This is a genomic window from Noviherbaspirillum galbum, from assembly GCF_010974945.1.
Classification (GTDB): domain Bacteria; phylum Pseudomonadota; class Gammaproteobacteria; order Burkholderiales; family Burkholderiaceae_D; genus Noviherbaspirillum; species Noviherbaspirillum galbum.
This window is the reverse complement of the sequence record NZ_JAAIVB010000078.1, coordinates 56093-113337: the sequence shown is the minus strand read 5'-3', so window position 1 is coordinate 113337 and position 57245 is coordinate 56093. Positions and strand designations below refer to the sequence as shown.

The following is a 57245-nucleotide window of genomic DNA, read 5'->3' as shown; positions in this document are numbered from 1 at the left end:
CCCGGTAGGACACCTGTCCCTTGTCTATCCCGCAAAGCGTGGCAAGCTGGGTGAGGGTAAAGACTGGAGAGTTTTTTTCCGTATTCGGTGCCAGCATCCTCGACCTGATCTGGTTCACCATCTGCGCCGCGCGCTCCGCCTGATCCACGATATCGCTGATATGGATCTTCTGTGTTGCCTTCATGTTGTGGATCATGCGTTCCCCATAGGTTCTACAAAATGAATGTATTTTACGTCTTATTGCTTACACATGAAATCAGGAAATTCTTCGGAAAATAAAAATTCCTCAAATTTCTGTCAAATACTTTGCAGTGAGCTTAGGTATTCAACAGAATTAGCCACGCCCCGGCTAAAAAAGTAAACCTTCTAGAAGCCCTAAAAAGACTATAGGAATGAAAAACCTATTTAACTTCAGAGACTTACGAGCGTAATGGTGAGAACAAATGGGAAGTCAGGTGAGAGCTTTTGGGGACAAAAGTGAGAGGGTTTGGGAAGTTCGGTGAAAGGAATTGGGGCTTGAAGTGAGTGGATATGGGCAGGGTCTTCCACGCTCGTCCTTCGCCTTCAGATCGATGCACCCCCGATCTAAGGTGAGTACTTTTGGGAGTGTTCGAATGCGCGACCATGCATTCTCACCCTGCCGGAATTTGAAAAGCGAAGGTGAGATTGCAGGAAAAACTGCCTCACTGTAGACTGTTGGCAAGTCATCCACCTTCTTGCTTCAACGGCACATGAGAAAGAAACCTGCTTCCAGCGAGTCCGACGGGCAACCCGCCCGCCCGCAGGATTACCCGCTTCGCAAGCCGGTTAATACGCTGGCAATCGTGCCGAAGTCCGAGAAGATCACCGTCACCGCCCGGAAGATCTACAACGTCATGCTGCACTACGCGCAGCGGCAGGGCGTGGGAAAGGATCGCTACCAGGTCAGGCTCGCGGACATCGCCACCGGCATCGATTTCAACTCGAACAACACCGAACTCATCAAGCAGTATTTTCGCCAGATGGCGACGACCGGGGTGGAGTGGCAATCGCCCACCATCGGAGAGGGCGCGCGCTGGAGCGTCTCGGCGCTCATCGCCCATGCGGACCTCATCCAGCGCGAGGGCGAGCTGATCCTGGAGTGGAGCTATGCGCCCAACATCAAGCAGGAACTGCTCGATCCCCAACGCTTTGCGAAGATGTCGCTGCAGGTGCAGGCGTCGCTCAATACCATGGCTTCGCTGGTGCTTTACGAAATCTGCTGCCGTTATGCCGACAATCCGGGCGGCCTCACCGCCCGGCAACCCTGGGCATGGTGGCGCCCCGTGCTGACAGGTGCGCCGGACAGTCCGACCAGCGCCTACCAGGAATACAAGATCTTCAACCGCGATGTCCTGAAGAAGGCGATCAAGAAGGTCAACGAAGTATCGGACCTCGAAATCGAACTCGTCGAGCACCGGACCGGACGCGCGATCCAGGACCTTCAGTTCCGGGTGCGGCGCAAGACACCGATGATTGCGCCTTCCGAAAAATCGATCGAGCCGGTCGACCTCAAGACGATAGGCGCCGCCATCAAGGCAGGCATTCCCCAGGAGCGGGCAGAGAAGCATCTCCTCAAGTACGGAGCCAAGGCCATGGATGAGGCGCTCCGCATCATGGGAGAACGCACCAGCCGGTCCAACATGGAGCCGGTGCGCAGTCCGGACAAGTATCTCGCCACGCTGCTGCAGTCCGGCCAGTTCGGCGAGCAGAAGGCGCCGGCCGCCGCGCCGCGCAAGGTATTCGATACCAAGGCGGAAAGGCTCAAGCTGATCGAGCATTACATGGCATTGAAGCGCGCCGAGCTGAACGACATGTTCCAGGAAATGCCGGACGCCGACCAGCGGCAATGGATCGGCCGTTTCGAAGCGGAAGGATTGCCGACAAGCGAAGTGGTGCGCAAGGCATTTCGGACGAAGGGCATCGCCAGCCCGATCGTGCGTCCGGCCTTCCTGAAATTCCTCGGCAATTCGGTATGGGAAGAAGGGTGGGAAAAACCGAGCGACTCCGATCTGGTCGATGTCGCCATCCAGCTCAAGGAAGAGGCCGGTCCCGCGCGCAAGCGCTGACGCGAGATTGCCGCCGGGGCGCGCGCCGCAACGGCCGCAATGGACACTTCGGCAAAAACCGCATAAACAAGCGCGCAGAAATTCGTTCCCGGCTCCAGGCAACTTCCCTAAAGTGGGCTTCGCCGCGACGGTATCCGCAGGAAACACATCCTGCGCGCCGTCTTCCACCACACCGCAGGAGAAGCCATGAACCCGATTTCCCCAACCCGCCTGGCCGCCATCCTGGCCATCGGCACGGCGCTCGCTTCGAGCGCCACCCGGGCCGCCGACGTCCAGTTGCTCAACGTGTCCTACGATCCGACGAGGGAACTGTACTCGGAATATAACAAGGTCTTTGCCAAGTACTGGCAGGACAAGACCGGCGACAAGGTAACCGTCAAGCAATCGCACGGCGGCTCGGGGAAGCAGGCGCGCTCCGTCATCGACGGTCTCGAAGCCGACGTCGTGACGCTCGGACTTGCCTACGACATCGACGCCATCGCGGAGCAGGCGAAGCTGTTGCCGCAAAACTGGCAGGCGCGCCTGCCGAACAACAGCACGCCGTACACCTCGACCGTGGTATTCCTCGTGCGCAAGGGAAATCCGAAGCAGGTCAAGAATTGGAGCGATCTGGTCAAGCCCGGCGTGTCGGTCATCGCGTCCAACCCCAAGACATCGGCCGGCGGACGCTGGGCCTACCTCGGTGCCTACGGGTATGCCTTCAAGACGTTTCAGGGTGATGAAAACAGGGCGAAGGACTTCATTGCCCGGTTCTACAAGAACGTGCCGGTGCTGGATTCCGGGGCACGGGGGTCGACGACCACTTTTGTCGAACGCGGCATCGGCGATGCGCTGATTTCCTGGGAGGACGAGGCGCTTCTTGCGGTGAAGCAGGATCCGTCGAAGTTCGACATCGTCGTTCCGCCGCTCAGCATTCAGGCGGAGCCGCCGGTGTCGGTGGTCGACAAGGTGGTCGACAAGAAGGGCACGCGCAAGGTCGCCGAAGCCTACCTGCAATACCTGTACACGCCGGAAGCGCAGGAAATCGCGGCAAGGCACTTCTACCGTCCGACGGACAAGACGGTCTATGCGCGTCATGCCCGGCAGTTCGCCAAGCTCGACCTCTTCACCGTCAAGGAAGTGTTCGGCGACTGGCACCAGATCCAGAAGAAGCACCTCGCCGATGGCGCGCTGTTCGACCAGATCTACCTGAAGTAGACCGTCACTTCCGCCGCTTCAACCACGTTTCCGGTGCTTGGCGACCGGAAACGATCGGCCCCCGTGATTATTTCCCGGGGGGTCTTTTTTCGTTCAGGGAAGCTTGCATGGATCGTGCGCCCGGCGACGCATCGTCGGCGTCGCGCAGCTGGTAAACCTGCGCCCAGATATTGATGCAGTCTGATACCTGCTGGCGCGTCAGTTTCGCCGCCTCGAGCTTTCGCTTGCGGGAAACGAGCGAAGAAATGGCGCGACGGGGATGAATGGTAGGTTGCGTCTTGCCTACCTGCCCTGCTTGAAAACGTTCCATGGCGGCCTCGTTGTACTGCGAACATCGCACCCGCCCGGGCACCTGCAGCGTGACACTATTCCCGGTGGGGCATCGAAGATGAAGACAACGGGCGAACGCGAACGTTCGCCTCGCCGAGGCGCTTAGAAATTTTTCTCGATTGGTGAAACTTTTTCAGTAAATCTTAGTATGCGCGTACCAGCGCGGGTGTCTTGGACGCCGTATTCACCGCCGCATTCGCGGCTTTCCCTCCCTCCGATCTTGCGCTGCGGCTACCCAGCCTGGTCGCGTATTCATGCGTGAACAAGGAACCGTAAAAGAATATCTGCGCCGAGTAATAGATCCACGTGATCAGGATGACGACCGAACCCGCCGCGCCATAGGACGAGCTGATGTCTGCCTTGGACACATACAAGCCAATCGCCAGCTTGCCCACGGAAAACAGGATGGCCGTCAGGACCGCGCCGACGATCACGTCCCGCCAGTTAAGCTTGACCGCAGGCAGGTATTTGAAAATGGCGGCGAACAAGCCGGAGAGGATCGCGAAGGCAACCACGTTCGAGATGATCTGCGATACGACCTTGAAGGCCCCGCCTCCCCATACATTGCCCATGGCGGCAAGCGCCGTGCTCACCGCGAGCGAAGACAAGGCCATCAGCGCCAGCACCATGACGAGGCCGAGGGAGAGGAAGCGCTCGCGCAGCAGCGACCAGATGCCGGAGGTTTCCTTCTTCCGGACTTCCCATAATTCGTCCAGGCTTTCCTTGAGTTCCGCAAAGGCCGTGGTCGCGCTGACCAGCACCAGTGCCGCGGACACCAGCCCGGCGATTGCGCTGCTGTCCTCGTGCTTTGCGCCGGCAAGGATCGTCTTGATGGCATCGGCGCCCTGGGTTCCCATCAGGTTGGACATCTGGACCAGCAGTTGCTGCCGGACGGTATCCTCTCCGAAGAAGAAGCCGGCGATCGTGACGACCAGCACCAGCATCGGCGCCAGCGAAAACAAGGTATAAAGCGCGAGCGCCGCTCCCTTGCTGGCCGCGCGATGGTCGGACCATTCCTTCGCCGCGTCGATCAGGATGCGCAGCAGGGCCTTGGGATAAGGCAGTTTCCTCAGGTCCTGTTTCTTCTGGTCCGCCGCCTTCTCCTCATTGCCTGGCGCGGCACGCGTCTCCCGGGCCTGCTCCGGCTGCTTTTCCGCCGCGGTCTGCCTTGCATGCAGCGAGGGCAGGGCGATTGCGCGCGCGGCCGGTCCCGCCGGCCGATTATGCCGCTGCCATGCGGTCAGGCTGACCGCAACGAGGCGCGCGACCGCCACGAACAATCTTTTCTTGTCACCTTGCCGCGCGATGCGCGGCTGATGAGAAGAGGGATGCGTTATCGCCATGGGTTTTCCTCCTTCGCTTTTCTTGTGTCCGGCTCGTCCGCGAGTCGGCTTTCCTCGCTGTAATCAAGGCCTGATGAAGAGAAATTTTGTTCCATTCGCTTTGCACCGCCAGACGGGAACAGGCATCAAGCCTCGCACCGGCGATGACGAAATTGAAAATTTGCGCATCTATGCGAAAAATATGCACACTCGCCGCAACCAAAGCGAGGCTGCCCTGTCCTATCACTTCTCGGCAGCAATGATCCCGCAGGCGTGCGGGAGGCATTTTGCTGCGTTGACATCAAACTGAGAACAGGATCCATACAGTGTCAGGTAATTCCAACGTCTCCCCGCCAGCAAAAAATGTCTATGCCAGCGTTCTGCTGATCTTCATTGCCACCATGGCCATCGTTGCCGCCCTGGTGTACCGGCCCATATCGCTTCATGTCTCGCCACCCGTGGTGCAATCGCAGGACATCGCGGAAATCACCAAGATCGTTCCGAACAAGGACAGGCTCGAATACTTGCTCCTGGCCAAGCCGCTTTCCGAGTTTCCCCGCTACGTCTTCAAGTACAAGGATGCCGCCACCATCCACGTGGTGAAGGTCCCCAGCACATCCCATGCCAACATCGAAAGGGAAGTTCTGCTGAAGAACGCCATTCCCTACGCCATCGCCGGCGACGACTACCTGTCGAAGAACAAGCAGGTGCTGCAGGACGAGCAGGCGCAGAGCGGCATGCTGGCCGAGGCCGGCGCATTTCTCGCCCGCAATGCCATCGGCCTCATCCTGATCGGCTTCGTGCTGGTCGGCATGCGCAAGGGCATTCCCGGCATGACTCACAGCGCCTCGGTCATCAAGCCTGACAGCTTGAAGGGCAGCATGGACGACCTGATTGGCATGGAAGACATCAAGAAGGAAGTGGCTCACCTCGAAGAGATGATCCGCAACCGCGACCTGTACAAGTCGCACAACATCGACAAGCCCTTCAATGTCATGCTGACCGGCCCGGCCGGCACGGGCAAGACCAAGCTCGCCGGCTACCTTGCCAAGAAGCTGAACATTCCCCTGATCCAGGCGTCGGGATCCGGCTTGGAGTCGGGCTTCGTCGGCGGCGGTTCCAAGGCCCTGAACGCGATGTACAAGAAAGCCTGCGCCCAAGGCCGCTGCATCATCTTCCTCGACGAGGCGCAGAGCCTGTTCATGCCCCGCGGCCGCGGCGACAAGAAATGGGACGACGACACCGCCAACACGTTGCTCAGCCTGCTCGACGGCGTGAAGAGCGAAGAGGGCGCCGGCGTGATCTGGGTGGTCGCTTCGAACTTCGACGATGCGCGCATGGAAATGGACGAAGCCATGCTGCGGCGCTTCGCGGTGAAGATCAACTTCCGCCTGCCGAACAAGTCCGAACGCCGCGAACTGCTGCATGTGTTCCTCTCCCGCAAGGACGAGCGCTGCGTCGACTGGACCAATCTCAACCTGAACTACGTCGCCGACATCACCGCCAACCTCAGCCCCGCGCTGCTGGAAACGGTCGTCGATCGCGCCAGCATGATTGCCATCGATGAAAACTGCTTGATCGATACTGACGTGCTCTTCCGCGCGTTCGAGCGTTCCACCATCGGCCTGACCGACCGTGCCACCACCGCCGAACTGCACAAGCAGCGCGAACGCGTGGCGCTCCACGAGCTCGGCCACTTCTTCATGCAGATCGATCCTTACCTGCGCCAGGGCCTCGCTATCGAAGCGGTGAAGGAGAAGTCGCACCTGCTGAAGATCAGCACCGAGTCGGTCTCCAAGATCGGCGCGCTCGGCTACGTCCTGTCGTCTGGCGAAGATGTCAACCTCCAGACCCTCGAGGAGATGGAGCAAGACATCAAGCAGCTTTACGGCGGCGTGGCCGCGGAAGAACTGTTCTATGGCGCGCGCGGCATTTCCGTGGGCAGCCAGAACGACATCCAGAAGGTCACCGCCAAGCTCGATCTCATGGTGAACCGCCTTTCGATGTATTCGCGTTCGAAGATCGACTACAAGCAGCTGAAGGGCGATGCCTCCAATGACGAAGCGGTCCGCCAGGTGGAAGCCAAGGCAGACGAGCTGTACACCAGCACGCTCGATGCCATCCGCGGCTACCGCTACCCGATCGAAGCGCTGAAGGAAACCTTGCTGGAACGTTATGTCCTGTCGAAGGACGAGGTGTTCGATCTGCTCAAGGACATGGGCGGCACGGACGCCCTGCTGCAGGCGGCGTGACCTTCGCGCCACGCCTCGCAAGTCGAACCGCGGGGCATCGAAAATGAAAACAGGCCGGTAATACCGGCCTGTTTTTTTATGCGTCCCCGGGCCGGCGCTTGCCGAGCATGCCCTGGTGCAGGCATCCGGCCACTTCGTCGAAGCGGCGCAGGACCACCTCCAGCCAGCGCGCATCATCCGGCCTGAAGGCGCGCCGCATCGCCCGGCGGGCCGGCGTACGCCACGCGCCTGCAGCCTCGCCCGCGTAAGCCGCCACCCAGTGGTCGAGCCGAAGCGCATTCAATACCGGCAGCGCCGGACGCGTGCCGAACTCCAGTCCGATCGCATGGCTTTCCCCTACCGCGAGGCGGTCGAAGCCTTCGGTCAGGGTGCCGGCCACCGCCGCGCTCACCGCCTTGTCCTCCGCGATCGAACGCAATTCGCCGTGGAGCCAGCGGTTCATCTCGATGAATCGCGGATCGTCCGCCGGGAGATAACTCAGCAATTCGCCGTGTCCCGGCTTGCCGAGGCCGGTATGGATGTCAAGCAGCACCACCGGGGCGTCGCCATAGCGGTAGGTGCGGATGATGGTTTCCCAGATCCGCCGGCTCTCCGTCGCTGCCTTGCCGCCATAGAACAGGCCGTCGGGATGGGTATGCTGGCCGCGGGTGATGGCCGCCTGCATCCGCAGCCGTTTCGCTCGCGTCAGCGCCCCCGACATCAGGCGCAACTCGTTCCGCCATCCTGCCGGCAAGGGACGAAACCGTTCCACCAGCATCGCGTGGAAAGCGGCGTAGTCCGATGCGGGCAAGCCGGCCTCGAAGTCGATGAAGTTGCGGTTGAGATCGACGCCTTCCACGGTGACGCGCCGGTCCTGGTCGAAACCCCACGGATTGACAGCGTGGATGAGCACGAAGCCGAGGCCGGCCCCGGCGAAGCGCTCGGCGTGGCGTTCCATGAAGCGGAACTGGCAGGCAGCCCCGGCATAGGCCTCGATGCCATGGGTGCCGCTCGAAAGGTAGATCACGGGCTTCCCAGGTTGCGGCGCATGGCAGGCGACGTCGGTCGAAAGATGGCTTCCGCCCGCCTCCGCATGGGGAAAGCTCGCCGTATGGAAGCCGGCCCGCCGGGCCAGTTCGAGGAAGCGTTCGCGCGATGCGCGGAAATTCTCGGGCAACATGTCGATCACGAGGTGGGCAGGAGATTGCGGCTTTTTGTCTGAGACCGCCGCGCCGCCAACGTTCCACGGCTGACCGAGGCCACGCTGTTGCCATCCTGCCAAGCGCCGGAATCAGCTCCCAATACCGCAACAATAATTAGTTTTTTGCCGGGACGCTTAATGATAGGAAACAAATAAGTCGCCGTTGGGCACACTGGCATCATCCGTAACCTTGTGGACGGCAAAAGATGCGAAGCATCTACCTTCGGCTCAACCTGCTGTATGTCATCATCGTGACGACCGTGCTCGCGATTTCGGGCGCGTCCTCCTATTATGGCTTGCGCTACGACCTCGAGCGCCGGCATGACGAATTGCGCAGCGGCCTGCTCACGCGGCTCCAGTCCAGCGCGCCCCTGGCGCTGTGGGACTTCGATACCGACAAGATCAATGGCTTGCTGGATGGCGAGATGCTTCCCTCGGAGGTGCTCGCGATATGCGTCTTCGATACGTCCGGCAACCTGTTCGCAGGCAAGATGCGGGCAGACGACGGCGGCGTCACCACCGCGGCACTCACCAAGCTTCCCGCTGGCGAAACGGTGGACGCGCCGCTGCTCTTCCAGCGGCGCGACACGAATGGCGCAAGCTCGAACCAGATCAAGGTCGGGCGGGTCAGCATCGTGTTCAGCCGGGCCGCCATCGCCCGCACCCTGCAAGAAGCGGTGGCGCGCAAGGCCCTAGAAATCCTGGTGCTCGACGTGCTGCTCGTGGTGGCCCTGTCGCTGGGCCTGCGCATGGTCTTCGCGCCCTTGCGCCAGTTGAAAAGCGGATTGTTCACGCTGGCGAGCGACAGCAGCCATGACGTCGACGAACTTCCCGAGGATCGCCAGGACGAAATCGGCGACCTGGTGAGGGCATTCAACCGCATACTTCGCCGGCTCAAGGAAATCATCAACCAGACCCGCAAGGCGGAGGAGTCCGCCCGCCTGGCTTCCGCGGAAACCGCCAAGGCCTACGATGACCTCAGGATGGCGCAGGCCTCGCTGCTCGAAGCCGAACGGCTTGCTTCGCTCGGCGGCCTGGTCGCCGGCGTCGCGCACGAAATCAACACGCCGGTCGGCATCACCCTCACAAGCGCCTCGGTGTTGCGTGAAGCCACCGGCGCGATCCAGGAGCGCATGCGCGAAGGCGGCATGAAGAAATCCGACCTCGCGGGATATGTCGAGACCGCGGATGAGAGTACGCGCCTCATCCTGGCCAATGCGGAGCGCGCCGCGCAGCTCATCCAGAGCTTCAAGCAGATCGCGGTAGACCAGACCAACGAGGCGAGACGTTCCTTCACCCTGCACGCCTATCTCAACGAAGTCACGACCAGCCTCAATCCCCGCATCAAGAAATCCCGGGTGCGGGTGCTCGTCGACTGCCCGGAGGACATCGCGATCGACAGCTATCCCGGCGCCCTGGCGCAGATCGTTACCAACCTCATCATGAACGCCCTGGTGCACGCCTTCGGCCCGGAGCAGCCGGGAACGATCACCATCAGGGCGCGCCAGAGCGCCGGCCAGGTGGAATTGCTGTTCGCCGACGATGGCAAGGGCATCGCGCCGGAAAATATCAGCAAGATCTTCGAGCCCTTCTTCACCACCCAGCGCGGCCATGGCGGCACCGGCCTCGGATTGAACATCGTCTATAACCTGGTCGCCAAGCAGTTTGGCGGCACCGTGAAGGTCGACAGCCGGCTGGGCCACGGCACGCGCTTCACGATCAGCTTTCCGGCAACCGCACCGCAGGAGGAGTTTGCATGAACACCAGAGACATCATGGCTGCCGAGAGAGAAAGCGACGACGACTGGCTGCTGGAGGACCAACCCGCGCACGCCGGCGACGATCCGGGCATCCAGGTGCGTCCCTTCCGCATCCTGATCGTCGATGACGAGGCCGACGTCCATTCCGTGACGCGGCTGGCGCTGCGCGGCGTCACCTTCAAGGGCAAGCCGCTGGAACTGCTGAGCGCCTACTCGGGCGCGGAAGCCTTCGCCTTGCTGCAGCGGGAACGCGATATCGCGCTGTGCCTGCTGGACGTTGTCATGGAAACCGATGACGCCGGGCTGCGCCTGGTGGAACGCATCCGCAGCGAACTCGACAATCAGCTCCTGCGCATCGTGCTGCGCACCGGCCAGCCCGGACAGGCGCCGGAGCAGCGCGTCATCGTCGATTACGACATCAACGACTACAAGGCCAAGACCGAACTGACGACGCAGAAGCTGTTCACCATGGTAATCGCGTCGCTGCGTGCCTACGAGAGCCTCGTTACCATCGAGAGCAGCCGCATCGGCCTCGCGAAGATCCTGGAAGGGGCAAGCAACCTTTACCAGGTACAGTCGCTGCGGGAATTTGCTTCCGGCGTCCTGAAGCAGATCAGCGCCATCCTGGACGTCGGCGCGGAAGGCGTGCTCTGCGTGCTGGGCAAGGGAACGGTTCCGGGAATGAATGGCCCCACGGTGATCGCGGGCACCGGCAACTATGCCAGCCTGGTCGAGGTGGAATCCTTGCCGGACAATCACTGCCTGACGAACGGCATCCTGTCCGCCTTCCGCGAGAAGCAGAGCCGGCACGGCCATCCGGTCGACGTGTTGTTCGTGCACACTGAGCAGGGGCATGAATTCGCGATCGCCATCACCCCGGCCTGGCCGCTGGCGGACATGCAGCGCAACCTGCTGGAGGTGTTCTGCCAGCGCATCGGCGCCGCCTTCGACAACCTCTATCTGTTCGGCCAGCTGCGCAAGGCGCAGGAGGCCACCGTCGCCGCTCTCGCCGATCTTGCGGAATTCCGCGACGAGGACACCGGCGGACACGTGCGCCGCGTGCAGCTGCTCACCGACATGATCACCCGCCGCCTGCATGATCGGCAGGCCTGTGCCGACGAGCTGACCCCGCACCTGATGGACCTGATCGGCATGGCAAGCATCCTGCACGACGTCGGCAAGGTATCCACGCCGGACAACATCCTGCTCAAGCCCGGCATCCATACGCCGGAGGAGCGCACCATCATGCAAAGGCATGCCAGCGTCGGCGAGCAGATCCTGAGGCGGGCCGCCGAGATGGTCGACGGCGAAACCTACCTGACCTTCGGCGCGCAGATTGCGGGCGGGCACCATGAGCACTTCGATGGCCGCGGTTATCCGCGCGGCTTGAAGGGAAAGGACATCCCGCTCTCGGCCCGCATCGTCGCCGTGGTGGATGTGTTCGATGCCCTGCTGCACCGCCGGCCCTACAAGGAACCTTGGACCATGGAAGCCACGCTCGCCTTCCTGCGCGAGCGGCGCGGCACGCAGTTCGATCCCGAGGTCATCGACGCCCTCATTTCCCTGATGGACGAGTCCATCCCGGAGTGGCTCACGGCTTCCGACTAAACGACGCTTCATGCGGTTCAGGGTTGCCCGCCAACCTTTCATTACCTCCCGGGTAATGGCGCGTCTGCGCTTCCGGCTGACATCATGCAGAATATGAGCGCCACCGCCTTTTCCGGCGCCAACCAGCCCCTCATTCCCTGGAGGACCGCGCATGATCCCGCAAGACGATGTACGCACCGCCCACCGCATCTGCCCGCTCTGCGAAGCCTGCTGCGGACTGGAATTGAAAATCCGCGATAACCGCGTCATTTCGATCCGCGGCCACGAGGAAGACGTCTTCAGCCGAGGTTACATCTGTCCGAAGGGCGCCTCCCTGAAGGATTTGCATGAAGACCCCGACCGCCTGCGCGTGCCTCTGGTGAAGCGCAATGGCCGCTTCGAAGAGGCGAGCTGGGAGGAGGCTTTCGCTGAAATCGAACGGCGGCTTCCGCCGCTCATGGCCGAGCATGGCAAAGACGCGGTGGCGCTGACCATCGGCAACCCCTCGGCGCACAAGATCGGCCTGCTGCTGTACTTCTCGCGCCTGGCGAAGGCGCTCGGATCGCGCAACGTGTTTTCGGCGTCGACCCTGGACCAGATGCCCAAGCAGCTCTCGGTCGGCCTGATGTTCGGGCACTGGCTCTCCTTCCCGGTGCCGGACATCGTCCGCAGCGACTACCTGCTGATCATCGGCGGCAATCCGATGGTCTCCAACGGCAGCCTATGGACGGTCCCCGACTACCGGGGCAAGGCCAAGGCGATGCGCGCCAGGGGCGGACGCATCGTCGTGATCGATCCGCGCCGCACCGAGACCGCGGAAGCCGCCGACAAACATCATTTCATCCGGCCCGGCGGCGACGTGTTCTTCCTGCTCGGATTGGTGCATGCCCTGTTCGACGAAGGGCTGGTTCGTCCCGGCCGGCTGGCCGAACACCTGAACGGCATGGAAGCGGTCAGGGAGGCGGTGCTGCCTTACGCACCGGAACGCATCGCCGCGCGCTGCGCGATGTCCGCGAGCGACATCCGCGGCATTGCCCGCGAAATCGCGGGCGCGGAGCGCGCCGCGGTGTACGGCCGCATCGGCACCTGCACCCAGGAATTCGGCACGCTCTGCAGCTGGCTGATCGATGTCATCAACGTGTTGACCGGCAACCTCGACCGCGAGGGCGGCGCCATGTTTTCCAGGGCGCCGGCCTTCGCCGCCAATACCCTGGGCAAGCCAGGGAGCGGCAAGGGCGTGTCGGTCGGCCGCAGAAAGAGCCGTGTCGCCGGAGCGCCGGAAGTCATGGGGGAATTCCCGATGGCTTGCCTGGCGGAGGAAATCGAGACGCCGGGGGAGGGGCAGGTGCGCGCGCTGCTCACGCTTGCCAGCAATCCCGTCCTTTCCGCGCCGAACGGCGCGCGCATCGCCGCCGCACTGGACCGGCTCGATTTCATGGTGAGCGTGGATATCTATCTCAACGAAACCACCCGCCATGCGGACGTCATCCTGCCTGGCTCGTCGCCGCTCGAAGACCTGCATTACGACGTGGCGTTTCCGCAGTTCGCGTGGCGCAATGCGGCGCGCATGAGCGAAGCGGTGCTGCCGCGCGACCCGTCGCATCCGCCTGAATGGCAGATCCTGCTGCGGCTGGCGGCGATCGCCGAAGGGAAGGGCGCGGACGCCGACGTGTTGCGCATGGAAGACGAAAATTTTGCCGGCGAAGTGCGCCGTGCCGTCGGCGAGCATGCCGACGCGGTGCTCGCCGCTTCGGCCGGGCTGGACGGCCCGAAACGGCAAATCGATTTCGCCTTGCGCATGGGTCCCTACGGCGACCAGTATGGCAGGCGCCCGGATGGAATCAGCCTCGCCAAGGTGATGGATGCTCCGGGCGGCATCGACCTGGGGCCTTTGCAGCCCCGGATTCCGGAACTGCTGCGCACCCCGAGCGGCAAGATCGAGCTCGCGCCCGAGATGCTGCTGGCCGACCTGGCGCGCGTCGACGCCGCGCTCGAGGCGCCCGCGCCGGAGCTGGTGATCATCGGCCGGCGACAGGTGAGGTCCTGCAACAGCTGGATGCATAACCTGCCGACGCTGGCGAAAGGCGCTTTCCGCTGCACCGCGCTGGTTCATCCGTCCGATGCCGCGCGGCTCGGACTGACCGATGGCGGCATGGCACGCGTCGATGGCGCGGGCGCGCGCATCGACGTGGTGGTGCAGGTCAGCGAAGAAATGATGCCAGGCGTCGTCAGCCTTCCGCATGGATGGGGGCATGACCTGCCAGGCGCGCGCCTGTCGCTCGCGGCCGAGCGGCCCGGCGCCAACATCAACGCGGTGCTCGATGATGGCGGCAGGGATCCGCTGTCGGGCAATTCGGTTCTCAGCGGCGGCGCGATCGCCATGCACGCCTTATAGGAGCGGCGGCGTCATCGGGAAATGGCGCGCCGCGCCCGAGTCACTCCATTCCGGTAAAATTTCCGGTTTTTGGAACCGGCATCCGGGGCCGGCCCTATCCGGGCCTGCCGCGCCGCATGCGCCGACCGGCGCGGAGTGAATGTCCATGCGTTTTTCCCGACTGATTGCCGATTTCGTCCGGCGGCACTGGATGCACTATGCGTCCGCCGCCGCCATGCTGGCAACCATCGCCATGTTGTCCGTGTGGGTTCCGCGCAAGGTTGGGGCCGTGGTGGATGGACTGGTGGCGCAGCGCCTCGCCGGCCGCGCCTTGCTGCTCGACCTCGGCGAACTGCTCGCGGCCGGGATCGCGATCTACTTCCTGCGCGTGGGCTGGCGGCTGCAGCTGTTCTCGGCGGCCTATGAATTCGGCGTGGAAATCCGGACCCGCCTTTACGCCCGTCTTTCCCTGCAAGGGCCGAGTTTCTATCAGCGCCAGCGCACCGGCGACCTGATGGCGCTGGCGACCAATGACGCCGACGCCGTCGAGATGGCAGCGGGCGAGGCCATGCTGGCCGGTTTCGATGGCACGCTGACGCTGGCAATGGTCCTGGCGATGATGTTCCTTGCCGTCGACTGGCGGCTGACACTCGCTGCGTTGCTCCCCTTTCCCTTCATGGCCTTCGCCTTCTGGCGCATTTCCGGCCGCCTGCATCATGCCTCGGGCCAGGCGCTTAACCGATTCGGCAACCTCAACGACCACGTGCAGGAAACCCTGGCCGGCGTGCGCACTTTGCGTGCGCTAGGCCTGGAGCAACGCAGCGCCCGCCAGTTCGCCGCGCTTGCCGAGCAGGCCGCGGCGGCAAACGCCGATGCGCAGCGCTGGGAGGCCTCATACGAGCCGGCGGTAGGCATCTCGCTCACCATGGCGGGCACCATCGCGCTGGCGGCGGGTGGCTACCTGGTATGGCAAGACAGCCTCACGATAGGCGCACTGACGACCTTCAGCATGTACCTGGGACAACTGATCTGGCCGATGTTCGCTTCCGGCTGGGTGCTAGCGCTCATCGAGCGCGCGCGCGCCGCATGGGGCAGGCTGGCGCCGGTACTCGAGGAACCGCTCAGCGTCGACGACCATGGCACGATCGGTACGCTGCGGCCGGGAACGATCGAAGCCGAGGCATTGTCGCTCGCCTATCCCGGACAGGCCCAGCGGGCGCTCGACCAGGTTTCGTTCAGCCTCGCGCCAGGGCAGACCCTGGGGCTGGTCGGGCCGACCGGGGCCGGCAAGTCGAGCTTGCTGCGCCTGCTGCTGCGGCAATACCTGCCCGCGGAAGGCAGCTTGCGCTGGTCCGGCCATGCGCTGGAAAGCTATACCCTCGAGGCATTGCGTTCCGCCATCAGCTGGGTTCCCCAGGAACCCTTCCTGTTTTCCGCATCGATTGCCGACAACATCTCCCTGGGCCGGCCCGGGGCAAGTCCGGAAAACATCGAGCGCGCCGCGCGGCTCGCCGCCGTGCACGACGACATCATGCGCTTTCCGTCGGGCTATGCCACGCCGGTCGGCGAACGCGGCATCACCTTGTCCGGCGGGCAGCGGCAGCGCATCGCGATTGCGCGGGCCTTGCTTTCGGACAGCGCGCTGCTGTTGCTCGACGACGCCTTGTCCGCCGTGGACACGGGCACCGAGGCGCAGATCCTGGCGCACCTGCGCGAGGCGCGCGCCGGGCGTACCGTCGTCATCGCCGGCCATCGGCTGAGCGCGGTGGCCGATGCCGACCACATCATCGTGCTGCGCCATGGCCGCATCGCCGAGCAGGGCACGCATGCCGGCCTGCTCGCGCGGGATGGATGGTATGCCCACCAATGGCGTTACCAGCAACTGGAGGCCAGCCTTGATGCGCTCTGAACACCGCGAAGCCTTGTCGCTGCTGCGCGATGCCTTGCGGCCCGAACGCGGACAGCTTTTGCGGGGCGTGGCGTGGCTGCTGGCGGCCGCCGGCCTGGAAGTGCTCGGCCCCATCCTCGGCAAGCTGCTGATCGACGACTACCTGCTGCCGCGCCGGTTCGACCCTCAGTGGATGACCGCCTTGCTGGCAGGCAGCCTGCTGACCGGCGTGCTGGCCAGCGCCCTGCGGTATTTCCAGCTCGTGCGGCTGTCGGAACTCGCGATGCGCTCGGTGCGCCGGCTGCGCGAAGCGGTGTACGAACACGTGCTGCGGCTGCCGATGTCCTTCTTCGACAAGGCCATCACCGGGCAGCTGGTCAGCCGCGTCACGAATGACACCGAAGCGGTCAAGATGCTCTACATCCAGGTGCTGTTCGTCATCCTCAACAACGGCATCCTGCTGCTGGGAACGATGATCGCCATGGCATGGCTGGACTGGCGCCTGATGCTGATCGTGGCCGCGCTGGTGCCCGCGGTCGCCGTCATCGTCTGGCTCTACCAGCGCTGGAGCGCGCCGGCGGTGACGCATGCGCGGGCGCTGCGCAGCGACATCAATGCGCAGATGGCCGAATCCATCAATGGCATGGCGGTGCTGCAGGCGACGAATGCGGCGGGCCGCTTCGGCGCGCGCTTCGTCGGCACCAACCGCTCCTATTACACCGCGCGCCTGGCGGAGGTGCGGGCCAATGCCTGGCTGCTGCGGCCGGCGCTCGACTTCCTGAACATCCTGCTGCTTGTGGCCGTCATCTTCAGCTTCAGCCGGCGCGAGCTTGGCGGCATCGAGATCGGCATCCTCTATGCCTTCGTCGGCTACATCGCGCGCGTGGTCGAGCCGCTGATCCAGATCACCCTGCAGTTCAGCCAGCTTCAACAATCCATGGTCGCCGCGTCACGCGTCAATGCGCTGCTGCGGGAAACGCCGGCCATGCGCAAGTCGGGCGATGCGCGCGTGGCCGAAGGCCGCCTTCGCCTGCGTGGCATCGAATTCGGCTATGACCCGGCCCAGCCGGTCCTCCATCATCTCGATCTCGACATCCCGGCCGGCGATTTCGTGGGCATCGTCGGCCATACCGGCAGCGGCAAGTCGACCTTGCTCAGCCTGATGCTACGCTTCTATCGCCCCCAACAGGGCAGCATCACGATCGATGACATCGCCATCGAGCAGATCGGCGACGACGCTTTCCGTGCCGACGTCGGCCTCGTGCCCCAGGAACCCTTCCTGCTGGCGGCGAGCGCCCGCGAGAACATCGACATGGGACGCGGCCTGCACGACGACGACATTCGCGAGGCCGCCCGGAAGGCGAGGGCGCATGAATTCATCGAAGCGCTCGAACGCGGCTACGACACGCCGCTGGGCGAGGGCGGCGCGCGCCTGTCGACCGGACAGAAGCAGCTCGTCGCCATCGCCCGCGCGCTCGCCGGCAAGCCGCGCATCCTTTTCCTGGACGAGGCCACGTCGCACATCGATAGCGAGACCGAGCAGGTGGTGCAGCGCGCCCTCAATGACCTGCGCGGACAGGTAACGATCGTAGCCATTGCGCACCGCCTGTCGACGATCCGCCATGCCCACCGGATCATCGTGCTCAATCATGGACGCATCGCGGAGGCGGGCGCCCATGACCAGTTGATGAACATCGATGGCGGCATCTACCAGCGGCTTTACCAGATGCAGCAGCTGGAAGAATGAGCGCCGTGATCAGGCGTGGCGCGGGGTTGAACGCTTCATGAAGTAGGTGCCGGCGATCAGCGCGCCGGCCGCGAGCAGCATGGAGCTGGCGGGCAGGGTGCGGGCGGTGTTCATCGCAATCTCGCCCGCGCGCGGCGCGGACAATTCCAGCCGGCGCTTGGTCATTGCCGCGCCAAGTTCCCCGAGCCTGTCATGCAGCACCCGTTCCGCCATGGGCAGCAGGCGGGTTTCTTCGTCGGCGACGTGATGCAGCACGTCGCGCATCAATTCCATGAAGGTGTCGTCGTAGGCCGAGTCTGTCGGCTTCATCCGGCGCAGCGTGTCGATCAGCGTGCGCATGGTGTCGTGCTCGGGCACGCTCTTGTCCTCGACGAAGTCTTCGGCGCCGGCCCGCGCCATTGCAGGATAGAAAATTTCTTCTTCCAGCTGGGCGTGGATTTCCAGGGCCAGGCAAGCGGCGCTGACGAGCGCCTGTTTGGTCTTGGGCTTTGTATCTATTTCATATTGATGAAAAGTTGCCAGGACCGCGGTGTGATCCATGCGGATCATGTTGGTGATGGAGGGACTGAGCTTGTCGACCAGCGTATTCATGGACCATTCTCCGGATTCGGGTTGAGGGAACGGAGGAAGCGTGCAAAGACCATGCCGAACAGGCGATAATCCCGGGTTTGCCTGGTATTGCCGCCCTAAACCGCGTTTGCGGGAGCAATTCCCGGGCACCGACCTTTCAACGCAAGCAAGGAATTTCCATGGCCAACAAACCCGCGCGCACGCTGACCTTCAAGTGCAAGTCCTGCGCGAAGCCCGTCACCCTTTACCTGCAGAAGGTTTCCGCCTGCTCCCACATCCAGCCTTACCAGGGCATCTGCAAATGCGGAGAAATCCTGCGCCACGCGACGGGAGACAAGGAAGCGGTGGAATCCTTCCTCGCCTCCGGCGATGCCGGCTGGACGCACCACCATCACCACCACCATTGAGCCGGGAGGCTCCCGTAGCTTACAGGCCCGGCTTGTAGCGCGCGAGAATGCGGGTGATGCCGCCGTTCTGCCTGAGGCGGGCGACCTCGGCGGAGATCAGGCGCTTGTCGTTCTCGGAAAATTCCGGCGAGCCGCCGAGGTAGACCGCCATCGGGTCGCCGATGCGGGGGCCAAGCACGAGTTCGGACGGATCGCCGCCGGCGCGCTTGTAATTGTTCATGACCACCAGGTCGGCCACCACCCAGGCGTCGATCACGCGGGTCTTGAGCTGCTTGGCGACGATTTCCTCGGTATTGCCGGGGATGACGCGGGTGAACCCCAGCTGCGGCAATAAGGCTTCCATCGGATTGCCCCGCAACACCCCTACCGCCATGTGCTTCGCCTCGTCGATCGTCTTGGGGGCGGGCGTTCCGGCGCGGGTGACGAGGATGAACTGGTATTCGAACAGCGGCGCGATCCATTGGTACTGTTTCTCGCGTTCCGGCGTGCGGGACAAGGGGATGACGCCCTGGTTCTTCGACGCCATGGTTTCCAGCTGCGCCCGCTTCCAGGGCAGGAAGCGGAAGCTGAAATCGATGCCGGTGCCTTTTCCCACTTCCTGCAGGATGTCGACGGCGATCCCGCTCTGGCGGCCGTCCGCTTCGTAGCAGAATGGGATGATGTCACCGGCGTTTACGACCAGATCCGCGGCCTGGACCGTCAGGGCAATGTGGCACGACAGGGCGGCGATACACATTCGCAGGAACATGCGGTCCCTCCGGGGCTGGGGATGTTTCCTGCAGTATATGCGAACGTTGCCGGCATTCCTATCCGGCGGGACGCCGCCGGTCCCCCTGCATGTAAAATTTTGCTGGAATCCGACATTGGCGGGCATGCGGCAGGGCATCAGTCTGTCCGACAAGGTAATATTGCGACTTGCGCAAAAACGCGGGCTGCTCCGCGCGGCATGAACCATCACCATTTTGCATTCGCCATGACCACATCTCTCTTTTCGGCACGTACGCTGGCAACCCTCATGCTGTCATCCGCCCTGGCGGCCTGCGGCGGCTCCTCCCACGATGCCGGCATCAGCGGAACGATCAGCGGCCTGACCACCGGCCCCCTGATTCTCTACAACGGCTTCAACTCCATCAATCTGGGCGAGGGCTCGACCGGATTCGCCTTCGGAACGCGTCTCCCGCTCGGAACGGTCTATAACGTTTCCATCACCTCCGTCCCCTCCACCCTGAGCTGCGCCGTGAACAACGCGAGCGGCGTGGCGACCGGCGACGTCAACAACGTCCAGGTCGTCTGCGTGCCGAACAACAACCTGGGCGGCACCGTGACCGGCCTGAGGACGAGCGGACTCGCGCTGACCAACGGCAGCGATACGGTGAGCGTGCCGGCCAATGCCACCAGCTTCGTCTTCTCCCGCCGCGTCGGGCAGGGCTACCCCTACGGCGTGACCATCCTCACCCAGCCGACGGGCCAGACCTGCTCACTGGCCAATGCCGTGGGCACCATGGGCGTGGCCGACATCAACAGCGTGCAGGTCACCTGCTCCTGACGCGCGGCAAGAATCCTTCGTCATTTTGGAGAATTTCATGAAGTCATTCGGATCAACCCTGGCCGTTGCGGCCGGGATTGCCCTCGTCGCCGGGCTGGCCGCCTGCGGCGGGTATTCGTCCATCGACCTGGGCGGCTCGGTCGTGGGACTGACCACCGACGGGCTGGTGCTGGCCAACAATGGCACCAGCACGGTGTCCATTCCGGCGAACGCCACTTCCTACAAGTTTCCGGGGGCGATCGGCAATTACGACGCCTACAACGTGACGGTGCAGCAGCAGCCGCCGCGCCTGACCTGTGCCGTGACCGGCAGCGCGGGAACCGCGACGGGCATCTCGGTGACCTGGGCGAACGTGGCCTGCGTACAGAATACCTACACCCTCGGCGGCACCGTCTCGGGGCTGACCACCGACGGCCTCGTCCTGGTCAACGGCGGGACGACCGCCAGCGTGCCTGCAAACAGCACCAGCTTCACCTTCAACGTGCCGGTCGCGGACGGCGCCGCCTACGGCGTGGCGGTCCTGACGCAGCCCGCGGGCCAGACCTGCCAGGTGAGCAATGGCACCGCCATCATGGGCAGCGCAAACGTGACCAGCGTGGTCGTCACCTGCTCCTGATCTGGTTGACAACCTTGATTGCGCCCGGGCGCTGCCCGGCGCAATCAAGGCGGCGTCATCTGGAAGACGCCGCCTTTGGCATCAATGATTCGGGACCGGCAGGAACTGTCCCGGATCTTCAAAAGCGATAATGCGTCCATCGGCCAGCGCCTCGGCCAGCGTCTCGCCAATCAGTTCCGCCGGAATTTCCGGCATCATGCTGGTCAGTTCGTTGATCTCCATGGGATTGCTGCGGTCCTGATCCCACTGCTGATAGGCTTGCGTGATCTGTTTCCAGACCCGGCCCTGGGACTCATTCATCGGCATGTTCGCTCCTGTAAAAGTGACGATCGTTCGTCATGCAAACAGGACAAGAGTTCGACACGCGAAGGTGAGCCAGATCATCCCTTGCTGCTTGACATGTCCTGGGCTGCGCCGCCTATCTGCCGCTGCCGTGGTTTGTCTGCGCAGGCGCAAGGCGAGGTCATGGCCGCCACCCGGGCCGGATGAGGCCTCGGCTACACTGCGAAGATGCTTCCTTCTCTTTTCCGGGGTTGCCGCAGCGCGCTCCTCCTGCTCAGCCTTGCCTGCGGGCTGGCAGCCGCCATAGAGCCAGTCATTCCCGACGTGCAGAGTTCGGCACCGGTGGCCGGGCGGGCGCTTTCCGATGCTGCTCTCGGGGATGCGTTGCGCAAGGGCGGCTATGTCATTTATTTCAGGCACACCCAGACGGACTTTTCCAAGACTGATGCCGGAATGCAAAATTACGGCGACTGTGCCAACCAGCGCCTCTTGTCCGTGCAGGGAAAGGAAACGGCCCGCCGCATCGGCAACGCGATCAGGAAGCTTCGACTGCCAGTCCAGGAAGTGCTGAGCAGCCCGTATTGCCGGACCATGGACACCGCCCGCCTGATATTCGGCGAGGAAAAGGTCAAGTCCCGCAACGAGATCCGGGAAGAGCAGGGCGCCAACTACCCCGGCCTGAAAATCCTCCTTGCCACCCCGGTCGCCAGCGGGAGCCTGCGCTGGATCATCGGACATGGCACGCCTTTCCGCAGCATCGCCGGTCCGCCCCATCTCGCGGAAGGCGAAGCCGCGGTGCTCGAGCCGACCGGCAGCGGCTGGGCGGTCGTCGCGCGCATCCAGCCAGACCAGTGGAACCTGTTGCGCTGATGCCGGGTCCGGTACTTTCACCACCAATCGTCTGGCCAATCTGACAATTTTGCTTTTCCAAATGAAACAATTTGTAAGTGACACGGGTTGGTTGTAATCCTAGCCTTTTGACGCCGCGTTGTTCGGTCATGTTTTTAGTGCTGTCAGGGAGACACCAATGAAAAAGCGTCGCGTCGTCGTCATTCTCGAAAACAATGCCGTATCCGAAGTTCTGAAAGACGACCAGAACGTCGAAGTCGTCGTCATCGATCGCGATACCTATGCCAGCGATTACCGCACCCGATTGCGGGGTGTCTGCGGCGATGATGCATCGCTCGATGCCATGGCCCACGGCCTCGCAATCCACAATCCCGCCAAGGTGGCAGACGCATTCCAGCAAGTCTACGAAGCCTTGCAGAAGAAGGGTGACAATGCCCTCGCCGAGCGCGTCGCCGCCGCGCTGTTCAGCCAGCCCGCCGCAGCACCCAAGCCGACCGCATCCCCGGCGTTCAAAAGCCAGTACGAAGAAGCCGCCCTCGGTTGAGGCGGCGCCGATCCAGGCGGCGGCCGCGCCGCCCGCCTGATCCGCCCGCGAGTCCTCGAGCCTCCCCGGCTCGATGCGGGCAACGGCGCATCACCCGCTTCCCCTCGCCACTTTTCCCATTCCCCATTCCTTTCGAGATGACGGCGCTCATCATCCGCTGAGCATCGGCGGCGTTCTTCCAATGTTCTTACTTCCCGGGTTCAGCAGCCGCCCGGCGTCCGGTCGTGGAATTGGTTATGCTTTGCACATCATTCATGTTCCGCGTCTCATCCTTTCATCGAACCAAAGGAGTTGCAATGGACTACGTAAATTTTGGCCGCACCGGGCTGGAAGTGTCCCGTCTCTGCTTGGGATGCATGAGTTATGGCGTGCCCGGCCGCGGCACGCATCCGTGGACGCTCGAAGAAGCGCAAAGCCGGCCTTTCATCCGCCAGGCCCTCGACCTGGGGATCAACTTCTTCGACACGGCGAACGTGTATTCGGACGGCACCAGCGAGGAAATTGTGGGCCGCGCGCTCACCGATTTCACGAGGCGCGAAGAGGTGGTGATCGCCACCAAGGTTCACGGCCGGATGCGGCCCGGGCCGAATGGACAGGGCCTGTCGCGCAAGGCGATCTTCGCGGAGATCGATGCCAGCCTGCGCCGTCTCGGCACCGACTACGTCGATCTCTACCAGATCCATCGGTGGGACTACGGCACGCCGATCGAGGAAACGATGGAAGCCTTGCATGACGTCGTCAAGGCCGGGAAGGCGCGTTACATCGGCGCCTCGTCGATGCATGCCTGGCAGTTTGCCAAAGCGCTGCACGTTGCCGAGCGCAACGGATGGACGCGTTTCGTCAGCATGCAGAATTACGTGAACTTGCTTTACCGCGAAGAAGAGCGCGAGATGCTGCCGCTGTGCCGCGACGAAGGCATCGCGGTCATTCCCTGGAGCCCGCTGGCGCGCGGGCGCCTGACGCGCGACTGGGATGAAAGCAGCGCGCGTGCCGAGACGGACGAGGTGGCGCACAAGCTCTACAAGAATACCGGCGACGCGGATCGTCTCGTGGTCGAGCGCGTCGCGCAGATTGCCAAGGAGCGGAACGTTCCCCGCGCCCAGGTGGCGTTGGCATGGGTGCTGCAGAAACCCGGAATCACCGCGCCCATCGTCGGCGCCACCAAGCTGGCGCATCTCGAGGACGCGGTCGCGGCAATGTCACTGAAGCTGGACGAAAACGAGATCCGGCGCCTCGAAGAGCCCTACGTGCCGCATGCAGTGGCCGGCTTCAATTGACCGGCGGCGCGTCCTTCCAGGGGTTGATCAGGAATTTCTCGCCGGTGCTGCGCTTGAGGTAGGCCGCAATCACGTCAGGCCGCAGCGCTTCCTGCAAGGAGATTACATTGGTGTAGTGGCTGGCGAACGTCGTTTTCAATTCGTTCGCGACGCGCTGCTTGAGCTGGGCGACGCGTTCCGGTCCGACCTTTTGCAGGAAGGGAAACAGAAGCCAGCCGCCCATGCTCCAGGTCATGCCGAAATCGCGAATGATTTCCGTCGGCCGCATGTCGAGTCCGCCATAAATGTACACCTGCTTCAAGGTCGTCGATCCATAGCGGCTGTACTCCTTGGCGCTGCGGCCGATCGCGGCCTCCATGGCGCTCAGGATCTGCCCCGCGAGCCGGCCGCCGCCGATTGCATCGAAGCCTATCGTTGCTCCCGTCGCGGCGATGGCATCGGTCAACTCCTGCATGAAGTTTTCCGAGGCGGAGTTGCAGACGTGCGTGGCGCCGATTTCCTTCAAGAGACGAACCTGTTCTTCCGAGCGCACCACATTCACCAGCCCGATTCCTTCGGCGAGGCAGATCCGGTTGAGCATCTGCCCGAGGTTGGACGCGGCCGCGGTATGCACCAGCGCCTTGTGACCTTCACGCCGCATGGTTTCCACCATGCCGAGCGCGGTCAGGGGATTCACGAAGGACGAAGCACCTTCCGCCGGCGATGCGCCAGCCGGCAGCTCCAGGCATTGCTCCACCGGAACGCAGCGGTAGTGGGCGTACATCGCTCCGCCGAGCACGGCGACCGTCTTGCCGAGCAGGCGCTGCGCCGCCTCTGAGCGGCCCGCGCCGACCACGGTGCCGGCGCCCTCGTTCCCGACCGGCATCGGCATGTTCACCCGCGCCATCATGCCCTTCATTGCCTTCTCGGGGACGCGCGCGGTGATGACCGGGCCGCCGGGCGTATCGGCATGCGTCGCGGTACTCATGTCCGCCGCGCCAAACAACAGGCCGATGTCCGATGGATTGATCGGCGTCGCCTCGACCCGCACCAGCACCTCGTTATCCGCAGGCACCGGCACCGGCACGCTGGCGAGCGACAATTCGAGTTCACCGTTGTCCTTGACGACGGAACGAAGCTGCATTGACATGTTTGTCGCGCTCAATTGCGTTCTCCTTGGCTGTAAGTAGCGGCACCGCGCCGCAAATCCGGTCATCATACCAATCCGCCGGCAAACGCGAAGCCGGGCCGGGAACGACCGGCTTGAGGGCGGCCACGTGCCGGCATCGAAGAAACGCGTCATGGTGTATCGTCTCGCTGAGCATCCATGACGCCCGGCTTCCACCATTCCACGAGGAAAAAGCGATGACCTACGAGACCATACTCTACGACGTTTCCGAGAACATCCTGACCATCACATTGAATCGCCCCGACAAGCTGAATGCCTTCACCGGGACGATGATGAACGAACTCATCGATGCCTTCGACCGCGCCGACGCCGACGACGCGGTGCGCGCCATCATCGTAACCGGCGCCGGACGCGCCTATTGCGCCGGCGCCGATCTCTCGTCGGGTGCGAAGACCTTCGACTTCGCCGCGCGCGAAGACAGGCCGGACAAGCAGGGCACGCCGCGCATGGCCGGCGGCGACATCGACTGGAGCCACGAATCGGTGCGCGATGGCGGAGGACGGGTATCGCTCAGGATCTTCGCCTGCCTGAAGCCGGTCATCTCGGCGGTCAACGGCGCGGCGGTCGGCGTCGGGGCAACGATGCAGCTGCCCATGGACATCCGCATCGCCTCCGAGGATGCACGCTTCGGCTTCGTCTTCAACCGGCGCGGCATCACTCCCGAAGCCTGTTCGAGCTGGTTCCTGCCGCGGCTCGTGGGCATCAGCAAGGCGCTGGAGTGGACATACACCGGAAGGATATTTTCGGCGCAGGAAGCCCTCGAAGGCGGCCTGGTGCAGAAGGTCTGCAAGCCCGGCGAACTGCTCCCCGCCGCGCGCGAGCTGGCACGGGAAATGGTGGACAACTGCGCGCCGGTGTCGCTGGCCCTGACGCGCCAGATGATGTGGCGCATGCTCGGCGCGGAACATCCCATGGATGCGCACCGCATCGACAGCCGCGCGATCTACGCGCGGGGGGCGTCCGCGGATGCGAAGGAAGGCGTGATGTCCTTCCTGGAAAAACGCCCGGCAAATTTCACCAACAAAGTGTCGTCGGACATGCCGTCGTTCTTCCCCTGGTGGGAAGAAAAGCCTTATCGCTAGGCCGGCATTGGCAGCCGACGCCGCGCCGGCCGCCGGCAACGATCAGGTCACAGGCGCGGGATTGAACAGGGTCAGGTCGTTGTGCAGCTTCCAGCGTTCGGCCCATGTCTTGCGGCCGCTGGCCACGTCGAGCATGAGGTGGAATATTTCCCAACCCAGCGCCTCGATGTCGATCTCGCCGTCGGCGACGCGGCCGGCGTTCACGTCCATCAGGTCGTGCCAGCGACGCGCAAGGTCGGTGCGCGTCGCCACCTTGATGACCGGGCACTCCGCGAGACCATACGGCGTGCCGCGCCCGGTGGTGAAGATGTGCAGGTTCATGCCGGCCGCAAGCTGCAGCGTGCCGCAGATGAAGTCGCTGGCCGGCGTCGCGGCAAACACCAGGCCGGGAGGCAGCTTCTTTTCGCGCACGTTTTCGCCGGGCGCCAGCACGCCGACGATGGGCGACGATCCTGACTTCACGATCGAGCCCATCGCCTTTTCCACGATGTTCGATAATCCGCCCTTCTTGTTTCCGGGCGTGGTGTTTGCGCTGCGGTCCACGCTGCCCATCCGCAGGTAATCGTCGTACCAGGCGAGCTCGCGGATGATGTCTTCGGCGACGGCCGGCGTTGCCGCGCGCGATGTCAGCTGGTCCACGCCGTCGCGCACTTCGGTGTTCTCGGAAAACATCACCGTCGCGCCGGCCCGCACCAGCAGGTCCGCCGCATGGCCGAGCGCCGGATTGGCAGTGATGCCGGAAAAGGCATCGCTGCCGCCGCACTGCATGCCGACCACGAGCGCAGAGGCGGGGCAGGGCTCGCGGCGCCGTGCATTCAATCGTTGCAGGTGGCGTTCGGCGGTGCGCATGATGGAATCGATCATGCTCATGAAGCCCACGTGTTCGTCATCCTGCAGGCAAACCACGTCGGCCTGCTCGGCGCCGCGCATCGGGATAGCACCGGGCGGCAGCAGGCGAGCGGGTTGCATCTTTTCGCAGCCCAGGCTGACCACCATGACCTCGTTGCCGAAGTTCGGATTGCGGCTGATGTTACGCACCGTCCTGATCGGGATGGGTGCCGCAGGCGCGTCGATCGCCACCCCGCAGCCGTAGGCATGATTCAGCGCGACGACATCGTCCACGTTGGGATAGCGCGGCAGCAGTTCTTCCTTGATGCGCCTGACCGCGAAATCGACCACGCCGGACACGCATTGCACGGTGGTGGTGATGGCAAGTATGTTGCGCGTGCCGACCGAGCCGTCATCATTGCGATAGCCATCGAACTGGTAGCCTTCCAGCGGGAGCTGCGGTTCCTGCGGGCGCGTGGAAAGGGGCAGGCCGCTAAGCTCGCGCGCGCCGGGCATGGCGATGCGGTGCTCGTTGACCCAGCCGCCGGCAGCGATCTCCTGCAAGGCATGGCCGATGACGACGTTGTAGCGCCTCACCTCGGCGCCTTCCGGCAACGTGGCGAGGGCGACCTTGTGTCCCTGCGGAATGGCTTCCCGCAGCACCAGTCCGGGACGAACTTCGGTTCCGGCCGGCAGGCCGCCGGTGCGCACCACGACCGCGACGTTGTCGTTCTCGTGCATGGAGATGATGAGCGGCGCCTGTGCGGCGGATTGCAGGGTCTCCACGTGGATCTCCGTTTCGTTAGTCCAGCACCAGCACGGCGCGGAAGTCGTTGACGTTGGTCAGGGTCGGCCCGGTGACGACGGCGTCGCCGAGCGCGCCGAAGAAGCCGTGGCCGTCATTGTTCTGCAAGGCGTCCATGGGTCGGATGCCGCTCTGCCAGGCCCGCTCCAGCGTATCGGGTGTGAGCAGGGCGCCGGCGATCTCTTCCTGGCCGTCCACGCCGTCGGTGTCCCCGGCAATGGCGTGCACGCCCGCGAGTCCCTGCAGCGCAAGGCCAAGCGACAACAGGAATTCGACATTGCGCCCGCCGCGCCCCTGGCCACGCACCGTCACCGTGGTCTCGCCGCCGGACAGCAGCACGCAAGGCGGAAGGAAGGGCTGCCGGTATTCGGCGACCTGGCGCGCGATGCCGGCGATGACCTTGCCGACGTCGCGGGCCTCGCCTTCGATGCCATTGCCGAGGATGTACGGGGTGATGCCGGCGGCGCGGGCGACGGAGGCCGCCGCTTCCAGCGCCATCTGCGGCGTCGCGATCATGCGCGTGACGCAATCTGCGAGGCGCGGATCGTCCGGCTTCACCGATTCGCCGCGCCCGGATTCCAGGACCTCCCGCACCGCGCCGGGCAGGGCGATGCCATAGCGGCGAACGATCGCCAGCGCGTCGTCGCAAGTACTCGGGTCGCCGACCGTGGGGCCGGAAGCGATGTCGCAGGGATTGTCGCCGGGCACGTCGGAAATGAGCAGGGTGATCATCTTCGCGGGATGGCATGCCGCTGCGAGACGCCCGCCCTTGATGGCCGAGAGATGGCGCCGCACGCAGTTCATTTCGCTGATCGTCGCGCCCGAGGCGAGCAGGGCGCGGTTCACGGCCTGCTTGTCTTCGAGCGTGATGCCGTCGAGCGGCAGGGCGAGGAGGGCGGAACCGCCGCCCGAAATCAGGCAGAGCACGGTGTCATCCGCAGTCAACTCTTGCGCGAGCGCCATGATGCGCCGCGCCGCCGTCATGCCGGCTTCGTCCGGCACCGGATGCGCCGCCTCCACGATCTCGATGCGCTCGCAAGGGACGGCGTAGCCATAGCGGGTCACCACCAGGCCGGAGAGCGGCCCCTGCCAGTGGCGCTCGACGGCGCGCGCCATGGCGGCGGATGCCTTCCCCGCGCCGATGACCACGAGGCGTCCCGTCCGGGGCTCCGGCAGGTGCGGCGGTATGCAATGGTCGGGCTGCGCCGCCTCGATGGCGGCGCGGAACATCTCTTGCAGCAATTCACGAGGATTCATCGCGGGCTTCCTGGCAAAACGAAGATCAGTCGTGCTGACCGATCTCGAAATTGGCCAGCTTCTCGAGCGCACGGACCATGGCGGAATGGTCCCAGGCGCCGCCGCCATGCGCGGCGCAGGCATTGAACAATTCCTGCGCAGTGGCGGTGTTCGGCAATGATACGCCGATGGCGCGCGCGCTCGACAGCGCGAGGTTCAGGTCCTTTTGATGCAGCTCGATGCGGAATCCCGGATTGAAGGTGCGGTTGACCATGCGCTCGCCATGCACTTCCAGGATGCGCGATGCCGCGAAGCCGCCCATCAGCGCCTGCCTGACCTTCGCCGGATCCGCGCCCATCTTGGAGGCGAAGAGCAGCGCTTCGCCGACAGCCTCGATGTTGAGCGCAACGATGATCTGGTTGGCAACCTTGCAGGTTTGTCCGGCGCCGTTGGCGCCGACCAGCGTGATGTTCTTTCCCATCAGCTCGAACAGGGGCTTCACCTTGTCGAAGGCGGCTTCGCTGCCGCCGACCATGATGGTCAGGCTCGCCGCCTTGGCGCCGACCTCGCCGCCGGACACGGGAGCGTCCACGTACTCGCAGCCCAGCGCATTGATGCGTTCGGCGAACGCCTTCGTCTCCACGGGGGAAATCGAACTCATGTCGACCACGACCTTGCCGGCGGACAGGCCCGCGGCAACGCCGTCCGCATCGAACAGCACCGCCGCCACGTGCGGCGTGTCGGGCACCATCATGATGATGACATCGGCGCGCTCCGCGACTTCCTTGCTGGAATCGCATGCCTTGCCGCCGCTTTCGATCAGCTCGCCCGGCACGCCCGAGCGACTGTGAAGGTAGACCTCGTGTCCGGCCTTGATCAGATGGCCGGCCATGGGACTGCCCATGATGCCCAGGCCGATGAAACCGACTTTGCTCATTGATCTCTCCTGAATTTATTTAAGATTGCGAATACTTGTCCCGCAGGGCTTGCGTCGCAGCGCGGAACGCGCCCTGGTCGCTGCCGACGGCAACCATGGTGACGCCCATGTCCATGTAGCGGCGCGCGTCCGCTTCGTTGGGAGCGAGGATGCCGATCGGCATCCCGGCCGCCTTGGCCGACGCGATGATCCGCTCCATCGCCTGCTGCACTTCGGGATGGGAAGGATTGCCGAGGTGGCCGTAGCCGGCCGCGAGGTCGGATGGGCCGATGAAGACCGCATCCACGCCATCGACGTCGCAGATGCGCTCGATGTTGTCGACCGCCTTGCGGCTCTCGATCTGCACCGTCACCACGATGTTGTCGTCGATGATCGACTGGTAATCCTTCACGGTGCCGAAGCGGTTGCTGCGCATGGCGACGGACACGCCCCGGATGCCTCGCGGCGGATAGCGCGTGGCAGCGATCGCCTGCATGGCATCTTCCGCCGATTCGACGAAGGGAATGAGGAAATTGTAGAAGCCGGCGTCGAGCAGCCGCTTCATCTGGACCGGATCATTGGATTGCGGGCGCACCATCGGTGCGCTCACGCTGTCCTTCAACGCCATCAGCTGCAGGATGAAGCTGTTCAGGTCGTTGGGGGAATGCTCGCCGTCCAGCAGCAGCCAGTCGAAGCCGGCCAGTCCGAGGATCTCGGTCGTGATCGGGTTGGCCAGCGAAGACCAGCAGCCGATCAGGCGCCTTCCCTCGCGCAGGTCGTGCTTGAAGCGGTTGGGAAAGGCGGTGTAGGGAGTCGAGTAAGTCATGTCAGGCTCTATGGCGGTAAGCGGCTTCGAGGGTCACGAGGATTTGTTCACCAGCGACTTCGACAGCGTCACGCGCTTGATGTCGCCGACGATGAACAGGTAGCTGGCGATGGCGAGCGCGGCGTTGGCGCCGACGAACACCAGCGCGCCGGAGAACGAACCCGTGCCTTGCACGATGTAGCCGATCACGATGGGCGTGGTGATGCCGGCGGTATTGCCGAAGGTGTTGAACAGGCCGCCGGAAAGGCCGCCGGCTTCCTTGGGCGACGTATCCGCCACCACCGCCCAGCCTAGCGCGCCTACGCCTTTGCCGAAGAAGGCCAGCGACATCACGGCAACGACCAGCATGTCGGCTTGAATGTAGTTGCAGGCGATCATGCTCATGGACATCAGCATGCCGATCACGATCGGCACCTTGCGCGACACCGACAGCGAGTAGCCGGCCCTGGCGAGGCGGTCGGAGAGCCAGCCGCCGACGATGCCGCCGAGGAATCCCGCGATCGCCGGCAGGGAGGCGACGAAACCTGCCTTCAGGATAGTCATGTGCCTTTCCTGGACCAGGTAGACGGGAAACCACGTCAGGAAGAAGTACGTCAGCGTGGTGATGCAGTACTGGCCGATATACACGCCCAGGAGCATGCGGTTGCCAAGCAGTTCGCCGATGCAGGCCATCGTGTTGACTTCGCTTTTCTTCGCCACGCCCTTGTTGCCGTCCAGGTCGACCAGCGCGCCGCCCTCCTGGATGTACTTCAATTCGCTGGCGCTCAGGCTGGGATGCTGCTTGGGACCATAGATGGTCTTGAGCCACACCAGGGAAACGATGATGCCGAGCGTGCCCATCACGTAGAACACGCTCTGCCAGCCGTAGGTGTGCACCAGCCAGCCCATGATCGGCGCGAACAGCACGGTGGCAAAGTACTGCGCCGAATTGAAGATGGCCGCCGCCAGCCCGCGCTCGTTGGTCGGGAACCAGGCCGAGGTGATGCGGCTGTTGCCCGGAAACGAAGGAGCTTCCGCGACGCCGACGAGAAGACGGAGCAGGAAGAGTACCGCGACCGCCGCGCCGCCCGTCAGGAATCCGATCGTGCCCTGGAACAGGGTGAACAGCGACCAGAGGAAAATGCTGAAGAAATAGGTGACCTTGGATCCGAACCGGTCGAGCAGCCAGCCGCCCGGAAGCTGGGCCAGGACGTAGGACCAGGCGAAAGCGGAAAAGATGTATCCCATCTCCACCGGCGACAGGCCGAGCGCCTTTTTCAATTCCGGACCGGCGATGGAAATCGTCGCGCGGTCGGCATAGTTGATCGTGGTAACGATGAAGAGAATGGCGAGGACGAACCAGCGGGTGCGCGACTGGACCTTGCTGGCGGCAGAAGTGTTGAGGGCTTGTGCGTGTTCCACACGTGTCTCCATGGATTGGGTTGATCGTGCCAGCGATGCTGGCTGCCACTATTGTTTTTGTATGGCTTGATCTTATGCCCGGATCAATGCCGCATCAAACCAATCTGTATCGCCATCGATCCAGAAAGTGAATTGATCGGCTTGCCGTCTTCAGCCGGCGCGGAAGCCGTCCAATACCTGTTTCCGGAAGATGTCGAGAATGGGATTGTCATTGTCGCGGCGATAGGAACACACCATTTCGACCGGCTCCGCCGGGTCGGTCGTCATGGGCCGCAACACGATGCCGCTGAACTGCAGGCGCGCGGCGGCGGCCGGAATCAAGGCCGCGCCAATGCCGGAGTTCACCAGGGCGAGCATCGTGTGGATCTGGCCGACGTACTCGACGACGTCGGGCTGCACGCCGGCACGGTCGAGGACGCTTTGCAGCAACTGGTAGAAGTAGCGCGCTTCGTAGGGGGAATACATCAGGAAGGGTTTCTGGTGCAGGCAATCCAGCCCCGGCTTTTGGGGCCAGCGCGCCGCCTCGCGCTCGGGAATGGCAAGCATGAGCGCTTCATGCGCGAGGGTGATGGTCTCGATTTCACCGTGTTCCGGGTGAGGGCGCATCAATCCCAGGTCGAGTTTTCCCGAGTCCAGCGCCTCCAGCTGGGCGGTGGTAACGAGTTCCTTGAGGGTGAGCGAAATGCCCGGAACGCGTTCGCGCAAGCGCCGAACGACATCCGGAAGCAAGCCATAACCGAAAGCGGCGGTGAACCCGATCGACAGGGACCCTTGTTCTCCCTTGGCCACCCGCCGCGCGGTCGATGCCGCTTCCTCCGCCATGCGCAAGATCCGGGCGGCTTCGGGAAAGAATGACTTGCCGGCGGCGGTCAGCCGCACCGACCTGCTGGTGCGGTCGAGCAATTGCGCGCCGACGTGATGTTCGAGCAGCCTGATCTGCCGGCTGAGCGGCGGCTGGGTCATGTTGAGCCGCTCCGCCGCCCGGCTGAAATGCAATTCTTCCGCTACAGCGACGAAGCAGCGTATCTGGCTGATTTCGAACATCGATTCACTCCTTGCATCAATCCGTTCTTAACGCATTGTGAAGGGGTATCGCCGATGCTGCAACGGACCTCAGCCGGGAAGTCCGATGCCTTGCTGGTCGCCGCGGCCGCGCAAGCCTTCTCCCAGGCTTGCCTGGTGCAGGACGTCGACCATCTTCTGGTTGAACGCGGGAATGTCGGCCGGCTTGCGGCTGCTGACCCAGTTGCCGTCCACGACCACTTCCTGGTCGACCCAGGTGCCGCCGGCATTCCGGATGTCGTCCTGAAGGGTGGGCCAGCTCGTCATGGTGCGGCCATCCACCAGGCCCGCAGAGACCAGCACCCAGCCGCCGTGGCAGATCACGAACACCGGCTTGCCGGCATCGTCGATCTCCCGCACGAAGCGCTGGGCCTCCGGGATCACGCGCAGCTGGTCGCCGTTAATCACGCCGCCGGGCAGCAGCACGCCATCAAACTCATCCGCCACTGCCTGATCGAAGGTCAGGTTGACGTCGAACTGGTCGCCCTTGTCATGGTGGTTGAAGCCCTGCACCTTGCCGGGCTTGGATGAAACCACCTGCGTCACGATGCCTTGCTGCTCCAGCGCTTTCCTTGGTTCCGTGAATTCCGCCTGCTCGAATCCTTCCGTGACGAGGATGGCAATGCGCTTTCCATTCAAATCGCTTGTGTTGTCAGCCATGTGCTTCTTCCTTTCCTTTATCTGCTGGGGTGGGCCGCCGCGCTCACGTGCCAACAAGGGCGTCGTTGCCCCGGGCCATGATGCGGCGGAAGGCGCCTTTCAGCACCAATCCTTGTCGGGGCGCTTCTGCAAGCGCCGCGCCGCTTCGATGACGTCGTTCAATTCCACCGGATCGCTGTAGGGATCTTCATCGAGCCGGGTGACGCGGTTGAGTTCCTTTTGCCAGCGCCTGAGTTCGGCCACATAGTCTTGGTCCTGCACGCGGAGCAAGTCGCTGTCCTGCTCGACCATGTCGCAGATGCCGTTATGCAGCCACTTGCCGGTATGCCAGTCGGGCATGTCGACCGCCGGAAACAGGCAGATGGCCTGCAGGTCCATGCCTTGGTTGACCGCGGCGAGCGCTTCCTCGGTAACGTCCTTCATCCAGGCGGCGCGGCCCTTGCCCATGCCGCTCGTTTCGCTGATGATCATCGGCCGCCGATACCGTTCCCATACGGTCTTGAGCAATTCGCACAAGGGCTGTATGCGATCATCGTCCGGCGGCAAGGCGGCGTGCGGCCCATGCTCCCGGTATTCCATCTGGCCGAAGGAATAATTGTTGGCGCCCACGATGTCGAGGATGTCCGGCGCGCCGCCCAGCTCGGGATGCTCCTTGCCGTAGATCACGTCCCAGGCCAGGAAGGTGTCGACATAGGTTTCATGCCACGCCGCCTGCGCCTGGTCCGGCCTGTCGCGCGGGGCAACCACTTGGACCAGCGGGTCGACGTGGATCATGCGCGCCTCGGGAATGACTTCCCGTATGGCTTTCACGCCTTCGATGGCCGCATGGCACAGGGCCAGGCGAAAGCGCATGCGCTCTTCCTTGCTGTGGCCGTAGGGAGCGACCCAGCCCCATTCGGCGCCGCAGAAGGAAAAGAAGGTGATTTCGTTGATGGGTGTGAAGTAATAAGGCCCGGGCAAATTCTTGCGGATGTGGGTGGCGGCCGCGCGGCAGTATGCGCCGAAGCGCTCGCGGAACGCGGGTTGATAGGGATCGAGATCGTCGGGATAGCCGTAATGGCATAGATCCCAGATAGCCGTTATCTTGTACTCCTTCATCGCTTCGATGAAGGGAGTGATCGACGAGAAGTCGTACTTGCCTTGCCGGTCGGCCATGGGCCAGGGAATGCCTTCGCGCGCGACCGCGATGCCGAGTTCATGCAAGAGGCGATAATCTTCCCAGGCGTGCTCGCGGTGCCGCGTTTCCGCAACCAGGTCCCGACGACCCTGGTCTTTCCAGAGGAAGCAGGAACACTCGAAGCCCGAGAGAAAAAATGTGGGAAATATGCCTGGACGCTGCGCCATGGCCTTGCCTCTTTCACATTGGCGGAATAGAAAGAGACAAGCGGAGGGCCGCAGAGTTGCGGCCAGAAATGCAGGATTGATGAAGTGGCGTGCGTCCGGTTGCCGGAGCGCAAGGCATTCCGGGCGACGGCATCGCGTCCATCGCCCGCAAGGGAAAGACTTACCGGACGACTTCGCGGAACGATACCTCTTCGGCATCCGCGGATTTGCCGGCATGGCGGAATTGCCGGGCCGCAGCGGCGGGCATGGCGCCGGGCGCATAGATGCGTTCGAAGGAGCCGCGCCACTTGCGATGGGCACGGACATACTTCATCGTGAGAAAGGCAAGCACCGACCAGATGGCCAAAAATGCAGGCTGCCCGTCAGCCACCATGAGCAGCGCAACCAGCAGGGAAGAGAAAAATGCCGTCAATGCAATCGCTGCCGTCACGAAGGGCATGTCGCGGTTGGAGGCATGGAAAAGGGAACGAAATGACAACATGAAGGGATTCGCCTCTGGAACGAAAGGAGGGAAGGCGGATTATGCCTTACCTGCGGTCAATTTTCACTGAGGAATTGTTGACGCTCGGCTTCATTGCCGTATTGTAATCAGGATCTGGCACGACGCTGCATGAAGCGATCTAGCAGACCCGGGGGTGTTCCACGGTAGAATCTCGGCAATGCCTCCCAATATCGCATCCAACGTTACGTGAAAAACCTTGTCCTCCAGCGCTTCGAAGAGTTGGCCCCGCGGCTGAACGGCTTCGACGCCATCATCGACGTCCGCAGTCCTTCCGAATATGCCGACGACCATATTCCCGGAGCGATCAATTGCCCCGTGCTTTCGGATGCGGAGCGCGTGCACGTGGGTACTCTCTACAAGCAGGATGCGTTCGAGGCGAAGAAGGTAGGCGCCGCGATCGCCGCGCGCAACATCGCCGGCTACATCGACACCCTGTTTCATGACAAGCCGCGCGAATGGACCCCGCTGGTGTACTGCTGGCGTGGCGGCAACCGCAGCGGCTCGATGGCGCACATCTTTGCCAAGATCGGCTGGCAGGTGACCCAGCTCGATGGCGGCTACAAATCGTATCGCCACTTCGTGCTTCACGACCTGGAAAAGCAACCCGCCGGATTGCGCCTGTTTTCCGTTTGCGGCGCCACGGGCACCGGCAAGAGCCGGCTGCTGCGCGCGCTCGAAGCCAGCGGCAGCCAGGCGCTCGACTTGGAAGCGATCGCCTGCCACAAGGGTTCGGTGCTGGGCGAAATGGACAGCGTGCCGCAACCGCCGCAAAAGCTCTTCGAGAGCAACCTGTGGGCAAAGCTGCGCAGCCTCGACCGCAGCCGTCCGGTGTACGTCGAATCGGAGAGCAAGAAGATCGGCAACCTGCGCGTTCCCGAGATCCTGATGCTGGCAATGCGGCAGGCGCCCTGCATCGAACTCAGGCTGGCCCGTGAAGACCGCATCCGGCTCCTGCTGGACGAATATGATTTCTTCCTGCACGACCCCGAACGGCTCAAGGCCAACCTTCGGCGCCTGATCAAGGTGCATGGCAATGCGGTGATCTCGGAATGGGAGGCGCTCGTCGACGGCGGCAACTGGGACGAACTGGTGGCCACCCTGCTCGACAAGCATTACGATCCGGCTTATGCCACGTCCATCCGGCGCAATTACCTCCGGTTCGGCGATGCGCGCAAGCTCGCGATCAAGGGCTGGTCCGAAGAGTTCTTCCTGGAGGCCGCACGTGCGTTGCGGGCGGAAGAGAAAGCCGGCGAGCCCGCTTCGTCATCGATCTAGCGGCGGCGCCGTCCATCATCAGAACATCCAGGTTTCATGCACATCCACGCCATCCGTGAACAATTGCGCGCTCTCGGCGCCAAGCCGGAACACGAGCAGCGCATCCTGCGCGACTGGCTGCAGGTCCGTTCAAGGAGCAGCGGCCGCCGCAAAGCCGAAGATTACCTGCCGCTGAGCCTGCGGGAGGGCCTCGGCGAATTCGATGCCGGCCTGCGCAATCTCGTGCGCCTGGTATCCAGCCACGCCACGCCGGATGGGTCGGCGCGCCTGCTGGTCGGCCTGGCCGACGGACAGACCGTGGAAAGCGTCCTCCTGCCGCGCGATGGGCTGTGCGTGTCGAGCCAGGTGGGCTGCGCCGTCGGCTGCCAGTTCTGCATGACTGGCCGCGACGGCCTGCTGCGCCAGCTTACCAGCGGGGAGATCGTCGGGCAGGTCGCGCTGGCACGCTCCATCCGTACGGTCAAGAAGGTCGTCTTCATGGGCATGGGCGAGCCATCGCACAACCTGCAGAATGTCATGGAAGCGATCGACTTGCTGGGCACCGAAGGCAATCTCGGGCACAAGAACCTGGTCTTTTCCACGGTCGGCGACCCCCGCGTCTTCGAGCAACTGCCGCTCGGGACCGTCAAGCCCGCGCTCGCGCTTTCCCTGCATACCACGCGGCAGGACCTGCGCGAACGTCTCCTGCCGCGCGCGCCGCGCATCGCCATCGAAGACCTGGTCGAGCTGGCGGAGGAATACGCCCGCAAGACCATGTATCCGGTGCAGTACCAATGGACGCTGCTGGACGGCATCAACGACGGTGAAGAAGAACTCGATGGCATCGTCCGCCTGCTCAAGGGACGCCATGCCATCATGAACATCATTCCCTACAACGCGGTCGATGGCTTGCCGTTCTCCCGGCCGCCGGACGAGCATGCCCGCGAAATGATCCGCATCCTGCACCGACGCGGCATCCTGGCGAAGCTGCGCGATTCGGCAGCCCAGGAAGTCGACGGCGGCTGCGGGCAACTGAGGGCACGCGCCCTTGGCCCGGCTGCGCCGCGGCCCATCGCCATCCACCGGGCCTGAGCGCCTGCCAAACTTCGTTCGCATGGTCTTTCACTTCACTTCATTGCTCGCATGAACGGCGGCCCGACCGTTGCCGCGGCGATCGCCGCCGTCATGACCCTCATTGCCACCACCCTGGCGCGCGTCTTCGGCGGGCCGGGCTGGCTCTACCTGCTGACGCTGGCCGCGATGGCGCTGCTGATTACGTCGGGGTTCGGCAACGTCAACCGCAAGCTGCGCAATACGGCTGCCGTCCTGCTGCTGGCGGGCGCCGCCGTGTTCCCGTTTGCCAAGGACCCGGTTGCCGCGCTCCAGCGCGGCGTGTTCATTGCCGGGATGCTCGTGTCATTGACGTCGAGCGTGCTCCTGATCGCGCGCTGCGCGGTGCAAAGCCGGCGCATCCAGATGATAGGCGCGGCCTTGCGCGAACGGCAGGGCAAGGCGCGCCTGACGGCCTTCGCGGCGGCGAGCCAGTTCTTTTCCGGCATCCTCGGGCTGGCCGGCGCCAACCTGATGTTCGTGATGGCCGCGCCGCCCGACGAGGAAAGCAGCGGCATGCGGACGGCGTCGGTGGTGTCCATCATGCGCGGCTTCGCGGCGGCGAGCTGCTGGAGCCCGGTGTTCGGCAACATGGCGATCCTGCTGGCGCTGTATCCATCGCTGCATTGGATCGAGGTGTTCCCGGCGGGCCTCGCGGTGGGCCAGCTGACGCTGATCGTCGGGCTGCTGATGACGCCGCTTCCGCCGCAGGAAGGCTCAGCAAACGGGGCGGACGAACGGCCCACGACCACCAGCGGCAAGGAATTGTTTTTCCTGGCCGTGCCGGTGATGGGCGTGCTGCTCGGATTCCTTGGCGTGGTGCTGCTGGTCAGCCGTACCTTGCATGTCATCATTTCCGCCGCGATCATCATCATGGGGCCATGCGTGTCCATGGCCTTCCATGCGCTGTCGGGGTCGCCGGGCAGCCGCCTGCGGGCCGGCATGCGCGGCACGGCGGACAGCATGCGCCTGTATCCGGCGCTCGCCAGCGAGGCCATGCTGTTCCTCTCGGCCGGCGTGGCGGGCAGCCTCATGGCCGATTCGTTTCCCGCCTCCTGGACCGGCGCGATCGCCGCGCTGCTCGGCGGCCATCCCTTCTGGGGCCTTGCCTTCCTTGTTTTCGCGATCATGCTGGCAGCGCTCGCCGGCATTCATCCCATGCTGTCGGCGGTGTTCCTCGCCTCTACCCTCACGCCGGATGTGCTCGGCTTGCCGCCGATCGCGCACATGGCGGCCATCCTCGCGGGCTGGGGACTGTCGGCGAGCGTCACGCCGTTTTCGGTGGTGTCGCTGACGGCGAGCCGTTATGCCCGCGTCGGGCTGTACGACATCAGCCTGCGCAAGAACTCGGGCTATGCCCTGTGCAGCGCCTTGCTGCTGTGCGCGGTGCTGGCCGCATGGATCGGCCTCACCGCCTGAAAGGAAAGCGTTACCATGAACCACCGATTGCCCGTTCCCCTGGCCAAGGCCTACCGGTTGCTCAATCACGGGCCAACCGTGCTCGTCACCTGCGCGCATGGTGGCGTATCGAACGTCATGGCGGCAGCCTGGTCGATGCCGCTGGATTTCATGCCGCCCAAGGTCGCGGTGGTGATCGACAAGAACACCCACACCCGCAAGCTGGTCGAGGCTTCTGGCGAATTTTCCCTGAACGTGCCTTCGCGCCGGCAGGCGGCGGAGACGCTTGCGTCCGGTTCGACCTCAGGCAGGGACGGCGACAAGATCGACCAGCTGGGATGGCAAGTCTTTCCCGGCACTCTGACCGGCGCGCCCTTGCTCGAGGGTTGCCTCGGCTGGCTCGAGTGCCGCGTCATTGATGAACCACACATCCAGCAAAGCTACGATCTTTTCCTTGGCGAGGTGGTGGCTGCCCATGCCGATTCCCGCGCATTCCGCGACGGGCACTGGGTGTTCGAGGCAGGCAGTCCGCGCAGCATCCATTACGTCGCGGGCGGCAACTTCTTTGAGACGGGTGAAGGATTCGAGGCGCGCAAGCCCGGGGAATGATGATGCCTGGCGGCGGAATGCGGGCGCTGAAAACTTAGTGCAGGTGACCGACGCGCACCATCACCGGAAACGTTTCCTGCCCGTCGCCGACCGGCGGCTTCAGGTAAGTCAGCGAACCGAACCCCTTTGCGAAGCAGCGCGCGCTGGCATGCTCCGGCTTGGCAAGGATGTTTTGCGCATGGCCATGCGCATCGATGTCCGCCACCAGCGCGAAGGGTTTCACGTTGGGCGCGGACGCGCCGCAGCGGCGTATCAGGCGGGCGATCTGCGGGCCGGCTTGCTTGAGCATGCTGGCAGGGTAGGGATGGTAGCGCTCATCGCCCTCCGCCGAGCGGGCATGCACGGCGCGTTCGTCGAACGACGGTAACGATGTTCCTGATGGCGCGGCGGACGGGGATGTCGGGGAAGCCGGGTATGCCGCCGGCTGGGTGCTGGCCCACGCGGATGCGCAGGCAAGGCAGGCGATCAGGAAAGAGGCGTTTTTCATGACAAGCGTTGATCAAATGGTCATCAGCCTCTCTACCTTAGGGCGGGATCGGCGGCTTGTCTGTAAGCGATGGTAACGACCCCGGCGCCTGTCGTGACGGGACCGCATCTAGGCGATCTGGGCCACCGTGTCGGCTTTGCGGGCATCCTTGAATGCGGCCAGGTCGGCGAGCACGATCTGGTTGCGGCCCCCGGCCTTTGCGGCATACAGCGCCTTGTCGGCGCGCGACAAGATCTGATCAAGGTTTTCCTGTTGCCGGTGCTGGGCGATGCCGACCGAGATCGTGACCGTGTTCCCGCCAAGCTCCGTCAGGTGAAGCGTCGAGACCGACTGGCGGATGCGCTCCACGAATTCGGCGCCGCCGGTCAGGTCGGTATCCGTCAGGATCAGCAGGAATTCTTCTCCGCCGTAGCGGCCGAAACAGTCGGTCGCCCGTATGTCTTCCTTGATCTTGCCGGCAATCCGCCGAAGCACTTCGTCGCCCACCGGATGGCCGTGCATGTCGTTGATGCGCTTGAAGTGGTCGACGTCGATCAGGCAGAGGCAGAACGGGGTGGCGCTGCGGGTGGATCGCATCATTTCCTGGGCGGCGAAGCGCAATACCTCGCGCCGGTTCACGATGCCGGTCAGTTCGTCGTGGATGGCGAGCGTGCGGATCAGTCCGAGCGCATGGTCCAGCTTGCGGATGGCGGAAGAATTGATGCGCTCGTAGATCACCAGGAAAACCGCCACCAGCAAGGTGAAGCTCATGATGGAGATGAAATTGAGAGCGCGCATGTCGCGCACGACTGGCTGGGGGAAGACGCCGGCGAGGTCGGCTGCGTAGATCAGGGGAACGACCACCAGCGAGGTCGCGGTCCACCGCCACCCCGCCTTCGCCCCGCCGGCGGCCGAGCCGATGATGGAGCAAACGCCGAGCCAGAGCACCGCGGGAGAAACGATGCCGCCCGTCCGGTAGATGATGCCCACGAGGAGAACGAAGATGCCGCCCACGAAGCACTCGCGCACCACGCTCAGGTTCGCCGTCGCCCGCAACAGGGCCGCGCAGATGGCGACGCAGAAGGCGCCGAAATAGCATATGCGGGCGGTGGCGTGGTCCGTCAGGAAAGCATAGACTGCGCCGTAGAAAGGCAGGACCGCGAGGGCAAGCAGCATGGCGGTGACCATGTTTTCGGCGCGCGTCATGTCCGACGGACGCTCGAGGAGCGCCTGCGGCAGCAGGAGACGAATCAATGGAAATCGCCGCTGGTACACCAGGGACTGACGTAATCCCATCGCCTTGTCTCCCCAAGCCAAGGTACGCTCTGTGGTCGATGCCGGGCACCCTGACTTGCCCGATCAACGTGAATTCGAAGTTTTTTCTATTTCTTGTTGCATGCTTTCCGGCGAACGGAACGATGGCCTCGAGGGCGCCGCCGCCGATCCCTGCGTTCGGCGTTGGCGGGCGCAAGGCAAAATCGGCGCTCTGGCAAAGATTCTACTGCACGGGTAAAAACTTTACGTTTGGAAACAACACATCTCGGACAAAGCTTGATGTTGATCAGGTGGCGTTAGCAATTTGATCACGTCTTTCGCCCGCCTTAGGCACCCATGCTTGCCTGGCGACGCCGCGCCTCAGAGACGAGAGACCAGATCGACCAGCTGGTCCGTCGCCTTGCCCCAGCCTTCGTGGAATCCCATCTGTTCATGCTGCTTGCGGTCTTCCTCCGACCAGTGGCCGACGCGCGCGCGATAACGGGTCTTGCCGCCTTCTTCGTCGAAGGTGATCGTCGCTGTCATGAACGGCTTCGCCGAGGGCACCCAGGCCGAAACGAAGGCGTCGGTAAAGACCAGTTTGCGGTTCGGCACCACTTCGAGATAAACGCCCCGGTTGGGAAATTCCTGGCCTTCGGGGCCGCGCATGACGATGAGGTTCGACCCGCCGGGGCGGACGTCCAGCGTGGCCACGGACACCGTCCATGGGCGCGGCGTGAACCATTCCTTCAGCAGGTCCGGTTCGGTCCAGGCACGATAGAGTTTTTCGGGAGAAGCATCGATGAGGCGCTCGAGCATTAACTCGAACGGCGTGCCGGAACTATCCATGTCTGGCCTTTCGCAAAGGATGGGCGGGGAAGCGGTTGGTCAGGCACGATCATACAGGCTTTCGATTTCCTCGCGCCGCGGCGAGGCGCTGACGTGGAAGAGATAGGTGAGCGGCAATTCGATGACGGGATGGCGCGCGCGGTGCTTCGCGTACCAGAATACCTCCTCGAGCTCGTCGTCCGGATGGGAGGTGGCGACGATGGCTTGCTCGCCTTCAAGCGCGTCGTGATCGACGAGTTCAAGGTGCGCCTCCTCGAAGCCTTCCCGCCATGACTCGGCCTCCGTCCCCCAGGTCATCAGGCAGCGGCATCCAGCCGCGGCGAGCCAGCGGCATGCGTCCCACATCCAGAGTTCATCGGCGACCGCATCCGCGATCAGCACCGCCTTGAAGGTGGGTTCGGGCGAGAGCGCCGGCAGGTGATGGCCGGGCAGCAGGGGAAAGTAACGTCGCGAAGGTCCGGGCATGGGAAACGATCAGCGTAAAGGTTGGCAAACCAGGAGGTGCGAGCCGGTCCAAGTGGCACCGGGCGCAAGCTCGAGGGGGGTAATGCATGCGGGTTCGATGCAGACGAAGCGGCGATGCTCCTCGTCCGCCATGTCGGACAATCCCGCGGCGGGCCCGGGATTCCAGACGACCGTGTCCGTGAACCCGGTCTGGTGCATGATGATCTCCCTGGCATCGTCCCGCATCGCGAGCCGGTCCGGCGTCGCAGGATAGATCCGGTCCTGCGTGCCGCGCAAGGCCAGCAAGGCCTCATGCTGGGTCTTCTCGCGGCCGCCATCGGTCTGGTCGAGGAAAGTGCAGCCGCCCAGCCCGTCGACGCGGACGCCGTCGATGTCCGTCACGCCGTGATAGGTATGCAGCGCCGCCGAGAAGCGGAAGACGCTGTCGCCGGCGTTGCGGACCTGCAGGCTGAGTTCTAGCCGGTCAGCGCCGACGCCGACGCGAAAGCGCAAGGAAAAGCGATGCGGCCAAGGCGCGCCAAGGGGATCGCCGTGCTCCAGGCCGAACTCGGCGATGCCGCTTCCCGGCGGAAGCGCCGAAGGCATTGCGTCGCGGCCGGATACATCGCCATGCAGCCGCCGCCAGTGGCTGAGTCGGGCGAAACCGTGCCGCGTGCCTGGCCCGCGGTCGCTGAATTGCGGGAAGATCAGCGGGATGCCGCCGCGTATCGCCTTGCTGCCATCCAAGGCGGAGCGTTTGCTGAGGAAGAGTTGGTCCTTTCCGCCGGCCGGGATCCAGGAAAGCACCTGCGCGCCGAACAGGCTGACGGTGGCTTGGGCACCGTCCCTGGCACGCAAGCGAACCGCTGGAAGGGAGCCGATATGGATGTGGTCTGTCGTTGTCATTCGATCGTCGGTTGGCGAGGCAAGGCGTCTGGCATGGGTCTGCGCGGGATTCTAGCAAACTCCGCTCAGGTCACCGGAAGGAGCCAGCGGCCCAGCATCGGCTGGATTTCAGCGGCCGGCAACGGCCGGGAAATGAGGAAGCCCTGGACCTCGTCGCAATGGAGCGCGCGCAAGGTGGCGACCTGCTCGAGCGATTCCACGCCCTCCGCCACGACGCGGATCCCGAGGGCATGCGCCATGGTAATGATTGCCGTGATGAGCGCCGTTCCTTCACGCGAGTTGTCGAGTTCCGCGGTGAAGGCGCGGTCCACCTTGATCACGTCGAAGTCCAGGCGCTGCAGTTGCGACAGGGATGAATAGCCGGTGCCGAAGTCATCCACCAGCAGCTTCACGCCCATCTTCTGGATGTGTTGCAGCGTTTCCACGACATTGCTCTTGTCGTCGAGCATCGAGGATTCGGTGAGTTCGATTTCGATGAGGGAAGGGTCGATGGCATGGCGCTGCAGGCAATCCTGCACGATCGCGGCGACGTCCGACTCCTGGAACTGCCGTGCCGAGACGTTGACGGAGACCGGCACCGTCTGCCGCCCCTGCGCGGACCAGAAGGCAACCTGGCTACAGACCTTCTCCATCACCTGCCAGCCCAGCTTGACGATCAATCCGGTTTCCTCCGCCAGCGGGATGAATTCGTTCGGCTCGATAAGCCCGCGCGTGGGATGCATCCAGCGCACCAGGGCTTCCATGCTGGACGTCGTTCCCCCCGCCATCTCCACCCGCGGCTGGTAGAAGACCACGAACTGGTCCTGTTCCAGAGCGTGGCGCAATTCCGCTTCGAGACGATGGCGCGCAAGCACGTTCTCCGAGTACTCCGAATCGAAGAAGCGGTAGCTGCCCTTGCTCGAAGTCTTGACGGAATACATCGCGATGTCGGCATTGTTGAGCAGGGTGTTGGCGTCGCCGCCATTGATCGGATAGAGGCTGATGCCGATCGAGGCGCCAATCGAGCGTACACCTTGCTCGATGCGGAATGCGGTGCCGAAGGCGTCGATGATGCGCTCGGCGACATGCGCGGCATCGAAGGCACTGCCAATGCGTTCGAGGATCACCAGGAATTCGTCGCCGCCGATGCGCACCACGTGGTCCTGCGGCCGGGTCGCATCCTTCAGGCGGTGCGCCGCGTTGCGCAGGATCTCGTCGCCGGCCTTGTGCCCCAGCGTGTCGTTGACCGCCTTGAAGCCGTCCAGGTCGATGAACAGCAGCCCGAGCATGCGGTTGGCGCCCGCGGCGCGCTCGACTGCCTGCGGCAGGTAGGCATTGAGCCAATGGCGGTTGGGCAGTCCGGTCAGCGCATCCTCGTTGCCGCGGCGTTCCAGTTCGGCGACGTGGGACTTGATCTCGGTGATGTCCCGCAGCGTGATCGCCAGGTCGTTGTCCGGGCGGGAGATGCGAATGTGCAGCCATTTCGGGCCGCCTTCGAGGCCGATTTCGGCAAGCTCGGTTTCGCCCTCGTAGAAGCCTACCTTCATCGCCTTGCAAAGCATGCGCATGGTGCGCACGCCTGCTTCTCCCTGGTAGAGCGCGGACACCTTCTGTCCGACGAGGTCTTGCCGCCGGTACCGGAGCAAGCCCGCCGCGCGTTCGTTGCAATCCACGACGGTGAAGTCCACCGTCTTGCCGTTCTGGTCCGAGATGGGCTGGGCAATGAGATAGCCGTCCTCGCCTACCTCTGTCGCGGTCCGGTAGGTCATCTGCATGGATTGCACCTGGTAGCGGCGCCAGACGATGTGCAGCGACACCAGCATGGCCGTCAGCGTCAGCACGGCAAGGATGGCGGTGGCCCATATGCCTTGCCGTATCATGTTGTCGCGCTGGCTGAAGAATTCTTCCAGCGCTTCTTCCTGGTCCAGGCCGGCCAGCGTCACCATCCCGTAGTTGGGCGTGCTCTGCCAGCCGAGGTACCGCGACCTGTCATCCGCGAACCAGCTCCTGCCACTCAGCAGCTGGTTCCCTTCCGCGCTCGGCAGCCAGAGCGAGCGCTTCAGGACGGCATCGCTGCGATCGGGAAGAAATACCTTCCTGTCGATGCGCGCCAGGCGCAGCTTGTGGTCGGCGCTCATGATCCCCAGGAAGGCGCGCTTCTTCAGCGCGGCTTCATCGAAGCTGGAGATGAAATATTCAGGAATGACCGAGACAAGCACGATGCCATCGAAACGTCCCTGCCTGTCGTTCAGGGCACGCGAGAAAGGCACGACCGGCGTGCCGGAAAACAGGCCGATGCGCGCGACGCCGATGTAGAGCTGCTCGGGGTCGGCACGCGAATGCATGAAGAAGTCCTGTTGGGAAACGTTCGTCTTGCGGGCGTCGGGGATGTTGCTCGTGACGATGTCGCCCGAGGCATTGACGATGGTGACGAAGAACCCGGTGTTGCTTGCGATCGGTACGACCTTGGCCATCTGGTCGAGCCGGAAATTGCCGCCTGTCAGCTCCCATCCATTCTTGACGTACAGGGAGATCTGGTCGACCGCTTCGAGCGCGTGGTCAACGTGGCGGGCGAAGGTCCGGCTGATGGCTTCCGCTTCCTGCAGCGCTTCGGCTTCCGCAAGGCGATGCTTGTCTTCAAGGTGGGCGAAGAGCAGGTTCCAGCCGATGGCGGCGAGGATCAATGACTTGACGGGCCAGAACAGCAGCAGGGCCCATTGCCTTTTCATGAAACGCCTGCCGCCGAATATCGACGCCAGGCGCTCCAGCGGACGATTCAGAACCCGGGGCGCATCCATGACAAGACCTTGCTGGTTTCAATGCTCATCGTTGCTCCACGCCACCATTGCCCATGTTCCCGGCACCGCATGTAATTCAGGATAACCACAGTATAGGCTCGCCACGCCTTGCCACGGTCATTCCGACGGGCGCCCCCACTTTGTCATGCCGGCAAGGGAGTGCGGCGGCATATCCAATGCAAGCTTGAGTCAGGTCATGAGAGCTGTGTCTTCTCGGCGCGGCGGATGGTGGTCGGGAGGGCATGGCGGCAACCGGAAGACGCGAGCGGCATCGTCCGTCAATGCAACACCTGGTGCGTCAGCAAGGCATCGAGCTGATGGCTCTGCACGGGATGGGAAAAGTAGAATCCCTGCGCGTAGTCACAGCCGGCCTCGGTCAGGAAATCCCTCTGTTCCTGCGTTTCGACGCCTTCCGCAATCACCTTCAAGCCAAGCTTGTGCGCCATGACGATGATCGTTTCCGCGATGGTTCGGTTGTCATGGTTGGTGGCGAGGTCCTGGACGAACGAAGGATCGATCTTGAGATAGTCGACATGGAATTTCTGCAGGACGCTCATCGACGAATAGCCGGTGCCGAAGTCGTCGATCGCGACCTGCATGCCGGCATGATGATAGGTCTCCAGGGCATCGATGACCTTGCTGGCGGGCTGCAGCAGCTGGCTTTCGCTGATTTCGATGATGATGTTGTTGCCGGACAGGCCGAGACGCTCCAGGTATTCCAGCCATTGCGCGCCCGGGTCGGGCGCCATGAACTGCACCGGCGACTTGTTGATGCCGATCTGGAACGGCTCGCCGATCCGTTCGCTCCAGTGTTTCGCGCAAGCGCCGACTTCCTGGAAGACCCAGTTGCCGATCTGGCCCATGAGCCCCGACTCTTCCGCCAGCGGGATGAACGTTCCCGGGTCGATGACGCCGAGGCGGGGATGGCGCCAGCGCAGCAGCGCCTCGGCCTTGACGATGCGCTTCTCCGCGAGGGCGACGACCGGCTGGTAGCAAAGGAAGAGCTGGTCTTCCGCCAATGCCTTCCTGAGGTCGTTGCACAGGCGAAGGCGTTCGCGCGCGCGGGTGTCCATCTCGGCGGTGAAGTAGCTGAACTGGTTCTTGCCATTCGCCTTGGCGGCGTACATCGCCTTGTCGGCCATGCGCAGCATGTCCTCTGGCGTGCTTGCATCCATGGGGCTGAGCGCGATCCCGATGCTTCCGGTCACGTAGGAAACGTCGTTGCCGATGGTGAACGGCTTGCCGATGCTGTCGAGGATCTTGCGGCACACCGGTTCGATGTGGCTCTCCGTATCCAGCGCGGTGATCAGCACGGTGAATTCATCGCCGCCGAGCCGCGCCACGATATCGGTGGCGCGCACGCATCGCTTGATCCGCCGCGCCGCTTCTACCAGCAGCAGGTCGCCCGCATCATGTCCGTGGAGGTCGTTGACCTGCTTGAAACCATCGAGATCGAGGAAAAGCAGGGCGATCTTGCGGCGATGCCGCGCGGCCATGCGTACCTCGGCGTCGAGCTGTTCGCGGAAATAGCGCCGGTTGGGCAGGCCGGTCAAGGCGTCGAGGTTGGCGTGACGCCAGATGAGTTCGTCCGATTCCTTCTTCGCCGTGATGTCGAGGATCATGCCAGTGACGAGTCGCGGCACAAGCTGCTCGTCGCGTGACACCACGACTCCGCGCGACAGCACCCATTTCCACCTGCCATCCCGGGACCGCAGGCGGTATTCGCATTGATACACCGGCGCATCGCCGCGCAGGCAGGCTTGCATGGCTTCGGCAACACGCTCCTGGTCGTCGGGGTGGGTGACGGCGCGCCAGTCAAACGCCGCGCCCATGACCTCGTCTTCTTCGTAGCCGAGGATTTTCTTCAGCTCCCCCGACAGGGTATGGCTGCCGGTGCTCGGGTCCCAGTCCCAGATGCCCTCGCCGGTTCCTTCGATCGCCAGCTTGAGGCGCTCGCTCATCAGGTGCAGGTTCTGCGCGGCGAGACGGTCCGCGGTGACGTCCCTCACCACCATCTCCAGCGCGGGCTTGTCGGCCCACCGGGTCTTCGCCGACACCGCCTGCACGTGCACCTGGGTGCCATCCTTGCGGTGCACGGTCCAGGTGGCGGGAAGGTTGCCGCGCTTTTCCTGGTGCGCGCGCGAAAGGCGTTCGTTGACTTCCCGCAGGCTCCTGGCATCGATGAACTCTTCCGGAAGCCGGCCGACCAGGTTGGCGGGCGCGGCAACGCCGAACAGGCGGGCCGCCTCGCGGTTGGCGTACACGTAGCGTCCCTCCGAGATGACCAGGATCGCATCCGGACACAATTCGGCCAGCAAGCGAAAGCGCTCGTGCTCCGCCTCGATGGCAACCGCCTCGATTTTCCGGCTGGTGATATCGATCGATACGCCGGCAATGTGCACCGGCTCGCCCTGATCATCCCTGATCATCATGCCCCGCACGAGCAGCCACACTTCCTTGCCTCCCTGCAGAATGACGCGGCTTTCGTAGCTGAAGGGTTCTCCGGATCCGGCATGCTGGCGAAGGTGCTTTTCGACGATATCGAGTTCTTCGGGGCGGTAGAAGCCTTGCCACTCCGCTCGGGTGAAGACGTGATACGCCGGTTCCATCTGGAGCATCGTTGCCATGACGGGGCAGATGGTGACGGTGTCATCGCTGAGGTTGCGCTGCCACGTGCCGATCCGCGCCGCTTCCGCCGCAAGTTGATAGAAGAGCGATCCCTGGTTGCCGGCCGTCAGCGAATCCGCGCGGAAAAACGGCGCAGTCTCATCCAGCGGCGCGGATGTTTCCGAGTCGGAGTCAGGATCGCAATCTGACGATGCGTCGCTCATTCTTCAAATGGCAAGGGGCTTTGCGCCTCGGGGAGGTCATGCCTAGGAGTTCGACCCTGGGCACATTTGCCTTTGAGAGATTGCGTTCCTGCCGGCGCGGCGGTGCGCCATCTCTCGCCGGGAGACGTCTTTGGTTTCTGTAACTTCGAGTATTTGGAAAATTGTCAAGTTCCGCCGCCGCGACGAATTTGCATTGCTGCCGGTTAGCGCATGGCGTCGCGGACCTGGCCAGATGCGGGCGGAACACGACGCGGGCCGAACGGGAAAGGCCCTGTCCGGTATCCGGGAACGACGGAATTGCGGGAAACGGCGATGCTAGAGGCGGGCGTCCTTCTTGACCTGCGCCACTGCCTGCACCAGAGCGACGAAGGCCTTGGCGGCGGGCGTTCCGCCAGCAAGCATTGTTTTGGCTTGTTCGTATTCGCCAAGATTGATCTGGCGCACGACTTTCTCGAGCTCGGCGTGGAATGCCGAATGCGCCTCGACGCAAGGCTTGAAGCTTTTGACGAATGGATATTTGCGTTCGCCTTCGCCATGGAGCCAGTTGCCAAGCATGCACACATCCAGCTTGGAGATGGATTTGCCATCCAGGTGATGTTGGGCGGCGATGGCGGCAAGCAGCTTGCCGCGCAGTTCCCCTTCCTTGACGACAGCCTCATCGATGTTCATCGGACTCTCCCTGATTGGATGACTTGCAGGATTGTTTCCATTGGATAATAGCAGGCGAAGCCGCGGGAGATAAGTCCGGTTCCGCAAGTTTGTTGCGGGCCCGTGCCTTGCAGACGCTGATCGTGGCGGCGATGTGACAGGCGCCGCAAGTCAGGCGGCCATCCTGGCGGGACATTTCGCGCCACCAAGCCCATCATTTCCGGGGCAGGCCGCGGCCGCTGGTTTTCATACGTCGCTTGCCGGAAAAGGATACGATACGGTGCCCGAATTACCCCCGGCGTTGTCCCTACTCGATATCCTGATGATGGTTCCGATTCCGGGCGGCCCTCCAGCCGCCGACAAGCCAGATGCCGTGAAAGCGGACGCCGACAAGCCGGACGCCGACAGCCGCTTCCGCACGCTTTTCGAGCAGGCGCCGTTCAGCGTCCAGCTCCTCGCGCTGAATGGCCGTACCTTGCAGGTCAACCGCGCATGGGAACGGATGTGGGGCAACCAGCAAGTCCCGTCCATCAAGGACTACGTGCTCCACGGCGACTACAACATGCTGGCCGACCCCCAGCTGGAAGCAAAGGGCATACTGCCCATCCTCAGGCGCGCGTTCGCCGGCGAGTCGGTGACGCTGCCGACCATCGTGTACGATCCCGCCGAGCTAGGCATGCCCGGCCCTCCCAGGTGGGTAAGGGCGACGGCCCATCCCATCAAGGACACGTCGGGCGAGGTGCAGGAAGTGATGCTGGTGCATGACGACGTGACGGAACAGGTGATGGCGGAGCAGGCGATGCTCGCGTCCGAAAGCCGGTTGAAGCAGCTTGCGAACACCATTCCCCAGCTAGCGTGGATGGCCGATTCCACCGGCTGGATCCATTGGTACAACGATCGCTGGTACGCATACACCGGTACTACGCCCGACCAGATGGAGGGATGGGGCTGGCAGCAGGTGCATGATCCCGCGGCATTGCCGCGGATCCTGGACAAATGGAAGCAGCACCTGGCGTCCGGCGCGCCATTCGAAATGACGTTCCCGCTGCGCGGTCACGATGGCCTGTATCGGCCTTTCTACACCCTCGTCGCGCCGCTGAAGGATGAGCGCGGCCAGGTGACGCAATGGTTCGGCACGAATACCGACGTGTCCTCCCTGCAGGCGGCGGAACGCGCGTTGCGCCTGTCCGAGGAAAAGCTGCTCGAGGGCCTCGATGCAGGGCGCATGGTAGTCTGGGAATGGGACCTGCGCAGCGACGATATCGATTACTCTCCCAATGCCGCCAGCATCCTTGGCTACACGGCCGGCAATTTCCACGAGCAGAGCAGGCACTTTCATCCAGAAGATGCGCCCTTGCTGCTGGATGCCATCCATCAGGCGCGGGAAACGCGGGGGCAGTTTCGCATCCTCAACCGCCGCATCCGTCCAGACAACGGGGCGCTCATCTGGCTGGAAACCCTGGGCAAGGTCATCTGCGACGAACAGGGCCAGCCCGTGGCGATACGCGGATTGAACATCGACGTCACCGAGCGCGTGAAGGCGGAAAGCGAGATCAAGGAAGCGAGCCGCCGCAAGGATGAATTCCTGGCGATGCTCGCGCATGAACTGCGCAATCCGCTGGCGCCCATCGCCATGGCCACGCAGCTGATGCGGATGCAGCAGCTCGATGGAGCGCGCAAGGAGCAGGCGGTGGACATCATCGACCGCCAGGTCAAGCACATGACGGAACTGGTGGACGACCTGCTGGATGTGTCGCGCGTCACGCGCGGGCTCGTCGAACTCGACCGTGACACCGTCGACCTCAAGGCCGTGGTGGCGCATGCGGTCGAACAGGTAAGGCCCCTGATCGATTCGCGCCACCATGCGCTCACGGTGCGCATGCTCGGAGAAAACGTTCACGTGCATGGCGATCACACACGCCTGGTCCAGGTCATCGTGAACCTGTTGTCGAATGCGGCGAAGTACACGCCCCAGCATGGCGAGATCAACCTGCAGGTCGACGTATCGGAAAGCCAGGCGCGAATCCGCGTCACCGACAACGGCTGCGGCATCGACGCCGCGCTCATGCCTTATCTTTTCGATCTCTTCACGCAGGCGGAGCGCACGCCAGATCGTTCCCAGGGCGGCCTCGGCATCGGGCTCGCCCTCGTCAAAAGCATGGTGCAGCTGCATGGCGGCCAGGTGAAGGCCGAAAGCGCCGGGCGCAACCGGGGCAGCACCTTCATCGTGCTCCTGCCTCTGATACCGGTGGAGCCTCCCGCGGACAGGAATGACCTACCCATGACGCCCGACGCCGGCGAGCGTCTTCGCATCCTGATCGTGGATGACAACCGGGATGCGGGTGAATCACTGGGAACGCTGTTGTCCGCGCTCGGGCATGACGTCAAGGTTTGCGAAGATGGCGCCAGCGCGCTCGCGCTGGCCGGCAGCCACAGGCCGCGGCTCTGCATCCTGGACATCGGCCTGCCGGACATGACGGGGTACGAACTCGCAAGCAGGCTAAGGAAGAATGCCGCGCTGCCCGGGATGGAATGCGTGGCGCTCACCGGATACGGGCAATCGCATGACCGCGCGCTGACCAAGGCCGCGGGTTTCCGGCACCATTTCGTGAAGCCGGTGGACGTGCAGCAGCTGATGAAGGTGATACTCGACATCGCTTCTTCGGAGAGCACGGACGCGGACTAAGACCCTGCCGGCGATGAAGCCGCGCGACATCCAGAAGTGCCTTTAGACCGCATTCCTGCGGCTTTGCAAGTTTTTGCAAGTTCCCTACACCCCTTAACGCGGGCCGCCGGGATACTTCATCCATTGCGCCGCCATCGCGGCGCGTGATGACTGGATGATTGAACGACTGGAGGTCGCATGCGAGGAAAACAGTATTCCGCGGAATTCCGCGCCGTCGCCGTGAAGAGAATGCTGCATGGCCAGAAGAACTGCCGTGACCTTGCGCATGAGCTCGGGGTCACCACCTGCAAGCTGAACCAGTGGTTCAGGAAGCACCTCGCCGAGCACGAAGGAAGGCTGCGGCACGAAGGGAAGATCCGGTAGGACGGACGCGGGAATGCGCCATCGTTGCGCAAGCCTGTGTCATTTTCGGACAAACACCCACCATCATCCGATGAGGCGGATTTCAATTTCGCGCCATGCCATTTTCGGGAACGACTAATTCGTTGGCAAGGCGTCGCTGAAGCTCGAATATTTCCATCAGTTCAGGTATGATTTCTGCGCCGCAACAATTTGCGGCGGCAAGTCAACCTATGGCGCGGCTATGAGAATCGCACTGATGGATGTAAAGATGACACCGCTGGCTCAGCTTCCCCACGAGCTCAGGCGGTATCCGAGAAAAGAATTCGAGCAGTCCGCCAAGATTTTGGTACAGGGGAGCGCTCCAATGGAATGCCGCACCATGGACATCTCCGCCGGCGGCATCGCCGCCGTCGTCCGGCAGCCCATCCCCGTGGGAAACAGCTGCGTCCTGGCGATGGAAACCCACGTCGACTTCCGCAACCGCCGCATCAACGTCTGGGGCAAGGTGGTTTATTGTTGCCCCGTGCCGGACGGCTTCCGCATCGGCATCGAACACCGCGACTACGATTCCATGAGCCGCATGTGCCTGCAGCAGCTCTGCGCGGCCTGAGGCTTTCCCGATCCCGGGACCCGCGCCGGGCCATGTCTTTAGCCGTATCTTTAACGGTGTATTGAGGCGTGTCCTGGGCCGCGGGAAACCCGGCGGCGCCCACGTTGTCAGAACTTGACCAGCATCGAGAAGGATTAGCCATGCACGTCAAGGACCTGGAGTCGCTCTCATCCCGCCTGCATCAACTGCTCAACGACCTGCGCCGTTCTGGAACGGGAAACGATGCGCCCCTCGGCGTCGACGATCCGCTCGTTGCGGCGGCGCGCGATTGCGAGTTCATGCTGCCCTCGCCCTTGAACGCGCGCACCCTGAGCGAAACGGTGGAGCGCAAGATCGAAAACGTCAACGTGCTGCTCGAACGCGCGCGACGGCATGAAAGTCTCCCCGAGGAAGCGCAGATCGCCGCAGACCAGGAATACCTCGCCACCGAGGAAGACCTGAACATGGAACGCACGGGCCGGGCCGATGGCGCGCCGGATCAGCCGGCCGCCGGCCGGCGCAATCAGTGATAGCTCATCCCGGCACGCACCTTGCCGCGGAATACCCAGTAGGACCAGAACACATAGAGCAGGATCACGGGCAACAGGAACATCGTTCCCACCATCAGGAACTGCTGCGACATCGGCGCGGTTGCCGCGTCCCACAAGGTGATGGCAGGCGGCGCGACATAAGGCCAGAGCGAAATGATGAGGCCGGTATAAGACAAAAAGAACAGGCCCATCGCGCAGAGAAACGGCCTTACCTCGCGGCCCTGGTTCAGGGATCGCCACAGCAGGAAGGCCAGCGCGGCCGTCAGGATGGGAACGGGGGAAAAGATCAGCAGGTTGGGAAAGCTGAACCAGCGCGCCGCGATCCGCGCTTCCCTGATCGGGGTCCATACGCTGACCATCAAGATGAAGGCAAGCAGGCCGAGCAGCAGCCACCGCGACATGCCGCGCGCCCATTGCTGCAAGTCTCCCTCGGTCTTCATCACCAGCCAGGTTGCGCCAAGCAGGCTGTAGCCGACGATCAGGCCCAGGCCGGTCAGCAGCGGGAATGGAGAAAACCAATCCCAGCTCGTGCCCGCATAGACCCGGCCATTCACCGGGAAGCCATGGATGAAGTTGCCGAGCACCACGCCTTGTGCGAACGTGGCGACCAGTGAGCCATAGGCGAAGGCCCCGTTCCACAAGTGCTTGCGCGCGGCGGGCGCGTCGCGGAATTCGAAGGCGACGCCGCGGAACAGCAAGCCGAGCAGCATCAGCAGCACCGGAAAGTAAACCGCGGGCATGACGATCGAAAACGCCAGCGGAAACACGGCCAGCAAGCCTCCGCTGCCGAGGATGAGCCAGGTTTCATTGAAGTCCCAGATGGGTGCGACCGAGGCCACCATCAGGTCGCGGTCTTCGTCGTGACGCCGCAGGAAAAACAGGATGCCGACGCCAAGGTCGAAGCCATCCAGCAGGACGTACATCAGGACGGCGAGCGACAGGATGCAGGCCCAGAGCGGCACGAGATCAAGCGTCATGGCGTTCTCCCAGTCCGCGAGCGATAGGAACGTTCACATTCTCGTCATGATCGGTGACGGCGGACAAGGGGCGCTTGGCGTGCGCGGGCGCTTCATGCGCCTCGTCCTCGCTGCCGGTCGGCGGCCCGATCCGCACCAGGCGGCGCAGCAGGATGAAGCCGCCGCCGAAGATGACGAGATAGCTCAGCATGTAGGCCGCCAGCGAGATGCCCACGTCTAGCGTCGTCAGCGACGGCGTGACGCCGTCGCGAGTGCGCATGAGGCCATAGATGACCCAGGGCTGGCGGCCGACTTCCGTGGTCGTCCAGCCGGCCAGCACGGCGATGAAGCCGATCGGCGACACCAGCATGCACAGCTTGAGGTACCAGCGGCTCTCAAACAGCTTGCCGGTCTTCCACAAGACCAGCCCGGTCCCGACCGTTGCCAGCATCAGCAGGCCGATGCCGACCATGATGCGAAAGGCAAAGTACACGATTGCCACCGGCGGCCTGTCTTCGCGCGGAAACGCCTTCAGCCCCTTGACCTCGCCATTGATGTCATGCGTCAGGTAGATGCTGGCGAGCTTGGGAATCGCGATTTCGAAATGGTTGGTCTCCGCCGCTTCGTCGGGAATCGCGAAAATGGATGCAGGCACGCCGCGCTGCGTTTCCCACAATCCCTCCATGGCGGCGACCTTCGCCGGCTGATGTTCCAGCGTATTGAGGCCATGCATGTCGCCGGCCGCAATCTGGAATGGCACCATGAATGCGAGGAAGGCGAGCGACATGCGCACCATGATCTTGCTCTCGTCGGGAAACTTTCCCTGCCTCAGGTAATGCGCGCCGACGCCGAGGATGACGAACGCGGTCGTGATCAGGAAGGCGCTGACCGTATGCGTCAGCCGGTAAGGAAACGAGGGCGTGAAGATGACGTCCATCATGCTGACCGGGAAATAGCGGCCATCGACCACTTCGTAGCCGCGCGGCGTATGCATCCAGCTGTTCACCGCCAAAATCCAGAACGATGACATCAGCGTGCCGAGCGCGACCAGCACGGCCGACAAGGCGTGCGCCCATTGCGGCACGAGCTTGCGTCCGAACAGCAGCACGCCGAGGAAAGCCGCTTCCAGGAAAAAGGCAGTGATGACCTCGTAGGCGAGAAGCGAGCCGATCACGGTCGAGGCGCCATCCGAGAATCGGCTCCAGTTGGTGCCGAACTGGAATGGCATGACGATACCGGAGACGACGCCCATGCCGAAGGAAATCGCGAAGATCTTGATCCAGAAGGCGGAAAGCCGGCGTACCCGGTCGTCCTTGGTGATCCACCAGCGTACCTCGAGCGTTGCCACATAGCAGGCAAGCCCGACCGTGAAGGCTGGAAGCAGGATGTGAAAGGCGATCACCCAGGCAAACTGGATTCTCGAGAGCAGCAATGCATCCATGTTGCGCCTTTCTTCTTGTTGCGCAAGGACGGCTGCTCATGAGGAAAGGAAATGCCTGCCGCCGCGCCGATGTTGGGAACTCGCATGTATGAGTTTGCCAGCCGAGCTCAGGTTCAAGCGCTGGCCCGCGGGAAGCTTAATTCATCTCAATCTTCCTGGTCAGCCACAGGGCGGCGAATTAACTGCATGGCAGCGAACTTTGGTTTGGATTGATGATCCGACATCGATCGCCCCTCCGGGCAACTCTATTGAGCGAATGCAAGAAAGGAGTTCACATGAATCCACAAGAAGTACAGACCGCCGCGAATCGCTTCATTGAAGAATTGCACCGGCTCGAGGATGGCGACGAGGCAAGCGCAGACCGTCTTGCCGCCATGTTCGCGCCGGATGCCGAACTGACGAATCCCATCCTCCAGCAGGATGGCGGCAGCCGCAAGGGACACGATGCCATCGCCGATTTCTGGCACCAGTATTCCGCCACCTTCGGAGA

Annotated in this window: 52 protein-coding genes (2 of these 52 running past the window's edge); 25 read left to right on the top strand and 27 right to left on the bottom strand. The window is 63.3% G+C overall.

Going from position 1 to position 57245, the window contains the following annotated elements; all coding sequences use genetic code 11:
- Positions 1-184 carry the start of an AAA family ATPase gene (locus G3574_RS23190; protein WP_235953582.1) on the bottom strand. 992 nt of this gene lie to the left of the window's left edge, so the window shows 184 of its 1176 coding nt (coding positions 1-184); it begins with the start codon at positions 182-184; its stop codon lies off the left edge, out of view.
- Positions 185-731: 547 nt separating this feature from the next.
- Between G3574_RS23190 and G3574_RS23185 the strand changes: the two genes are divergently transcribed.
- Entirely contained in the window at positions 732-2087 is a 1356-nt protein-coding gene (locus G3574_RS23185; RefSeq protein ID WP_163967920.1) for a replication initiation protein, read from the top strand.
- Positions 2088-2273: 186 nt separating this feature from the next.
- Complete coding sequence (locus G3574_RS23180) at positions 2274-3284, top strand: sulfate ABC transporter substrate-binding protein (protein ID WP_163967919.1); 1011 nt, start codon at positions 2274-2276, stop codon at positions 3282-3284.
- 67 nt (positions 3285-3351) lie between these two features.
- Here G3574_RS23180 and G3574_RS23175 read toward each other — a convergent pair whose 3' ends face one another.
- On the bottom strand, positions 3352-3594 hold the full coding sequence (locus tag G3574_RS23175; RefSeq protein ID WP_163967918.1) for a hypothetical protein: 243 nt from the start codon (positions 3592-3594) through the stop codon (positions 3352-3354).
- 163 nt (positions 3595-3757) lie between these two features.
- Complete coding sequence (locus G3574_RS23170) at positions 3758-4957, bottom strand: YihY/virulence factor BrkB family protein (protein WP_163967917.1); 1200 nt, start codon at positions 4955-4957, stop codon at positions 3758-3760.
- 73 nt (positions 4958-5030) lie between these two features.
- Here G3574_RS23170 and G3574_RS23165 point away from each other — a divergent pair, with 73 nt between their 5' ends.
- Positions 5031-5246: a hypothetical protein gene (locus G3574_RS23165; protein WP_163967916.1), complete on the top strand. Its 216-nt coding sequence runs from the start codon at positions 5031-5033 to the stop codon at positions 5244-5246.
- A gap of 91 nt (positions 5247-5337) precedes the next feature.
- Positions 5338-7188 carry an AAA family ATPase gene (locus G3574_RS23160; RefSeq protein ID WP_163968152.1) on the top strand — a complete coding sequence of 617 codons (1851 nt, stop codon included), beginning with the start codon at positions 5338-5340 and terminating at the stop codon, positions 7186-7188.
- 76 nt (positions 7189-7264) lie between these two features.
- On the opposite strand, the gene G3574_RS23155 is transcribed toward G3574_RS23160, so the two are convergent.
- Entirely contained in the window at positions 7265-8347 is a 1083-nt protein-coding gene (locus tag G3574_RS23155) for a DUF2817 domain-containing protein (protein WP_163967915.1), read from the bottom strand.
- Positions 8348-8574: 227 nt separating this feature from the next.
- Between G3574_RS23155 and G3574_RS23150 the strand changes: the two genes are divergently transcribed.
- The 5 genes from G3574_RS23150 to G3574_RS23130 all read left to right on the top strand — a co-directional run bounded on the left by G3574_RS23150 (position 8575) and on the right by G3574_RS23130 (position 17723).
- The gene (locus G3574_RS23150) at positions 8575-10128 is read left to right on the top strand and encodes a sensor histidine kinase (protein ID WP_163967914.1); all 1554 of its coding nucleotides are present in this window, start codon (positions 8575-8577) and stop codon (positions 10126-10128) included.
- Positions 10125-11735 carry a DUF3369 domain-containing protein gene (locus G3574_RS23145; protein ID WP_235953581.1) on the top strand — a complete coding sequence of 537 codons (1611 nt, stop codon included), beginning with the start codon at positions 10125-10127 and terminating at the stop codon, positions 11733-11735. Before G3574_RS23150 ends, G3574_RS23145 begins: the two co-directional genes overlap by 4 nt.
- A gap of 151 nt (positions 11736-11886) precedes the next feature.
- Positions 11887-14109 carry a molybdopterin-dependent oxidoreductase gene (locus G3574_RS23140; RefSeq protein ID WP_163967913.1) on the top strand — a complete coding sequence of 741 codons (2223 nt, stop codon included), beginning with the start codon at positions 11887-11889 and terminating at the stop codon, positions 14107-14109.
- Positions 14110-14254: 145 nt separating this feature from the next.
- Entirely contained in the window at positions 14255-15997 is a 1743-nt protein-coding gene (locus tag G3574_RS23135; protein ID WP_163967912.1) for an ATP-binding cassette domain-containing protein, read from the top strand.
- Entirely contained in the window at positions 15987-17723 is a 1737-nt protein-coding gene (locus tag G3574_RS23130) for an ABC transporter ATP-binding protein (protein WP_163968150.1), read from the top strand. Before G3574_RS23135 ends, G3574_RS23130 begins: the two co-directional genes overlap by 11 nt.
- Before the next feature lie 9 nt (positions 17724-17732).
- On the opposite strand, the gene G3574_RS23125 is transcribed toward G3574_RS23130, so the two are convergent.
- Positions 17733-18314, bottom strand: coding sequence for a hemerythrin domain-containing protein (locus G3574_RS23125; protein WP_163967911.1), 582 nt, complete (start codon positions 18312-18314; stop codon positions 17733-17735).
- 158 nt (positions 18315-18472) lie between these two features.
- On the opposite strand from G3574_RS23125, the gene G3574_RS23120 reads away from it, so the two are divergent.
- Positions 18473-18700 carry a hypothetical protein gene (locus G3574_RS23120; protein ID WP_163967910.1) on the top strand — a complete coding sequence of 76 codons (228 nt, stop codon included), beginning with the start codon at positions 18473-18475 and terminating at the stop codon, positions 18698-18700.
- Between the two features lie 19 nt (positions 18701-18719).
- Here the strand turns inward: G3574_RS23120 and G3574_RS23115 are convergent, their stop codons facing one another.
- Entirely contained in the window at positions 18720-19448 is a 729-nt protein-coding gene (locus G3574_RS23115) for a substrate-binding periplasmic protein (protein ID WP_163967909.1), read from the bottom strand.
- A 225-nt stretch (positions 19449-19673) separates the two neighbouring features.
- On the opposite strand from G3574_RS23115, the gene G3574_RS23110 reads away from it, so the two are divergent.
- On the top strand, positions 19674-20246 hold the full coding sequence (locus G3574_RS23110; protein WP_163967908.1) for a hypothetical protein: 573 nt from the start codon (positions 19674-19676) through the stop codon (positions 20244-20246).
- Between the two features lie 37 nt (positions 20247-20283).
- Positions 20284-20862 (top strand): hypothetical protein, encoded by a 579-nt coding sequence (locus tag G3574_RS23105; protein ID WP_163967907.1) that lies wholly within the window; start codon positions 20284-20286, stop codon positions 20860-20862.
- An 81-nt stretch (positions 20863-20943) separates the two neighbouring features.
- On the opposite strand, the gene G3574_RS23100 is transcribed toward G3574_RS23105, so the two are convergent.
- Positions 20944-21168 carry a hypothetical protein gene (locus G3574_RS23100; protein ID WP_163967906.1) on the bottom strand — a complete coding sequence of 75 codons (225 nt, stop codon included), beginning with the start codon at positions 21166-21168 and terminating at the stop codon, positions 20944-20946.
- A gap of 204 nt (positions 21169-21372) precedes the next feature.
- On the opposite strand from G3574_RS23100, the gene G3574_RS23095 reads away from it, so the two are divergent.
- The 3 genes from G3574_RS23095 (at position 21373) to G3574_RS23085 (ending at position 23814) form a co-directional block, all read left to right on the top strand.
- The gene (locus G3574_RS23095) at positions 21373-22014 is read left to right on the top strand and encodes a histidine phosphatase family protein (RefSeq protein WP_163967905.1); all 642 of its coding nucleotides are present in this window, start codon (positions 21373-21375) and stop codon (positions 22012-22014) included.
- Between the two features lie 157 nt (positions 22015-22171).
- Positions 22172-22537: a hypothetical protein gene (locus G3574_RS23090; RefSeq protein ID WP_163967904.1), complete on the top strand. Its 366-nt coding sequence runs from the start codon at positions 22172-22174 to the stop codon at positions 22535-22537.
- A gap of 296 nt (positions 22538-22833) precedes the next feature.
- A complete protein-coding gene (locus G3574_RS23085; RefSeq protein WP_163967903.1) occupies positions 22834-23814 on the top strand; it encodes an aldo/keto reductase in 981 nt (326 codons plus the stop codon).
- Here G3574_RS23085 and G3574_RS23080 read toward each other — a convergent pair.
- A complete protein-coding gene (locus G3574_RS23080) occupies positions 23807-24943 on the bottom strand; it encodes a zinc-binding dehydrogenase (RefSeq protein ID WP_163968149.1) in 1137 nt (378 codons plus the stop codon). The genes G3574_RS23085 and G3574_RS23080 overlap by 8 nt on opposite strands.
- A gap of 215 nt (positions 24944-25158) precedes the next feature.
- Between G3574_RS23080 and G3574_RS23075 the strand changes: the two genes are divergently transcribed.
- Positions 25159-26064, top strand: a complete 906-nt coding sequence (locus tag G3574_RS23075) for a crotonase/enoyl-CoA hydratase family protein (protein ID WP_163967902.1) — start codon at positions 25159-25161, stop codon at positions 26062-26064.
- A 42-nt stretch (positions 26065-26106) separates the two neighbouring features.
- Here G3574_RS23075 and garD read toward each other — a convergent pair whose 3' ends face one another.
- The 9 genes from garD to G3574_RS23030 all read right to left on the bottom strand — a co-directional run bounded on the left by garD (position 26107) and on the right by G3574_RS23030 (position 35623).
- Positions 26107-27633 (bottom strand): galactarate dehydratase, encoded by a 1527-nt coding sequence (garD, locus tag G3574_RS23070; RefSeq protein WP_163968148.1) that lies wholly within the window; start codon positions 27631-27633, stop codon positions 26107-26109.
- Between the two features lie 61 nt (positions 27634-27694).
- The gene (locus G3574_RS23065; protein ID WP_163967901.1) at positions 27695-28954 is read right to left on the bottom strand and encodes a glycerate kinase type-2 family protein; all 1260 of its coding nucleotides are present in this window, start codon (positions 28952-28954) and stop codon (positions 27695-27697) included.
- A gap of 25 nt (positions 28955-28979) precedes the next feature.
- Positions 28980-29870: a 2-hydroxy-3-oxopropionate reductase gene (glxR, locus tag G3574_RS23060; protein ID WP_163967900.1), complete on the bottom strand. Its 891-nt coding sequence runs from the start codon at positions 29868-29870 to the stop codon at positions 28980-28982.
- Positions 29871-29889: 19 nt separating this feature from the next.
- Positions 29890-30675, bottom strand: a complete 786-nt coding sequence (gene garL / locus G3574_RS23055) for a 2-dehydro-3-deoxyglucarate aldolase (RefSeq protein WP_163967899.1) — start codon at positions 30673-30675, stop codon at positions 29890-29892.
- 33 nt (positions 30676-30708) lie between these two features.
- Positions 30709-32088: an MFS transporter gene (locus G3574_RS23050; protein ID WP_163967898.1), complete on the bottom strand. Its 1380-nt coding sequence runs from the start codon at positions 32086-32088 to the stop codon at positions 30709-30711.
- A 138-nt stretch (positions 32089-32226) separates the two neighbouring features.
- Complete coding sequence (locus G3574_RS23045) at positions 32227-33120, bottom strand: LysR family transcriptional regulator (RefSeq protein ID WP_163967897.1); 894 nt, start codon at positions 33118-33120, stop codon at positions 32227-32229.
- Between the two features lie 69 nt (positions 33121-33189).
- Positions 33190-33798, bottom strand: coding sequence for a type 1 glutamine amidotransferase domain-containing protein (locus G3574_RS23040; protein ID WP_163967896.1), 609 nt, complete (start codon positions 33796-33798; stop codon positions 33190-33192).
- Between the two features lie 99 nt (positions 33799-33897).
- Positions 33898-35142 carry a glycoside hydrolase family 1 protein gene (locus tag G3574_RS23035; RefSeq protein WP_163967895.1) on the bottom strand — a complete coding sequence of 415 codons (1245 nt, stop codon included), beginning with the start codon at positions 35140-35142 and terminating at the stop codon, positions 33898-33900.
- A 160-nt stretch (positions 35143-35302) separates the two neighbouring features.
- On the bottom strand, positions 35303-35623 hold the full coding sequence (locus tag G3574_RS23030; RefSeq protein WP_163967894.1) for a hypothetical protein: 321 nt from the start codon (positions 35621-35623) through the stop codon (positions 35303-35305).
- A 207-nt stretch (positions 35624-35830) separates the two neighbouring features.
- On the opposite strand from G3574_RS23030, the gene mnmH reads away from it, so the two are divergent.
- From mnmH to G3574_RS23010, 4 genes are read left to right on the top strand one after another with little or no spacing between them, the layout of a single operon-like run.
- Entirely contained in the window at positions 35831-36919 is a 1089-nt protein-coding gene (gene mnmH, locus G3574_RS23025; RefSeq protein ID WP_163967893.1) for a tRNA 2-selenouridine(34) synthase MnmH, read from the top strand.
- A gap of 36 nt (positions 36920-36955) precedes the next feature.
- On the top strand, positions 36956-37990 hold the full coding sequence (locus tag G3574_RS23020) for an RNA methyltransferase (RefSeq protein WP_163967892.1): 1035 nt from the start codon (positions 36956-36958) through the stop codon (positions 37988-37990).
- A 51-nt stretch (positions 37991-38041) separates the two neighbouring features.
- Positions 38042-39427, top strand: coding sequence for a hypothetical protein (locus G3574_RS23015; RefSeq protein ID WP_163967891.1), 1386 nt, complete (start codon positions 38042-38044; stop codon positions 39425-39427).
- Between the two features lie 15 nt (positions 39428-39442).
- Complete coding sequence (locus tag G3574_RS23010) at positions 39443-40015, top strand: flavin reductase family protein (protein WP_163967890.1); 573 nt, start codon at positions 39443-39445, stop codon at positions 40013-40015.
- A gap of 34 nt (positions 40016-40049) precedes the next feature.
- On the opposite strand, the gene G3574_RS23005 is transcribed toward G3574_RS23010, so the two are convergent.
- From G3574_RS23005 to G3574_RS22970, 8 genes are all read right to left on the bottom strand, one after another.
- Positions 40050-40502: a hypothetical protein gene (locus G3574_RS23005; RefSeq protein ID WP_163967889.1), complete on the bottom strand. Its 453-nt coding sequence runs from the start codon at positions 40500-40502 to the stop codon at positions 40050-40052.
- 108 nt (positions 40503-40610) lie between these two features.
- A complete protein-coding gene (locus tag G3574_RS23000; RefSeq protein WP_163967888.1) occupies positions 40611-41777 on the bottom strand; it encodes a GGDEF domain-containing protein in 1167 nt (388 codons plus the stop codon).
- 339 nt (positions 41778-42116) lie between these two features.
- On the bottom strand, positions 42117-42584 hold the full coding sequence (locus G3574_RS22995; RefSeq protein WP_163967887.1) for an SRPBCC family protein: 468 nt from the start codon (positions 42582-42584) through the stop codon (positions 42117-42119).
- 39 nt (positions 42585-42623) lie between these two features.
- Positions 42624-43049 carry a DUF7684 family protein gene (locus G3574_RS22990; RefSeq protein ID WP_163967886.1) on the bottom strand — a complete coding sequence of 142 codons (426 nt, stop codon included), beginning with the start codon at positions 43047-43049 and terminating at the stop codon, positions 42624-42626.
- A gap of 9 nt (positions 43050-43058) precedes the next feature.
- Positions 43059-43934, bottom strand: a complete 876-nt coding sequence (locus G3574_RS22985) for a D-hexose-6-phosphate mutarotase (RefSeq protein WP_163967885.1) — start codon at positions 43932-43934, stop codon at positions 43059-43061.
- A gap of 65 nt (positions 43935-43999) precedes the next feature.
- Positions 44000-46642 (bottom strand): bifunctional diguanylate cyclase/phosphodiesterase, encoded by a 2643-nt coding sequence (locus G3574_RS22980; protein ID WP_163967884.1) that lies wholly within the window; start codon positions 46640-46642, stop codon positions 44000-44002.
- Positions 46643-46989: 347 nt separating this feature from the next.
- The gene (locus tag G3574_RS22975) at positions 46990-49542 is read right to left on the bottom strand and encodes a bifunctional diguanylate cyclase/phosphodiesterase (protein ID WP_163967883.1); all 2553 of its coding nucleotides are present in this window, start codon (positions 49540-49542) and stop codon (positions 46990-46992) included.
- Between the two features lie 315 nt (positions 49543-49857).
- A complete protein-coding gene (locus G3574_RS22970) occupies positions 49858-50211 on the bottom strand; it encodes a chemotaxis protein (protein ID WP_163967882.1) in 354 nt (117 codons plus the stop codon).
- Between the two features lie 301 nt (positions 50212-50512).
- Between G3574_RS22970 and G3574_RS22965 the strand changes: the two genes are divergently transcribed.
- The 4 genes from G3574_RS22965 to G3574_RS22950 all read left to right on the top strand — a co-directional run bounded on the left by G3574_RS22965 (position 50513) and on the right by G3574_RS22950 (position 54337).
- Positions 50513-52876, top strand: a complete 2364-nt coding sequence (locus G3574_RS22965) for a PAS domain S-box protein (RefSeq protein ID WP_163967881.1) — start codon at positions 50513-50515, stop codon at positions 52874-52876.
- A 177-nt stretch (positions 52877-53053) separates the two neighbouring features.
- Positions 53054-53239 (top strand): transposase, encoded by a 186-nt coding sequence (locus G3574_RS22960; RefSeq protein WP_163967880.1) that lies wholly within the window; start codon positions 53054-53056, stop codon positions 53237-53239.
- Between the two features lie 220 nt (positions 53240-53459).
- Complete coding sequence (locus G3574_RS22955; RefSeq protein ID WP_163967879.1) at positions 53460-53828, top strand: PilZ domain-containing protein; 369 nt, start codon at positions 53460-53462, stop codon at positions 53826-53828.
- A gap of 140 nt (positions 53829-53968) precedes the next feature.
- The gene (locus tag G3574_RS22950; protein WP_163967878.1) at positions 53969-54337 is read left to right on the top strand and encodes a hypothetical protein; all 369 of its coding nucleotides are present in this window, start codon (positions 53969-53971) and stop codon (positions 54335-54337) included.
- On the opposite strand, the gene cydB is transcribed toward G3574_RS22950, so the two are convergent.
- Entirely contained in the window at positions 54331-55335 is a 1005-nt protein-coding gene (gene cydB / locus G3574_RS22945) for a cytochrome d ubiquinol oxidase subunit II (protein WP_163967877.1), read from the bottom strand. The genes G3574_RS22950 and cydB overlap by 7 nt on opposite strands.
- Positions 55325-56755: a cytochrome ubiquinol oxidase subunit I gene (locus tag G3574_RS22940; protein WP_163967876.1), complete on the bottom strand. Its 1431-nt coding sequence runs from the start codon at positions 56753-56755 to the stop codon at positions 55325-55327. The genes cydB and G3574_RS22940 overlap by 11 nt, the downstream gene beginning before the upstream one ends.
- 275 nt (positions 56756-57030) lie before the next feature.
- Between G3574_RS22940 and G3574_RS22935 the strand changes: the two genes are divergently transcribed.
- A protein-coding gene (locus G3574_RS22935) for a nuclear transport factor 2 family protein (protein ID WP_163967875.1) crosses the window boundary here: on the top strand, positions 57031-57245 show its 5' portion. 202 nt of this gene lie beyond the right edge of the window; 215 of the gene's 417 nt are visible here — the first part of the coding sequence; it begins with the start codon at positions 57031-57033; its stop codon lies beyond the right edge, outside the window.

Bases quoted from the DNA above. Each gene is read 5' to 3' on its own strand.
- G3574_RS22950 (WP_163967878.1), top strand. From the start codon at position 53,969: ATGCACGTCAAGGACCTGGAGTCGCTCTCATCCCGCCTGCATCAACTG.
- G3574_RS23035 (WP_163967895.1), bottom strand. From the start codon at position 35,142: ATGGCGCAGCGTCCAGGCATATTTCCCACATTTTTTCTCTCGGGCTTC.
- G3574_RS23000 (WP_163967888.1), bottom strand. From the start codon at position 41,777: ATGGGATTACGTCAGTCCCTGGTGTACCAGCGGCGATTTCCATTGATT.
- G3574_RS23015 (WP_163967891.1), top strand. From the start codon at position 38,042: ATGAACGGCGGCCCGACCGTTGCCGCGGCGATCGCCGCCGTCATGACC.
- G3574_RS23130 (WP_163968150.1), top strand. From the start codon at position 15,987: ATGCGCTCTGAACACCGCGAAGCCTTGTCGCTGCTGCGCGATGCCTTG.
- G3574_RS23030 (WP_163967894.1), bottom strand. From the start codon at position 35,623: ATGTTGTCATTTCGTTCCCTTTTCCATGCCTCCAACCGCGACATGCCC.
- G3574_RS22940 (WP_163967876.1), bottom strand. From the start codon at position 56,755: ATGGATGCATTGCTGCTCTCGAGAATCCAGTTTGCCTGGGTGATCGCC.
- G3574_RS23010 (WP_163967890.1), top strand. From the start codon at position 39,443: ATGAACCACCGATTGCCCGTTCCCCTGGCCAAGGCCTACCGGTTGCTC.
- G3574_RS22960 (WP_163967880.1), top strand. From the start codon at position 53,054: ATGCGAGGAAAACAGTATTCCGCGGAATTCCGCGCCGTCGCCGTGAAG.
- G3574_RS23115 (WP_163967909.1), bottom strand. From the start codon at position 19,448: ATGTTCCTGCGAATGTGTATCGCCGCCCTGTCGTGCCACATTGCCCTG.
- G3574_RS22990 (WP_163967886.1), bottom strand. From the start codon at position 43,049: ATGCCCGGACCTTCGCGACGTTACTTTCCCCTGCTGCCCGGCCATCAC.
- cydB (WP_163967877.1), bottom strand. From the start codon at position 55,335: ATGACGCTTGATCTCGTGCCGCTCTGGGCCTGCATCCTGTCGCTCGCC.
- G3574_RS23170 (WP_163967917.1), bottom strand. From the start codon at position 4,957: ATGGCGATAACGCATCCCTCTTCTCATCAGCCGCGCATCGCGCGGCAA.
- G3574_RS22975 (WP_163967883.1), bottom strand. From the start codon at position 49,542: ATGAGCGACGCATCGTCAGATTGCGATCCTGACTCCGACTCGGAAACA.
- G3574_RS22995 (WP_163967887.1), bottom strand. From the start codon at position 42,584: ATGGATAGTTCCGGCACGCCGTTCGAGTTAATGCTCGAGCGCCTCATC.
- G3574_RS23155 (WP_163967915.1), bottom strand. From the start codon at position 8,347: ATGTTGCCCGAGAATTTCCGCGCATCGCGCGAACGCTTCCTCGAACTG.
- G3574_RS23095 (WP_163967905.1), top strand. From the start codon at position 21,373: ATGCTTCCTTCTCTTTTCCGGGGTTGCCGCAGCGCGCTCCTCCTGCTC.
- G3574_RS23110 (WP_163967908.1), top strand. From the start codon at position 19,674: ATGACCACATCTCTCTTTTCGGCACGTACGCTGGCAACCCTCATGCTG.
- G3574_RS23075 (WP_163967902.1), top strand. From the start codon at position 25,159: ATGACCTACGAGACCATACTCTACGACGTTTCCGAGAACATCCTGACC.
- G3574_RS23165 (WP_163967916.1), top strand. From the start codon at position 5,031: ATGAAGAGAAATTTTGTTCCATTCGCTTTGCACCGCCAGACGGGAACA.
- G3574_RS22980 (WP_163967884.1), bottom strand. From the start codon at position 46,642: ATGAAAAGGCAATGGGCCCTGCTGCTGTTCTGGCCCGTCAAGTCATTG.
- G3574_RS23040 (WP_163967896.1), bottom strand. From the start codon at position 33,798: ATGGCTGACAACACAAGCGATTTGAATGGAAAGCGCATTGCCATCCTC.
- G3574_RS23020 (WP_163967892.1), top strand. From the start codon at position 36,956: ATGCACATCCACGCCATCCGTGAACAATTGCGCGCTCTCGGCGCCAAG.
- G3574_RS23135 (WP_163967912.1), top strand. From the start codon at position 14,255: ATGCGTTTTTCCCGACTGATTGCCGATTTCGTCCGGCGGCACTGGATG.
- G3574_RS23185 (WP_163967920.1), top strand. From the start codon at position 732: ATGAGAAAGAAACCTGCTTCCAGCGAGTCCGACGGGCAACCCGCCCGC.
- G3574_RS22965 (WP_163967881.1), top strand. From the start codon at position 50,513: ATGATGGTTCCGATTCCGGGCGGCCCTCCAGCCGCCGACAAGCCAGAT.
- garL (WP_163967899.1), bottom strand. From the start codon at position 30,675: ATGACTTACTCGACTCCCTACACCGCCTTTCCCAACCGCTTCAAGCAC.
- G3574_RS22955 (WP_163967879.1), top strand. From the start codon at position 53,460: ATGAGAATCGCACTGATGGATGTAAAGATGACACCGCTGGCTCAGCTT.
- G3574_RS23145 (WP_235953581.1), top strand. From the start codon at position 10,125: ATGAACACCAGAGACATCATGGCTGCCGAGAGAGAAAGCGACGACGAC.
- G3574_RS23065 (WP_163967901.1), bottom strand. From the start codon at position 28,954: ATGAATCCTCGTGAATTGCTGCAAGAGATGTTCCGCGCCGCCATCGAG.
- G3574_RS23150 (WP_163967914.1), top strand. From the start codon at position 8,575: ATGCGAAGCATCTACCTTCGGCTCAACCTGCTGTATGTCATCATCGTG.
- G3574_RS22985 (WP_163967885.1), bottom strand. From the start codon at position 43,934: ATGACAACGACAGACCACATCCATATCGGCTCCCTTCCAGCGGTTCGC.
- G3574_RS23120 (WP_163967910.1), top strand. From the start codon at position 18,473: ATGGCCAACAAACCCGCGCGCACGCTGACCTTCAAGTGCAAGTCCTGC.
- G3574_RS23090 (WP_163967904.1), top strand. From the start codon at position 22,172: ATGAAAAAGCGTCGCGTCGTCGTCATTCTCGAAAACAATGCCGTATCC.
- G3574_RS23160 (WP_163968152.1), top strand. From the start codon at position 5,338: ATGGCCATCGTTGCCGCCCTGGTGTACCGGCCCATATCGCTTCATGTC.
- G3574_RS23180 (WP_163967919.1), top strand. From the start codon at position 2,274: ATGAACCCGATTTCCCCAACCCGCCTGGCCGCCATCCTGGCCATCGGC.
- G3574_RS22970 (WP_163967882.1), bottom strand. From the start codon at position 50,211: ATGAACATCGATGAGGCTGTCGTCAAGGAAGGGGAACTGCGCGGCAAG.
- G3574_RS23125 (WP_163967911.1), bottom strand. From the start codon at position 18,314: ATGAATACGCTGGTCGACAAGCTCAGTCCCTCCATCACCAACATGATC.
- G3574_RS23140 (WP_163967913.1), top strand. From the start codon at position 11,887: ATGATCCCGCAAGACGATGTACGCACCGCCCACCGCATCTGCCCGCTC.
- glxR (WP_163967900.1), bottom strand. From the start codon at position 29,870: ATGAGCAAAGTCGGTTTCATCGGCCTGGGCATCATGGGCAGTCCCATG.
- G3574_RS23005 (WP_163967889.1), bottom strand. From the start codon at position 40,502: ATGAAAAACGCCTCTTTCCTGATCGCCTGCCTTGCCTGCGCATCCGCG.
- G3574_RS23085 (WP_163967903.1), top strand. From the start codon at position 22,834: ATGGACTACGTAAATTTTGGCCGCACCGGGCTGGAAGTGTCCCGTCTC.
- G3574_RS23080 (WP_163968149.1), bottom strand. From the start codon at position 24,943: ATGTCAATGCAGCTTCGTTCCGTCGTCAAGGACAACGGTGAACTCGAA.
- garD (WP_163968148.1), bottom strand. From the start codon at position 27,633: ATGCACGAGAACGACAACGTCGCGGTCGTGGTGCGCACCGGCGGCCTG.
- G3574_RS23175 (WP_163967918.1), bottom strand. From the start codon at position 3,594: ATGGAACGTTTTCAAGCAGGGCAGGTAGGCAAGACGCAACCTACCATT.
- G3574_RS23105 (WP_163967907.1), top strand. From the start codon at position 20,284: ATGAAGTCATTCGGATCAACCCTGGCCGTTGCGGCCGGGATTGCCCTC.
- G3574_RS23100 (WP_163967906.1), bottom strand. From the start codon at position 21,168: ATGCCGATGAATGAGTCCCAGGGCCGGGTCTGGAAACAGATCACGCAA.
- G3574_RS23045 (WP_163967897.1), bottom strand. From the start codon at position 33,120: ATGTTCGAAATCAGCCAGATACGCTGCTTCGTCGCTGTAGCGGAAGAA.
- G3574_RS23050 (WP_163967898.1), bottom strand. From the start codon at position 32,088: ATGGAGACACGTGTGGAACACGCACAAGCCCTCAACACTTCTGCCGCC.